This is a genomic window from Streptomyces sp. NPDC002057, from assembly GCF_040296665.1.
Classification (GTDB): domain Bacteria; phylum Actinomycetota; class Actinomycetes; order Streptomycetales; family Streptomycetaceae; genus Streptomyces.
In genome coordinates this window covers 1-57671 of sequence record NZ_JBEOXR010000022.1, presented here as the reverse complement: position 1 = coordinate 57671, position 57671 = coordinate 1, and the positions used below count along the sequence as shown (strand labels likewise).

Genomic DNA, 57671 nt, shown 5'->3' with positions numbered 1-57671 from the left:
CGGGCCCAGCCGGACCAGAGCGGCCCGGTCGGGGACGTCGAAGACGGCGAAGCGGGCGGGTCCGCCCGGCACCAGGCCGGGCAGGAGCACCAGCGGCGCCGGTGAGAACGACGGCCGGTCGGGGAGCTTCTCGGGGCGGCGGCCGACGGCGAGACCGGCCCGGCGCACGGCGTCCAGGGCGGCCCGGCTCCGCAGTTCACCGGCGACGGCGACCGTCCCGTGGGCGAGGAGCCGCTGCACGCAGCGGCGTGCGGAGGCACCGCGCCGCGAGGCGTCCATCCGGAAGATCCGCTGCGCCCGCTCGCCGGTGATCGGCTCGGTGCCGAAGCCCTCGGCCTCCCGGGGGTCCGGGTGGTACATGCCTTCGAGCAGCTCGGGGCCGTACGGGTTGAGGAGTCCGGGGGTGAGGATGCCGGGCCACCGGCGCACCCGCGCCTCGGGCCGTACGGCGACCAGGTCGTCGTACGGGCCGACGGCGGCGATGCCGGCGCCGTCGACCAGGACGGCGGTCTCGGGAGACGCCTCGGCGACGTGGATGGTCAGCACCGGCGGGTCAGTTCGCGTTCAGGAGCTTCAGCTCCGGGTGGGCCGTTCCGCCCTCGATCGCCGTGGACGAGATGTGCGAGGCCACACGGTCGTCGACCGGGTCGTTCGCCGGGTCGTCGTGGACCACGATGTGCTCGTACGTGGTGGTGCGCTGGGCCGGGACGCGGTCCGCGGTGCGGATCATGTCGATCATCTCGCGCAGGTTGGAGCGGTGCTTGGCGCCCGCCGAGGAGACGACGTTCTCCTCCAGCATGATCGAGCCGAGGTCGTCGGCGCCGTAGTGCAGGGTCAGCTGGCCGATCTCCTTGCCCGTGGTGAGCCACGAGCCCTGGATGTGGGCGACGTTGTCGAGGAAGAGACGGGCGATCGAGATCATCCGCAGGTACTCGAAGAGCGTGGCCTGCGTACGGCCCTTGAGGTGGTTGTTCTCGGGCTGGTACGTGTACGGGATGAAGGCCCGGAAGCCGCCCGTCCGGTCCTGCACGTCACGGATCATGCGCAGGTGCTCGATCCGCTCGGCGTTGGTCTCGCCGGTGCCCATCAGCATGGTGGAGGTGGACTCGACGCCCAGCCCGTGGGCGATCTCCATGATCTCCAGCCAGCGCTCGCCGCTCTCCTTGAGCGGGGCGATGGCCTTGCGCGGCCGCTCCGGCAGCAGCTCGGCGCCGGCGCCCGCGAAGGAGTCGAGGCCCGCCGCGTGGATGCGGGTGATCGCCTCCTCCACGGAGACCTTGGAGATGCGGGCCATGTGCTCGACCTCGGAGGCGCCGAGGGAGTGGATGACCAGCTGCGGGAAGTCCTTCTTGATGGCGGCGAAGTGCTCCTCGTAGTACTCGACGCCGTAGTCCGGGTGGTGGCCGCCCTGGAACATGATCTGGGTGCCGCCGAGCTCCACGGTCTCCGCGCAGCGGCGCAGGATGTCGTCGAGGTCGCGGCTCCACCCCTTCTTGGTGTCCTTGGGGGCGGCGTAGAAGGCACAGAACTTGCACGCCGTCACGCAGACGTTCGTGTAGTTGATGTTCCGCTCGATGATGTACGTCGCGATGTGCTCGGTCCCCGCGTAGCGGCGGCGGCGCACGGCGTCGGCGGCGGAGCCGAGGGCGTGCAGCGGCGCCGAGCGGTAGAGGTCGAGCGCCTCCTCGGGGGTGATCCGGCCACCCGCGGCAGCGCGGTCGAGAACAGACTGGAGTTCGGCCTTCTCGGTCACCGGTGTCCCTTTCGGAGGGGTTCTGACAGTCCGAACCAGCGTACGCCAGCGCTCCCCGCCGCTTCCGCCGGGTGCCGCGCGGGGGGCGCGCCGGTAATGCGGGGCGGGCCGGGCGGGGATAGGCGGGGCGGGCCGGGCGGGGATAGACGGGCGGGTTCGGGATTGGCGGGGCGGGCCCGACGGGATAGGCCGGGCGGGCCGGGTGGGGATATGTGAATGAATTGCCGGTCGGGGGGCGCGGCGGCGAATTCCGGGAAGCCGAAAGGGGAACGCGCCGCATTCCGTCCGGACGGTGACCGACCGGCCGGGCGCTATCGCCGTTCCGGCGGCAGCAGTTCGACCGTGACGTCGCCCGGGAAGCCGGTCGTGGGGCCGGTGCGGCGGGCGAACTCGCGGACCCCGGCGAGCTGCTCGGGGCCGAAGCGGAAGTCGAGGGTACGGAAGTACCGCTCCAGGAGTTCGGCGTCGAAGGTCTCCCAGCGGGCGGCCTGCTCGGCGACCTTGGCGACCTCCTCCAGGGAGAGGTCCCGGGACGCCAGGAACGCCCGGTGCACCTCGTGGACGGTCTCCGGCTCGCGCGCCAGGTAGTCCTTGCGCGCCGCCCACACGGCGAAGACGAACGGGAGGCCCGTCCACTCCTTCCACATGAGTCCGAGGTCGTGGACCTGGAGCCCGAGGCGGGGCGCGTCGTGCAGCGAGGCCCGGAGCGCGGCGTCGCCGATGAGGACGGCCGCCTCGGCCTCCTGCATCATCAGGCCGAGGTCAGGGGGGCAGGTGTAGTAGTCCGGCGCCACCCCGTACCGCTCGGAGAGCAGCAGCTGGGCGAGGCGTACGGAGGTGCGGGAGGTGGAGCCGAGGGCGACGCGCGCTCCGTCCAGCTCCTCCAGGGGCCGCTGGGAGACGATCACGCAGGACATCACGGGGCCGTCGCAGCCGACGGCGATGTCCGGGAGCGCGACGAGGTCCCGCGCGTTGCGGAGGTACTCGACGAGCGTGATGGGGCCGATGTCCAGATCACCCCGCACGAGCCGCTCGCTGAGCTTCTCCGGGGTGTCCTTGGTCAGTTCCAGGTCGAGGAGCGTCCCGGTCCTGGCCAGGCCCCAGTACAGGGGGAGGCAGTTCAGGAACTGGATGTGCCCGACGCGGGGCCGGCTGCGCTGCTGCTCGTCGGTTGCGTTGTCCACATCGTGAGGCTAGACCCGTCTCGTACCGTGGGCATCGCCGGGGGACGCGCGTCAGCACACGGAGCGAGATCAAACGTGCGAGTGACGTGATCTTTCCCTCTACCGCCCCCCGCGCCCTGCGTGCTACGCTCAACGCAAGTTGCAGTTTGGTTTCCCTTGCAGTACAGAGCCTGCGGAGCATGTGACCCGCAGGCTTTTGTAGTTTTCAGACTTGTTTGCAGGTTCTGGAGCAGGGCGACCCTTTGGCCCATAGGAGGGCTCATGGCTACCGGAACCGTGAAGTGGTTCAACGCTGAAAAGGGCTTCGGCTTCATCGCCCAGGACGGCGGCGGCCCGGATGTCTTCGTCCACTACTCCGCGATCAACGCGAACGGCTTCCGTTCGCTCGAGGAGAACCAGCTCGTGACCTTCGACGTCACGCAGGGCCCGAAGGGCCCGCAGGCGGAGAACGTCTCCCCGGCCTAAGGTGCCTGGGTCGGCGAACACGCACGACTAGAGCAGTACCCAAGGAGCCCCGCTCCGTGTCCCCGGACACGAGTGGGGCTCCTGCCTTTTCCGTACTCTGGACACATGACCGAACGCAAGCCGCCCGGAGTCAGCTTCGAGTCGTTCGTGGACAAGCAGATCCGCGAGGCGTCGGAGCGGGGTGAGTTCAGCCGTCTCGCGGGCTTCGGCAAGCCGCTCCCCGACGACTCGGCGCCGTACGACGAGCTGTGGTGGATCAAGGGCAAGATGCACAGCGAGGGCGCGTCCGTGCTGCCGCCCTCGCTGGCCCTGCGCAAGGAGGCCGAGGACGCGGAGGCGGCGGTCGCCGCCGCCGTCTCGGAGAGCCAGGTCCGCCGCATCCTCGGCGAGATCAACACCAAGATCGCCGCGGCGCTGCTCCGCCCGCCGTCCGGGCCTCCGCTGAACCGGAAGCCCTTCGACGTCGAGGCCGTGGTGGAGCGGTGGCGGGCGGAGCGTTCCTGATCCCTGGCACGTCGCCGGAAGGAGCCCCCATGAACAGCGCCGGTCTGCTGGCCGACACCTTCGGCCGGGTCCGGGAGGCCGTCCACGAGGCCGTGGAGGGGCTGTCGGAGGACGAGCTCTCCGTACGCCTCGATCCGGACGCCAACTCGATCGCCTGGCTCGTCTGGCACCTCACCCGGATCCAGGACGACCACCTCGCGGGCGCCTTCGGCACGGAGCAGCTGTGGGAGGCGGACGGCTGGCGGGACCGGTTCGGGCTGCCGTTCCCGGCGGCGGCGACCGGCTACGGCCAGACCCGCGCCCAGGTCGCCGAGGTCCGCGCCCCCGCCGAGCTGCTGCTCGGCTACCACGACGCCGTGCACGACCGTACCCGGGAGCTGATCGGCGGGGTCACGAACGCGGACCTGGACCGGGTCGTCGACACCGCCTGGGACCCGCCGGTCACCCTCGGCGTCCGCCTGGTGTCGGTGCTCGCGGACGACCTCCAGCACGCGGGGCAGGCGGCGTACGTGCGGGGTGCGGTGGAGCGGCGGTGACGTCGGGCGGCGGGGGAACGGCGGTGACGTCGGGCGGCGGGGGCTGATAGCCTCCGGCCGATCTTGACGAGAGGCGACGCTCCGGGTGGGGGGCACCACCGGCCGCCTCGGCTCCAGGGGGAGGCCTTCGATGGACCACCGCACGCGCATGCCCGTTTCCCGCCGGTACCGCCGTCTCGGTGTGGCGGTCCTGGTCGCCCTCGCCGTCACGGCCGGCGCTCCGGGCCCGGCCGCCGTCGCCGCGCCGCCCGAGGCCGTCACCGCCGGCACCGCCGTCACCGCCGTCACCGCCGCCGCGTATCCCCGCCAGGGGGAGCTGTGGAGCCTGGGTCGCACCGGCTTCCTCACCTGGCCGGGGGAGGAGGTCGGACCGGCCCGCTGGACCCGTCTCTCGGACGGCGCGGTGACCGTCTTTCCCGCCGGGCACACGGTCTTCGGCTCCCGCGACTCCGACGTCGTGACCGACACGGTGGGCTCCACCGTCACGCTCAGGGACATGGCGGCGGGCACGGAACTGTTCCGGCTCGACCTCTCCCGGTCCGGCGCGGACGGCCGGGTCGTGGGCGCCGTGCGCTCGACCCTCGTCGTCGCCGCCTCCAACGGCCTCGGCGGCGAGAGCGTCCGGCTCTACACCCCCGCCCCCGGTGGCCCGCCGTCGTCCCGGTCCGTGACCGGGCTCCCCACGGACGCGACCGGACCGTGGGTCGCGGGCGTCGCCGGTGACACCGCCCTGATCACCTACGGGACCGGCTCGGGGCCACGGAACCGCTGGGCGCTCCTCGACCTCGGGACCGGCGCCGTGACCTCCCTCCACGCGGCCCCGAACCTCCGGGACTCCGCCGTGTCCGCCACGCACGTCGCCTGGACCGAGCAGCCCACCGGCGGGAGCGCCACCGTGGTGGCCCTGAACCGCGCCACCGGCAAGGTCCAGCGCATCCCGCTCGCCGCGCAGGACCGCGTGGCGCTCGGTCTCGTCGGGAAGTGGGTCACCTACGGCCAGACCGACGGGCTGCGCGCCTACGAGCCCAGCCCGCTCCTGGCGCTGACCGCCCGTGACCTGGACACCGGCGCGACCCGCAAGCTCCTCGACCACGTCGTCTCGGACATCGACGGGCCCGGTGGCACGAACGGCGTGCACGGCGGCACGGCGGCCCAGGGCCAGGGCCTGTACCGGATCGCCCCGGGGACCGGCGGGGTACCGGTCGCCACCCTCCTCGCGGCCTCCGGCGAACCCACCAAGGTCGACCTGCTCGGCCACGGCGTCCCCGCGACGATCGACCTGAGCCGCAACCGGAGCGTCGACCTGACGTGGCGGCTCTCGCGCATCAACGTCGCGATGCGCCTCACCCTGCGCAACACCCGCACCGGCGACACCAAGGTCGAGGAGATCTACCCGCTCGCGGAGCAGGCCACGGACTTCACGTACTCCCGCTTCCGCTGGCAGGGCGATGTGGTCTGGCCCGGCGAGCCGGAGCGGTCGACGGGTGCGCCGGCGGGCCCGTACACCTGGCGGATCGACGCGAGGCCGCTCAACGGCATCGGCCCGACGCTGACGAGGACGGGCTCGTTCACGGTGGTCCGGAGCGCGCCCCAGCCGCACGACTTCGACGGCGACGGGTCGCCCGACCTGCTCATGCGGGACACCTCGGGCCGGCTGCTCCTCGCGGACACCTTCCGCGCCACGGACTGGGGCAGCGGCTACGAGTCCTTCCAGGAGCACCACTTCAAGGTCGTCGGACAGGGCTTCGGGATCTACGACAAGATCGAGGCCACCGGCGACCTCGGCGGCTCGGGCGTCGGCGACTTCGTCGCCCGCGACAGGGCCGGGGTGCTGTGGCTGTACAAGGGCCGCGGCGACCACACGTTCAGCGCGCGCATCCGGATCGGGGGCGGCTGGGGCACGTACACCCGGCTCACCGGTGGGAGCGACCTGACCGGCGACGGACGCGCCGACCTCGTCGCCGCCGACGGCGCCGGTGTGCTCTGGCTGTACCCGGGCACCGGCAGGGACACCGCGCCCTTCGCCGCGCGGAAGAGGATCGGCGGCGGCTGGGGCGTCTACGACCAGCTGACCGCCGTCGGGAACCTCGCCGGAGGCCCCGCCGGGGACCTCGTCGCCCGGGACCGTGCTGGTGTCCTCTGGCTCCATCTCGGCAGGGGCGACGGCACGTTCTCGCCCCGGACCCGGATCGGCGGCGACTGGGCTCCCTTCGGGCGGCTCGTCGGGCTCGGGGACGCCGACCGGGACGGCCGCCCCGACCTCTACGCCGAGGGCTCGCTCTTCCGGGGGACGGGCAAGTGGGCGGCGCCGCTGCGGTCTCGGGAGGAGACGTCCTCGTACTGGTTCTGGCCGAGCGCCGTCACGTACAACCACTTCGCCTGATCCGTACGGAAGTTGGCCGTTCCGTACAACCACCCCGGCCCGTCAGGAGTCTGATCGAACGGCGTGCGCATGCTCGCACGCCGTTTCGCATCTCGTGGGGGGATCTCTTGAGTTCAGCACGCATCCAACGGCACCGTCTGACCGCCGCCGTCACCGTCGTCCTCGCCCTCACCGCGAGCGCCGCGGTGGCGGTCACCCCCGCCACCGCCGCCGCCGGGGTCCAGGCCCCCGCGCAGGCGGCCGACGCCCCGATCACCGTCGAGAACGGCATCCAGGTCGTCAGCGCCGGCACGACCGGCTTCCTGGGCCGCAAGGTCGTCAACGGCGACGACCGGTACCTCTGGACGACCTACGCGGGCGGCACCACGAGGGCCCTCGACCCCGCGTACGTCTGGTACGGCGGCGGCTCGGACATCGTCTTCGCCCGCAAGCCGACCGAGTCCAGCTACTTCCTGCACGACATGGCCGCCCCGCCGAACCCCTTCTGGGTGGGCCTCGACTCCGCCGGCACCCTCGCCGGCGTCGTCGACCGGACGCTGATCTTCACGCGCCGCGACAGCTCCGGCACGTTCGAGACCACCCTGAAGAGCGCCCAGCCGGGGAGCTCCCAGGTCACCACCCGCGCCGTACCGCTCCCCACCGACGCGCGGGTCCTCCGCGCCCAGGCCGGCACCCTCGACACGGTGCTGATCCAGTACTGGAGAGGCACCGCCGACGCGAGCACGTTCCACCTCGCCGCCGTCGACCTGGCCACCGGCAAGATCGTCGAGACCGTCCAGACCGGCACCCTCGCGCCCCGGTCGGGCGTCTTCCTCTCGGACTCCCACCTCGCGTGGGTCGAGAACCCGACCGGGCTCTCCGCCCAGCTCGTCACCGCCGCCCGTGGCGGCGGCGAGCGGACGTCCCTGTCGCTGGGCGCGACGCCCGCGGGGACCTCGCTCGACGCGGCCTTCCTGGGCGGCTGGGCGCTCACCGCGCAGAAGGGCGGCGGCGCCGCCGAGTTCGCGTCCTCGCAGTTCCCGCTGGTCGCCCGGCACCTGGGCGGCTCCGGCACCGTCAGGCTCCTGGACCACGTCGACTCGATGGCCCCGGCGCCCGACGGCTCGGTCCTGGTGCGCGGCGGCTCGACGTCCAAGGGCGGCGAGGGGCTCTACCGGATCGCCCCCGACGGAACCGGCGCCCCGGCCGCCACCCTCGTCGCCACGACCGGCCGGACGACGCAGCTCGGCCTGGTGTCCTCGTCCGTCCCGTCCGTGGTCGACCTCGACGGGAACGGCGGCAGGGCCACCCTGGCCTGGTCCCTGACCCGGCCCAACGCCCAGGGCACCGTGACCCTGCGCCATGTCGCCACCGGCGCGAAGGTGGAACGTTCCTTCTCCGGTTGGGACCTCCGCGAGGCGAGCACGCTCACCTTCGGCTGGGACGGAATGGCCACCAGGAACCCCGGTGAGATGGGCGCCTTCGCGCCCGGTGGCGCCTACACCTGGGAGCTGAGGGCCAAGCCGCTCAACGGCATCGGTCCCGACCTCCTGAGGACCGGCACCTTCAAGGTCACCCGCAAGGCCGGACCGCACGACTACACCGACAACGGCAGCCCGGACCTCCTGGCCCGCGACGCCTCGGGGCGCCTGTTCCGCGACGACACCGTGAAGGTGAACAGCTCCTCCGAGGTCTACTCCCCCGGGCGGGCGCAGATCGGCACCGGCTGGCAGATCTACGACCGGCTCGAGGCCGTCGGCGACCTCGCGGGCGGCACGGCCGGCGACCTCGTGGCCCGTGACGCCGCGGGCGTCCTCTGGCAGTACCTGGGCAAGGGCGACGGCACCTTCGCACCCCGCACGAAGATCGGCGCCGGCTGGAAGGCGTACGACAGGATCACCGGCGGCAGCGACCTCGACGGCGACGGACGGGCCGACCTCCTCGCCGCCGACACCTCGGGCGTCCTCTGGTACTACCGGGCCACCGGCAACTGGAAGGCCCCCTTCGCGGGCCGCGTCCGCGTCGGCGGCGGCTGGGGCGCGTACAACCAGATCACCGCCGTCGGGAACATCGCCGGTACGCACCACGGCGACGTGGTCGCGCGGGACACCTCCGGCGTCCTCTGGCTCCACCAGGGCTCCGGCAACGGCGGGTTCTCCGCCCGGGTGAAGGTCGGCGGCGGCTGGGGCTCCTTCACCCACCTCGTCGGCGTCGGGGACGCGGACCGCGACGGCCTGAACGACCTCTACGCGGTCGGCGCCTCCGGTTCCCGTCTCTACGCGGGCACGGGCAGCGCGACGGGCCCGTTCAAGCCCGCCGCGTTCACGTCGGTGAACTCCGACGCCGCCCGCTTCGACACCGTCTTCTGACCCCGTCCGGCGACGTTCCGGTCCCCACGTCGTCGGACGCCGTCCGACGACGTCCGGGGTCCCCCGTCGTCCGGCCCCGTCCGACGACGTCTCCCCCTCCCCTTCAGGAAGAGAACGCGTGAACCACAGCATCACCCGTGTGTCCGGACGCCGCGTCGCCGCGGCCGTCCTCACCCTCGCCACCGTCACGGCCGTCACCGGCACCCTCGTCACCGCCCCGGCGGCCCTCGCGGCGCCCGCCGTCGCGCCCGCGGCCGTCAACGGGATCGCCGCCACGGTGACGATCCCCGCCGACGCCAGGATCGTCAGCTCCGGCACCACCGGCTTCATGTTCTCCCGGCCCGACGGGCCCGACGGCAAGACCCTCTTCTGGACGAAGTACGCCGACGGTTCCGTCACCCCGCTGGAGGGCTCGACCGGTCACAACACCGGCTCGGACACCGCCATCACCAGCGACGGAGGCACGTACTACGTCCGCGACATGAACAGCGCCGGCAGCGCCTCCCCGATCATCGACCTGGCGCAGGCGCTCGGCAGGGACGCCGTCCTCGTCGGCACCGCGGGCAGCACCCTGTTCGCGACCGAGCCGGACCACTACGGCAAGCTCGACCTGTACGCCGTCCTGCGGGTGAACGGGGTCCTCCAGAAGAACAAGATCTCGTACGAGACCCAGGCCACCGCCTACAAGGTCGTCGGCAACGCCGACGGCGAGGTGTTCATCCTGGGCAGGAAGGAGAACGGGGGCACGACCTACTTCTCCACGACGTACAAGCTCAACGGCGGCAACCGGTTCGGCCTCTACGACTACACCAAGCCCGTGGGCCCGTGGGCGCCGAACGCGACCGGCGGTCTCTCCTCGGCGTACCTGGCGTGGACCGAGCGGGCGAGCACCACGACCGAGGCCGTCGTGTACACGCGCGCCACCTCCACGCCGACCCGCTACCCCCTGAGCCTCGACGAGAACCACGTCGTCGCGGGAGTCGTCGGCGACCGGCTGCTCTCCGGGCTGCCCGGCGGCGCCTCGGCGTCCTCGCCGAACCCGTCGTACGCGCTGACCGCCCGCTCCCTCACCGGCACCGAGAAGGTCAGGCTCCTCGACCACTTCACCTCCGCCGTGACCGCGCCCGACGGCAGCGTGCTCGTCCGCGGCGGCTCCGCCACCGAGGGCGAAGGCCTGTACCGGATCACCGACTTCGGCGGCACGCCGAGCGTGACGCTGGTCGCGAGCTCCGGTCAGGCGACCGGCCCCCGGATCACCGGCTCGACCGTCCCCGCCGTCGTCGACCTCGACAGGAACGGCGGCAGGGCCACGCTGGCGTGGACCCTGTCCCAGAGCAACGTCAAGCTCACCGTGACCCTCACGCACCAGAGGACCGGCAAGACCTTCTCGGAGACGGTGCCCGCCGGCTCCACCGACGCCCGGATCGTCTGGGGCGGTCACCTGCAGAACGGCTCCGCCAGCGCCCCCAACGGCGACTGGTCGTGGTCGGTGGTCGGCACCCCGACCAACGGCATCGGCAACCCCGCGTACGCCTCCGGCACCTTCAAGGTGGTCCGCCAGGCCAACGCCCACGACCTCAACGACAACGGCTCGGCGGACATCGTCGCCCGGGACGCCTCGGGCGCGCTGTGGCGGGACGACACCTTCGACCGGCCCCAGTCGGGCCAGATCACCACCTCCGGCCGCACCAGGATCGGCACCGGCTGGAACATCTACAACCAGATCGAGGCCGCCGGGAACCTGGCCGGGGGCACGGCCGGTGACTTCGTCGCCCGGGACGCCTCCGGCGTCCTGTGGAGCTACCTCGGCACGGGCGACGGCACCCTCGCCGCCCGGACCTCCATCGGCGGCGGCTGGAACGCGTACGACAAGATCGCCGCGGGCTCCGACCTGACCGGCGACGGCCGCCCCGACCTCGTCGCCACCGACAAGGCCGGCGTCCTCTACCTGTACAAGGCCACCGGCAACTGGAAGGCCCCGTACGCGGCCCGCACCAAGCTCGCCACAGGCTGGAACGTCTACAACCAGCTCACGGCCGTCGGCAACACCGCGGGCGGAGCGGCGGGCGACCTCCTCGCCCGCGACACCTCCGGCGTCCTCTGGCTGCACCTCGGCAAGGGCGACGGCACCTTCTCGCCCCGCGTCAGGGTCGGCGGCGGCTGGGGCGCCTTCTCCCAGCTCGTCGGCGCGGGCGACCTCGACAACGACGGCCGGGCCGACCTGATCGGATACGGCCCGAACGGCACGTCGGCGTACCTCGGTACGGGGAGCACGACGGCACCTTTCACGCGCATCGTGACGAACCTGTACGCGGGCGAGGGCACCAAGTTCACCTCGGTCTCCTGACGTACAACCATTCGATGACCTCGTGAGTCATGCGGGCGTGGCGTGTCGCGCCACGCCCGCGCTTCATGAGGGAGAACACCGCATTGTCCCGAGTACGCACCTCCCGCCGACTCGCCCTGGCCGTCACCGTCGCGCTCGCCGTGACGACCGGTTCGCTCGCGGCCGGTCCCGCCGTCGCGACGACCGGAACCACTGCGACGGGAACCGCGGCGGCCGCGGCGCAGACGCCGCGTGACGCCTTCGCGCTCCTGCCCGACTCCGTGGTCATCGGCAACGGGCCGTCCGGCTTCCTCACCCGCCGGACCGAGTCCGGCACGAACATCCACCGCTGGACGCGGTACGCGGACGGCGTGACGACCACGCTGCCGGGCACCACGCCCACCGGGAGGTACGCGGGGTCCCTCGGGAGCGACCACGTCGTGAAGTCGGAAGGCTCCGTCCACACCCTGTACGACATGGCCACGGGCGCCGACCCCGTGGTGATCGACACCGCGTTCCTCGGCGCGTCCGCCCAGTTCGTCAGGGTGGCCGGCACCACCCTCGTCGTACGCGTCACCCGGGCCGACGGCCGCGCCGAGGTCCACCTCGTCAGCAAGCCCGGCGACACCGTCGTGGACCGCACCGTGACCGGGCTCCCCGCCGACGGGTCGGTCCGGCGGTACGACATGAGCACGCTCGACACCCTCGCCCTCCTGTACACCGGCACGGTGGACGGGGTGACGCAGAGCCGCGTGGCGCTGGTGGACGTCGCCACCGGCGCGATCGTCGAGGACCGTGCCACCCCCGGCGCCGGACTGAGCGGCGACGTCAGCGTCTCCGCCACACGCCTGGCCTGGGCCGAGAAGTCCCCGTCCGGCGAATCGACGACGCTCGCGGTGGCCCGCCGGGGCCAGACCGAGGTCGAGCGCGTCCCCCTCGGACGGGGCACGCTCCTCACCGAACTGACGGGCGACTGGGTCACGTACGCCGTGCCCGGCGGGACCACCGCCTCGACGCCCAACCCCCTGCACGCGCTGACGGCCCGCTCGCTGACGACCGGGCAGACGGTCGAGCTCCTCGACACCGTGACCGTCATCCGTCCCGAGGCGGACGGCGGCCTCCTCGTCCAGGGCGGCACGATCGAGCACGGCGAGGGCCTCTTCCGGATCGCCCCCGGCGCCGACGGCGTCCCGGCCGCCTCCCTCGTGGCGCGCACCGGCCGGCCCATCGTGCCCCAGCTGACGGGCCACACGGTCCCGGGCACCTTCGACTTCCGCACGGGCGACGGCGACGCCTTCCTGACGTGGCAGTTCGCCGCGTACACCGGCGCGAAGGTGGACGTCGAACTGATCCACACCGCGACCGGACAGCGGCACACCAGCACCTCGACCGTGGACGTCGCCGGCCGCGGCCACGCCTACTGGACGGGCCTGCTCAACGGCGGCGTCGCCGCGCCCAACGGGCCGTACACCTGGAAGATGACGGCGACGCCCACCAACGGCATCGGCGCCCCGGTGGAGAGCACGGGCTCGCTCACCGTCGACAACGGGCAGGCCCCGCACGGCTTCTCGGACACCGGCTCGCCGGACCTGCTCGTCCGCGACGGCGGCTTCCTGTTCCACTACGACGGCCGCCAGGCCCTCTACCACGGCGCCCAGAACACGCTGAAGGAGACGAACATCGGGGCGGGCTGGGACGCGTACGACCAGATCGTCACGCCCGGGAACGTCGCGGGCGCCCGGTTCGCCGACCTCGTGGCCCGCGACAGGACCGGTGCGCTCTGGCTGCACACGGGCACCGGCGGCACCGGCACGACGATCTTCTCCCCGCGGACGAAGATCGGCGGCGGCTGGCAGATCTACACCAAGCTCACCGGCGGCAGCGACCTCGACGGCGACGGCCGCCCCGACCTCGTCGCGACCGACACGGCCGGCGCCCTCTGGTTCTACAAGGGCACCGGCTCCGCCACCGCGCCGTTCGCGCCGCGCGTCAAGACCGGCCACGGCTGGGGCATCTACAACAAGATCGTCGCCACCGGGAACATCGGCGGCGGGACCGCCGGAGACCTCGTCGCCCGCGACACCGCCGGCGACCTCTGGCTCTACCTCGGCAACGGCGACGGCACCTTCGCCCCGCGCACGAAGATCGGCGGCGGCTGGAACCGCTACGACGAGATCATCGCCATCGGCGACGCCGACCGCGACGGCCGCCCCGACCTGCTGGCCAACGGACCGGACAGCCTGAACGACGACCTCGCCCTGTACCCGGGCACCGGCAACTGGAAGACGCCCTTCGGCACCCGCTCCTCGCTCTACCCCCCGGCGCCGCTGACCGGCTCGTACAAGACCCTGTTCTGATCCCCGCGCGGCGCCCCGCCCCGCTCCCCGTGTGACGGTCCTCTGCCCTCACCCTGTGCCGACGGGTCGGCGGGGCGCCAGCGGGACGGTCGCCCAGACCGTCTTGCCGACGCACCGGTCCTTCACGCCCCACGCGCTCGCGAGGGCGGCCACGAGCAACAGCCCGTAGCCGCCCTCGTCGGGGTTCCGGACCGGTGCGGGCCGTCGTTCGCCGCGCGCGTCGGACAGTTCGATCCGTACGTGGTCGTCGTCCAGCTCCATCCGCACCTCGAAGTCCCGGCCGGGCACCCGGCCGTGACGGACCGCGTTGGTGGCCAGTTCGGCGACGACCAGTTCGGCGGCCTCGGCCGCGGGGCCGGTCACGCCCCAGTCGTGGAGCTGCTGCACGGCGAGTAACCGCGCGAGACGTGCGCCCCGGCGTGTGGCCGAGAGCCGGAGCGTGAACTCACCGGTTGGGGTGGAGGTTTCGGACTTCATGCCCTGAGCCTGAAGCCCCGGCTCTACGCTGACCAGCAGCGACGCGACGACGCTGAGTCACTGTACGGGTGCGCCAAGAGGGCGGTACGGATGTCGGGGAACGAAGCGGATCGGCCGGAACGGCCGTCCGAGGCAGACGGGACGGCGCACCTCTTCCGTGCGCTCGGGAAGATCATCAAGGTCCTGCGCAAGAACGCGGGCCTGAGCCAGACGGAACTGGCGGAGATCACACATTGCAGCGAGGACTTGATCTCCTCGATCGAGCGGGGGGTACGGACGCCGCAGCCGGACTTCCTGATCAGAGTGGACCCGCTGCTGCACGCGGGCGGGGTGCTGATCGCGGCGGTGGACGACGCGCGGGAGGCGCTGGCAAAGGCGCGGGTACGGCACCCGGACTGGTTCCGGAGCTTCGCGAACGCGGAAGCGGAGGCTGTCGCCCTGCACTACTACGCCGTGCAGGCCGTGCCCGGCATTCTGCAGACGCCTGCCTACGCGGAGGCCGTGTTCCGTTACCGCCGCCCCCTCTATGACGAGGAGACGATCGGAAAGCGGTTGGCGGACCGACTGGCGCGTCAGGCGATCTTCGACAAGTGGCCGGGCCCGACGATGAGCTTCGTCATCGAGGAATCGGTGCTTCGCCGCCCGCTGGGTGGCCGAGACGCCTTCCGAGAGCAACTGCGGCGCCTCGTCGAAGTCGCCCGACTTAGAACCGTCCACTTCCAGATCATGCCGAACGATCCCGATGAACACCCGGGGCTTGAAGGTGCTTTCACCCTGCTCACCCCCAAAGGGCGGCGGGAGGTCGCTTACGTCGAGAGCTACGGACACGCCCGGCTGATCACCGACCCGGAGGAGGTACGCATGTACACCGAGCGCTATGGGATCATCCGGGCGCAGGCACTCACGCGCCGCGAGTCCCTGGAGCGGATCGAGAAAATGCTGGGAGAGCTATGAACACCACGGATCTGGCCTGGTTCAAGAGCAGCTACAGCGGCGGCGAAGGCGGCGAGTGCGTAGAAGTAGCCACCCACCCCACCGCCGTCCACGTCCGCGACTCCAAGGACCCCCAGGGCCCGCAGCTCGCCGTCACCCCCGCCGCCTGGGCCGCGTTCGTGGACGTGGCGTCCGGGGCGTGAGTTCCCGGGTCCTCGTTCTGTTCCGCGTGCGGCCGGGGCTCGACGCCGGGGTGACGGTGTGGACCGTGAACACCCCGGCGCCGCACCCGGACGCCCACCCTCACGGTCAGAGGATCGTGTCGTAGACGCCCCAGCCCCAGCCGATCTGCCTGCGGGTCGACGCCGGGACGAGGTCGTCGCCGACGCCTTCGTAGAGCCAGAGGCGGCCCTCTGTGTCGCGGGCGAGGAAGTCGTTCTGGGAGGAGCCGCTGAGCTGCCCGGCGAGCGCGATGCGGTCGTAGGCGTTCCAGCCGCCGCCCACCCGCACGCGGGGTGCGTACTCAAACCCCAGGAAGTCGCCTCCCGGTATCGGGTAGACGAAGCCGTACGACCACAGCACGCCGGCCCGGTCACGCGCCACGGCGGTGTACTTGCTCCAGTTCCCCACAAGCGCCGTGTAGTCGTTCCAGCCGCCGCCGATTTTCTGGCGCGGTTCGAAGGGCGCCCGGGGGTCGTTCGGGCTGGCGGCGTTGTAGTGCCAGATGGCGCCGGCCTTGTCCCGGGCCACCAGACCGCCCACGCGGCTGATGATCGCGGTGTACGTGTTCCAGCCGCCTCCCACGCGGACGCGGGGCTTGAAGGGGGCGTCAGGGTTACCGGAGCCCTTGTAGAGCCAGAGGACCCCGGCCTTGTCGCGGGCCACGAGGTCGCCCTCGCCCGCCGCCGTCCGGTGCGTGAGGGTCGTGATCGACGTGTAGACGTTCCAGCCGCCGCCGATCCGCGCCCGCGGCTTGAGGGGCTTGTCGGGGCGGCCCGTGCTCTCGTACTGCCAGAGCACTCCCGCCTTGTCGCGGGCGAGGACCGTGGTCCGCCGGTAGTCCTCGGGAGTGCCCGCGGCGAAGCGGAAGGCGACGGGCCCGCTGCCGATGACCGCTCCGGCCCCGTCGGTCACTTCGAGGGTGGCCGTCAGGTTCCCCAGCACGGTCGCGCGGCTGTCGGCGTCGACCCGCACGTCGTAGGTGACCGTCCTCGCGGCGTCGGTGGCCGGGAAGACGACCTCGTTGCCCGGGCTGTCCCACGGACAGGCCCAGAAGGCACCGCCGTTGACGGAGCAGGTCGGGGTGACGGGCTCGTAGGCGGGCGTGTCGATGTCGGGCAGGTCCCACGTCGGCTCCGGCAGACGCAGTCGTGCCCTGACGGGGCCGGTGAGGGCCGCCGGGAGCGTGACCGTGATCCGGGTGGTCACCGCCCCTTCCTCGCCGGACGGCACCACCAGCGGGCCGCCCTCCTGGACGACCGCCGCGGTCTCCGTCGCCGCCACGGCGGCCGGGGGCGCGGCGACCGCCGCCGCTCCGCCCAGTGCCGCGGGCGCGACACCGGCGGTCAGGGCCGCCGCGATCGCCAGAGCCACACGTATGCGTGTCACGAATCTCCCCAGGGTTCCTCGGGACGCGGGGGAGCGATGCCGCTCTCCCGTACATCCAGGTCACCTCTCCGACCTCCGAACGGCCAGGAAGGTTGTGGCCGGGCGTCGATCCGGGCGTCGATCCGGCCGCCGACGGGTCAGAGGATCGTGTCGTAGATGCCCCAGCCCCAGCCGATCTCCCTGCGGGTCGGGGACGGGACGAGGTTGCCGTCGCGCTGGAGGCCCTCGTAGAACCACAGGTGGCCTGCCTTGTCGCGGGCGAGGTAGTCCCCGTCGCGGGAGCCGGCGAGGTTCCGGGCGTAGGCGATGCGGTCGTAGGCGTTCCAGCCGCCGCCGAGGCGCGTCCTCGGCATGAATCCCGGGCGCTGCCAGGCGGCCCGGTGCGACCAGAGCACTCCGGCCGTGTCGCGCGTCACGACGCCGTCGCCGAGGGTCCGGCCCACGAGGGCGCTGTAGGCGTTCCAGTCGCCGTCGACGCGCTGACGCTGTTGGAAGGGGGCCGAGGGAGACCCGTAGTTCGGCGGGTAGAACCAGAGGACCCCGGCCTTGTCCCGGGCCATGAGGCCGTCCCACCCACGGGCGCTGATCGCGGTGTACGCGTTCCAGCCGCCACCGACGCGCACGCGCGGCTTGAAGGGGGCGGCCGGGTTGCCGGAGCCCTCGTAGAACCAGAGGACGCCGGCCCTGTCCCGGGCCACGAGGTCGCCCTCGCCCGCCGCCGTCCGCTCACCGACGGTGGTGATCGACGTGTAGACGTTCCAGCCGCCGCCGATCCGCGCCCGCGGCTTGAGGGGCTTCTCGTGGAGGCCGGTGCTCTCGTACTGCCAGAGCACACCTGCCTTGTCGCGGGCGAGCACCGTCGTCCGCAGGGCGGCGGCCGGGGTGGTGCGGGCGAACTGGAAGACCACCGGTCCGGACGCGAGGTCGGGAGCACCGCCCGCGCCGACTTCGAGGGTGCCGTGGACGTCCCCGTACCGACGTGCGCCGATACCGGTTTCGAGGCGGATGTCGTAGGTGAGGGTGGTCGCGGCCTCGACGGAGGGCAGGGTGGCCACGTAGGGGCCGTGGTTGGGCCCCTCCGCGGGCTGCAGCCAGTCGCAGGGCTGGTGGGCGCCGCCGTTGACCGAGCAGGTCGCCTTGATGTCCGAGTGGAAGTCCCAGGCGTCACCCGCGAACTCCCAGGTGATCGGCAGGAGGAGCCGCGCCTTCACGGGGCCGCGCGCGCCCTCCGGCAGGGTGACGGTGACGCGGGTGGTCACCACTTCCTCGCCGGACGGCACCACCAGCGGGCCGCCCTCCTGGACGACCGTCCCGGTCTCCGTCGTCTGCCCGGCCGTCGCTCCGGCCGTCGCTCCGGCCGTCGCCCCGGCCGTCGGGGACGGGGTGGCGGCGGCCGCCGTCGCCCCGCCCAGTGCGGCGGGCGCGACCCCGGCGGCCAGGGCGGCCACGATCGCCAGAGCCACGCGATGCGTACGTGCCACGAATCTCCCCTTTGGTTTGTTTGGTCAGTGGTTCACGCGTTTGACCTCGGTCGGGGCCCGAAGGTTGTACCGGGGCGGGGCCGGCCGCCAATCACGGCTTCACACCGAGTACTTGGCTGCCGTTCAGATCGGAATCGCGCTCGGCTACTGTGGCGCCCATGCAGGGGGAACTGGAAAACAACTCTAGTTTGGACAGTTTGAGCGGCAGCGGGGCAATGCCGCTGGAGTCGGGCGACCCCCGGCAGATCGGGGCGTTCAGACTTCTCGGTGTGCTCGGGTCGGGCGGCATGGGGAGGGTCTATCTCGGCGCCGTGCCGGGGAAGTTCGCGGCGGTGAAGCGGGTGCTGCCCATGCTCGCCGAGGACGTGGACTTCCTCCGTCACTTCGGGCACGAGCTCGACAACCTCGCCCGGTTGCCCGCCGGCGCCAACACCAAGCTCCTCGCCAGCGACCGGACGGCGAAGCCCCCGTGGTTCGCGACCGAGTTCATCCCGGGGATCACCCTCAACGAGGCCATCCGCCTGCACGGCGGCCCGCTGCCCGGCGAGGCACTCTGGCGGCTGCTGCGCGAGGCGGCGGCCGGGCTCGGCGTCGTCCACGGCGCCGACATGGTGCACCGCGACCTCAAGCCGTCCAACGTCATGCTCACCTCCTCCGGGCTCTCGCTCATCGACTTCGGCGTCGCCCGCGCCGCCGACCAGAGCCGGCTCACCAAGACCGGCATGGTCATCGGCACGCCCGCCTACATGGCGCCCGAGCAGGCCGTCGCCGACCGGCGGCTGACGGGTGCCGCCGATGTCTTCGCCCTCGGCAGCCTCCTCCTGTACGCGGCGAACGGCCGGCCGCCCTTCGGCGACGGTTCCGGCCCCGACCTGCTCTACCGCGTCGTCCACGGCGAGCCGGACTTCGGCCGGCTCACGGAGTCCGAGCCGGAGCTCGCCGAGCTCCTCCGGAGCTGCCTCGCCAAGGACCCGGACGACCGCCCGACCGCAGCCGAGCTGGTGGAGCGGGCCTCCGAGCGCGCCGAGGGCGTGGTCTGGCCCGCCGCCGTCGGCGCCCGCATAGCCGAGCGGGCCGCGTTCGCCGCCGAGACGCCCTCCGCCGAGCACCTGGCGGAGCTGGCGAAGGCCGAGCCCGCCGAGGACGTCGCCACGGCGCCCCTCACCCCGCAGGCGAAGGTGGCGGAGCCCGCGACCGCCTCGCCCGATCCGCTCGCCGCCACAGGCTCGGGCGCCCGGGGCCCGCGCGAGAGGCGGCGGAACCGTTTCGTCATGCTGGCCGTGCCCGTCGTCGTGGCGACCGGCACCACTCTGACCGTCGCCCTCGGCCCGTACGAGATCGGCCGCCTCGGCGCCGCCCCGGACAGCTCCTCGTCGCCGTCCGCCGTGGCGTCGCAGCCGGCGAACGTGACGCCGTCGTCGGCGACACCCGGGTCCCCGTCCGCCACGACCCGGCCCGGCTCCAAGCCGCCCTCGGCCAAGCCGCCCGGCTCCTCCCCCGGCGCACCGCTCCCGCCCCCGCCCGCGAACGGCGGCGGTGGCGGCGGCGTGGGCGGTGGCGTGGGCGGTGGCGGCGTGGGCGGAACCGGCACCCAGCCCGGTGGGGCCGGCGGCGGAGACGGCTCCGGCGGGGGCACCACCCCCTCCGACCCGTCCGGCGGCGGTGGCTCCGACGCCTCCGGCGGGGGCGCGACGACCCGTCCGCCCACGCAGCCCCGGCCGACGCAGACCACCAAGAAGCCCACGCCCCGGCCGACGAGCGGCGGCGGCGGTTCGGCGCCCTCGGGGACGTACTCCCTGGAGAACGGGTCCACCGGCAACTGCATGGCGGAGTTCGACGGGGGGTTCGGCCCCCTCGTCACCTCCGCCGCGTGCGGCTCCCAGGGGAACGGCACGTACTGGTACGCCTGGACCTACTCCCCCGGAGCGAACGGCACCTTCCGCCTGATCAACAGGACGAGCGGACGCTGCCTCCAGCCGGGCGGCAACATGAGCGTCACCGTCGTCGCGTGCAACGGCTCCTCCCCGCAGTCCTGGAAGGTCCTCTCCTCGACGTCCGCCGGGCGGACCATCAAGAACATGAGCGACGGGAAGTGCCTGTCGGCCGGGTCGTTCGTGACGACCTACACCTGCGGCGGCGCCGAGAGCAGCCAGGTGTGGCGGAACATCTCAGCCCTCTGAGCGTGGAGCCGACGGCCTGAACACGGGGACGGTCACGTCCCCGTCCCGCCGGAAGGCGACCTCCAGCTCCATCCCGATCCGGAGGTCGCCCCCGCCCGCGTCCCCCTCGCCCCTGCCGACCCCGTCCGCTCCGAGGTCCACGCCCACGACCTCCGTCATCATGCGCGGGCCCTCGGCGAGATCGACGACGGCCGCGACGTACGGGACGCGCTCGCCGAAGGGCGGGAGGTCGTTCCGGTGGACGACCGACCAGGTGTAGAGGGTGGCCCGGCCGCTCGCCCGCTCCCAGCCGACGTCCTCGCTCCAGCAGTGCGGGCAGAACTCGCGCGGGTAGTGGTGGACGCGGTCGCAGGCCGCGCAGCGGCGCAGCAGCAGGTGCCCGTCGGCGGCGGCGTCCCAGTAGGGACGGGTGAAGGCGTCGATGTCCGGGGTGGCCGTCATCCGAAGAGTCCGATCGCGTGGTCGAGGGACCAGGTCTGCCAGGACATCGCGAAGAGGGCGACGAGGGAGATGAGCGCCATCATCGCGTTCTGCCCCTGCTCGGCCCAGTCGTGGATCATGAGGACGAGGTAGAGGAGATTGAGGAGCAGGCCGCCGATCAGGGCGACGGGGGTCAGGAGGCCGAAGACCAGCCCGAGCCCGAGGGCGAGTTCGGCGTAGACGACGACGTACGCCATGAGCTTGGGGCGCGGGGCGACGACGGAGTCGAAGCCCTTCCTGACCGGGGACCACCTGTGCCTGCCGGCGATGTCGGCGGCCCAGGCGATGCCGGTGCCGCGCTCGAACCAGCCCTTCCTGTCCTTGTGGCGCCAGCTCTCCAGCCACCACAGGCCGAGGCCGATGCGGAGGACGGCGAGCCATTCGGCGCCGGTGAGCCAGACGGTCTGCATGCGCGTCCCCTCGACGAGCCGGATCTGACGGTACGTCAGTTCAGCGCAGGCCGGGCCCCGCGCGCAAGAGGCGGGCACGGAGGGGAAGAGCGGACGCGGGTCTCGCGCGCGAGAGGCGGGCCACGGAGGGGAAGGGCGCACGCGACTCCCGCGCGCGAGAGGCGGGCGCGGAGGGAAGGACGGGCGCGGCCGGGGTGGGCGGGATTCCGGCGGGCGTGACCGATTCGCAACCGAAATCCCTCTCCGTCGAGACCCACTACGTGTACACGTCATTACGCTCAGCATTCATGGCCACCACCCCCCAGCACTCCCCCGCCCACCCCGTCTACGTCATCGGCGGCGGCCCCGGCGGACTCGCGGTCGCCGCCGCCCTGCGCGAGCGGGGCGTCCGGGCCGTCGTCCTGGAGAAGTCCGACGCCGTCGGCGCCTCCTGGCGCGCCCACTACGACCGGCTGCGCCTGCACACCACCCGACGCCTCTCCGCCCTCCCCGGCCTCCGGATGCCCCGCTCCTTCGGACGCTGGGTCGCCCGCGCGGACGTCGTGCGCTACCTGGAGAAGTACGCCGAGAAGCACGAGCTGGAGGTCGTCACCGGCGTCGAGGTCTTCCGCGTCGAGCGGTCCGAGGGGGAGTGGGTCCTGCACGCCACCGGCGGGCGGCGGCTCGTCGGCCGCGCGGTCGTCGTGGCCACCGGGTTCAACCACACCCCGCGCCTGCCCGAGTGGCCCGGCCGCGACACGTACGGGGGCGAGCTGAGCCACGCCCGGACCTACCGCAACCCGGGGCCGTACGCCGGGAAGGACGTCCTCGTCGTCGGCGTCGGCAACACCGGCGCCGAGATCGCCGCCGACCTCGCCGAGGGCGGCGCGAAGCGGGTGCGGCTCGCGGTGCGGACGGCCCCGCACATCGTGAAGCGCACGACGGCCGGCTGGCCCGCGCAGCGCACCGGCATCCTCGTGCGCCGGCTGCCGAGGGCCCTCGTCGACCGGATGGGCGCCGTGATGGCCCGCGTCGGGACGCCGGACCTCTCGGCGTACGGGCTGCCCCGGCCGGACACGGGCCTCGCGACACGCATGCGCGAGGGCGCGGTGCCGGTGCAGGACGTGGGCCTGATCGACGCCGTACGGACGGGGAAGGTCGAGATCGTGGCCGCCGTCGAGGCCTTCGAGGGCGGCGAGGTGGTCCTCGCCGACGGGACCCGGATCGCCCCGGACGCGGTGATCGCGGCGACCGGCTACCGGCGCGCCCTGGAGCCCCTCGTCGGCCACCTGGACGTCCTCGACGGGCGCGGACGGCCGGTCGCGCACGGGGCGCGCTGCCCGCGCGAGGCGCCCGGCCTGTACTTCACGGGGTTCACGAACCCGATCAGCGGGATGTTCCGCGAGCTGGCGATCGACGCGGAGAGGATCGCACGACGGATCGCGCGCTCCCGCGGCGAGACCCGGAGCTGACTGCGCTCCCGCGCCGCGACCCGGACGCAGCGGGGCGGGACGGGACAGCCGCCCGGACGCAGCGGGGCGGGATGGCCGGGGCGCTTCACACCCTTCGCCCCCCTTGGTGCGCCCCCTCCCCCAGAATGGTCTAGACCTGACCTGGACCTGACCGCGACCCGGTGTCCGACACCGGGTCGCAGGGGGGAAGAGAGATGCGACGACACATGTGTCCCCGGGGAGACTGCGAGCTGGTCCTCGCACGGCCCGACAGCCGATTACGGCCCGGCGTCATCGGCTACCGCGGCTACCGCCTGACCGGAGGGGAGGCCCACCGGCGCCTGTTCGCCCCCGAGGGAAGCGTCTCCCTCTTCCTCACGCTCGACGGGGAGATGACGACCGGCCACTCGGGAGAGGCCACCCGGGCGGTCTCCCGGAGCGCCGTGGTCTACGGGCCACACATGCGACCCAAGGTGCTCTGCCACCGGGGCGTCACCGAAGGGATCGAGGTCAGCCTCCTCCCCTGGGTCGCCCGCCGGCTCTTCGACGCCTCGATGGGCGAACTCGCCGACGCGGTGGTGGAGGCGGGCGTGGTCATGGGCCGTTCCCTGCCCCACCTCACCGACGCCATGAGCGCCGCCCCCGACTGGCGCACCCGCTTCGCGCTCCTCGACCTCCAGCTGCTGCGGTGGACCACGTGCGCCGGCGCGGCCCGCGCGCCCGCCCCCTCCGTGCTGCACGCCTGGGACCTGCTCACCGGCACCGCGGGCACCCTGCCCATCCACGCCGTCGCGGCCAGGACCCAGTGGAGCCGACGGCAGCTGGAGATCAGGTTCCGCGAGCAGATCGGACTCACGCCGAAGCGCCTGGCCCGCGCGCTGCGCCTGGACCGGGCCATCGGGCTGCTGTCGGCGGGCGGCGGGCAGGCCGAGACCGCGGCCGTCGCCGGATTCTGCGACCAGGCCCACCTGGCGCGCGAGTTCAGGGCGCTGACGGGCATGCCTCCCGGGCTCTTCCTGGACACCTTCGCCCTCGGCTGCCCGTGGCCGGCGGTGCCGCAGGACGAGGGCGGGCCCTTCGCTTCTGTCCAAGACCCGGAGGGCGGGCCCTTCGCTTTTGTCCAAGACCCGGAGGGCGGGCCGTCGCCAGACTCGATCCGCGAGGGACGCACCACCTCCTGAGCGCGTCACCGCACCCGCACTCATCCATCGAGGAGTATCCGAATGTCTCGTTCTCTTGGCCGCGTCTCCGCCGTGGTCGCCGGGCTGGCGGCCGTCGTGGGCACGATGGTGGCGGGGGCGCCGTCGGCGTCCGCCGCGGGCACCTCCATCGGCGCCTGGGGCACCGACAACAAGTGCCTCGCGATCTACGGTCAGGCGGCGTTCAACGGCGCCCCGGCGATCCTGTGGGACTGCAACGGCAACCCGGACCAGCAGTGGACCTTCGTCTCCGCCGGCGAGGGCTACGTCCGGCTGGCGAACGGCAACAACGGCTGCGTCGACATCCCGAACAGCACCAGGGAGTGGGGCGTCCAGGCGATCCAGTGGATCTGCCACAGTGGCCACAACCAGCAGTGGAGGGTGGAGAACCTGCCCAATTCGAGCTTCCGCCTGCGCAACCGGGTCTCGGGTCTCTGCCTCGACGCCTCGGGCTTCGGGGGCGGGAACGGCACTCCCCTGATCCAGTGGGAGTGCAACGGCGGCAACAACCAGCGCTGGGCCTACTGACCCGCCCCGGCGGAAGGGCCCAGGGGCCCTTCCGCCGTACCCGTCGGTACTCCTTCACGCACACCCATTCCTGACTGGCCGTCAGTTCTGTAATCTGACTGAGCGTCAGGTGTATACGGATGGGTGAAGGGCGGGCGGAACACATGCTTGGATCGACTCACGGCACCTTCACCACCGATCTCCGCGCCCGCGTGGTCGCCTGCGGCGAGGCGCCCCGGGACACCGTGCACGGTGTCACCGCCGCCCCCGGCGACCAGGACGTCAGCGGACGCCCGCTGCACGCCGCCGTACCCGATCTCGACCGGTTCTTCCGGCCCGAGTCCGTCGCCGTCGTCGGCGCCTCCGACACCGAGGGCCGGCCCAACACCGGGATCACCCGGCAGCTGCTCGCCTGGGCCGAGCGGGTCGGCGCCCGGCTCGTGCCCGTCCACCCCACCCGTACCAGCGTGTTCGGGATCGACTGCGTGCCCTCCGTCTCCGCGCTCACCGAGCCCGTCGACCTCGCCGTCCTCCTCGTCGCCGACCCGCTCCCCGTCATCGAGGAGCTCGCCGAGACCAAGGTGAGGTTCGCGGTCGCCTTCGCCTCAGGCTTCGCCGAGACCGGTGCGGCGGGGGCCGCCGCGCAGGAGCGTCTCGCCGCCGCCGTACGCCGCTCGGGGCTCCGCCTCCTCGGCCCCAACACCAACCTCAACGCCTTCGAGCGCTTCCGCGACGACCTCGACGGTCCCGCCGTCGCCCTCATCACCCAGTCCGGCCACCAGGGGCGGCCCGTCTTCACCCTCCAGGAGCTCGGCGTCCGCCTCTCGCACTGGGCACCCACCGGCAACGAGGCCGACCTGGAGACCGCCGACTTCCTCTCGTACTTCGCCGGACGGCCCGAGGTCGGCGCCATCGCCTGTTACGTCGAGGGGCTGAAGGACGGCCGTTCCTTCCTCCTCGCCGCCGACCGGGCCGCCCGCCACGGCGTCCCGGTCGTCGCCGTGAAGGTCGGCCGCACCGAGACCGGGGCCCGTACCGCCGCCTCCCACACCGGCAAGCTCACCGGCGCCGACCAGGTCGTCGACGCGGCCATGCGCCAGTTCGGGGTGATCCGGGTCGACGGACTCGACCAGCTCCAGGACACCGCCGCCCTGCTCGCCCGCGCCCGCCGGCCGCGCGCCGACGGCGTCGTCGTCTACTCGATCTCCGGCGGCACCGGCGCCCACTTCGCCGACCTCGCCACGGCGGCCGGCCTCGAACTCCCCACCCTGCCGCAGGCCAAGCAGGACGAACTCCACCAGTGGATACCGGAGTACCTGAACGTCGCCAACCCCGTCGACAACGGCGGCCACCCGGTGGGCGACTGGCGCGGCCGGAAGATCATCGACGCGATCCTCGCCGACCCCTCCGTCGGCGTCCTCATCTGTCCCATCACCGGCCCGTTCCCGCCCATGAGCGACAAGCTCGCCCAGGACCTGGTCGACGCCGCCGAGGCCACGGACAAACTGGTGTGCGTGGTCTGGGGCTCGCCGGTCGGTACGGAGGAGGCCTACCGCACGACCCTCCTCGGCTCCTCCCGCGTCGCCACCTTCCGCACCTTCTCCAACTGCATCGGGGCGGTGAAGGCCTACCTCGACCACCACCGCTTCAGCGCCGGATACCGCTCCCCCTTCGACGAGGCGCCCCGCACCCCCTCCCCCTCCTTCCGCAAGGCCCAGGCCCTCATGCGGCCCGGCCGGCGGCTCAGCGAGCACGCGGCGAAGCAGCTCCTGCGGGCGTACGGGATACGGGTACCGCGCGAGCAGCTCGTCACCAGCGCCGCGGCGGCCGTCCGCGCGGCCGGACTCGTCGGCTACCCGGTGGTGATGAAGGCCTCCGGCGCGCAGCTCGCCCACAAGACGGAGCTGGGCCTGGTCAAGGTCGGGCTCACCTCGGCGAGCCAGGTCCGGGACGCGTACCGCGAACTCACCGACATCGCCCGCTTCGAGTCGATCGACCTCGACGGCATCCTCGTCTGCCAGATGGTCGGGCGCGGGGTCGAGATGGTGGTGGGGGTGACCCGCGACGACCTCTTCGGCCCGACGGTCACGGTCGGCCTCGGCGGGGTGCTGGTGGAGGTCCTCGACGACACGGCCGTCCGCGTCCCGCCGTTCGAGGAGCGCGAGGCCCGCTCGATGCTCGCCGAACTGCGGGGCCGGGCCCTCCTCGACGGTGTACGGGGTGCGCCGCCGGCCGACGTGGACGCGCTCGTCGAAGTCGTCCTGCGGGTCCAGCGGATGGCCCTCGAACTCGACGGCGACCTCGCCGAACTCGACATCAACCCGCTGATGGTGCTGCCGCGCGGGCAGGGCGCGGTGGCCCTGGACGCGCTGGCGGTCTGTCGCTGAGGAGACCCGTCATGACCGATGTACTGCACACCGTCGAGAACGGCGTCTCGTGGATCACGCTCAACCGCCCCGAGGCGATGAACGCGGTCACCTGGGACCAGCGGGAGCGGATCATCGCCCTGCTCGACGAGGCCTCCGCCGACCCGGACGTACGGGCCGTCGTCGTCACCGCCACCGGCCGGGGCTTCTGCGCGGGCGCGGACCTGCGGGGCGCGCCGTCGCTCGGCGACCGGGTCGCCGGGGACGTGGCGCGCACGATCCGGCGCGGGGCCCAGCACTTCGTCGGAGCCGTACTGGACTGCGAGAAGCCGGTGATCGCGGCGGTGAACGGGACGGCGGCGGGGATCGGCGCGCACCTGGCGTTCGCGTGCGACCTGGTGATCGCGGCGGACTCGGCCCGCTTCATCGAGGTGTTCGTACGACGGGGGCTCGTCCCGGACGGCGGCGGGGCGTACCTGCTGACCCGGCTGATCGGGCCGCAGCGGGCGAAGGAGCTGATGTTCTTCGGCGACGCGGTGACGGCGGCGGAGGCGCGGGAACTGGGCCTGGTGAACCGGGTGGTCCCGGCGGACGAGCTGGAGAAGACGGCCCGCACATGGGCGGAACGCCTCGCGCAGGGCCCGACCCGCGCCCTCGCCCTGACGAAGCAGCTGGTGAACGCGTCCCTGGACACGGATCGCACGACGGCGTTCGCGGCGGAGGCGACGGCGCAGGAGATCAACATGACGACGCGCGACGCGCGCGAGGGCGTGGCGAGCTTCGTGGAACGCCGGGAGGCGCGGTACGAGGGGCGGTAGCGGGGGCGGGGGCGGCGGGGAGGACGGCGTCGGCGCAGGCCGGGACGGAGAGGGTACGCGGGGCGTCGGCGGAGGCGGTGGCGGAGGCTGTCGTACCGGGGCCCTACAGTGTGTCGCGCATATGCCACACACTGCCGCTCCGGGGGGAACGGAATGCACAACTCCGCGCTTTCGCGCACAAGATCCCGAAGATCCGGAAGATCCCTTCTCCTGGTTCCCGCCCTGCTCACCGCCTTGCTGAGCCCGATGCTTCCCTCGGGGACGGCACTCGCGGCCGCACCCGCCGCCCAGGACGCGGGCGGCGCGGGCGACTGCCTGCCCTTCCCCGCCGGCGACTTCGGCGCGGACCCGGCCGGGGTGACCGTGCCCGCCGGCAGCCCCGACACCTGCCTGACGATCCCGGCGGACGAACACTCCACGCGTGAGCTGCTCACCACCACCGTGGACGACCTCTCCTACGGCTTCAGCGTCCTCGACGAGAGCGGCACGACGGTCTGCGGGTACATCGAATGGGACGGCGTCCCCGAAGGCTGCTCCCTGACGCCCGGTGAGGCGTACACGGTCCTCGTCCCCGGCGACTGGCCCTGGGACCAGACCCTCGTCCGCCGGGACATCACCGACGCCGCGTCCGGCTGTGTCGACACCTCGGCCGGCAAGGTCGGCGCCCCGTCCGCCGAGGGCGTCCCGGCCTCGTCCGGCGACTACGTCTGCCACCGGGTGACCACGGCCGACGCCCGTGACACCCTGCACCTGAACGCCCGCTACACCTCGGCCGGTCTCGCGACCGCGTTCGCGGTGTACGACGCCGACGGCGGGGTCGCCTGCGAGGACGCGCGCCCCGGCTGTGCCGTCACCGGCTCCACCGCCTACCGGGCGATCGTCCACATCGGGAACGGCGACACCTCCGCCCCCGTCTACCGCCTGGACGCCGTCCGCGTCGGCACCGCCGCCGGTCCCGCGCCGGAGTGCGCGAAGGTCCCGGACGTCACCTACGGCTTCGAGGTCGCGGGCACGCTGTCCGAACAGCGCCCCACCCTCTGCGCGGTGCTCCCCACGGCCTCGAACGACTGGCTGAAGCTGTCGTTCCCGCCGGCGGGGGAGCTCCACAAGTCGCCGACGCCCTGGCTGTACGACGGGGCGACCCGGCAGAACGCCTGCACTCCCCTGCCCGGCAGCGGCTACTACAACTGCCGAGTGCCGGCCGAGGAGGACCACACCTACGTGCCCCGACCCACCACCCTCGTGATCGGGCTGCCGTCGGTTCCCTCGCAGGCACCCGTCCAGGTGCGGGCCACGGCCCACTGCCCGAGCCGCTGCGGCACCGTGTCCCCCACCGTCACCGCCGTCACCCCCGGCACCGTGGGCGCGGGGAAGGTCACGATGAGGGTCACCGGTACGGCCCTGCACGAGAAGGACGTCGTGGAGGTCTCCGGCAGCGGTTACCGCACCCGGTCGACGACGGTCTCCGTCGCGCCCGACCGCCGGAGCATGGACGTCTCACTGGACCTGACGAACGCGCCGCGCGCCGCGCTGAACCTGAGCGTGGTCACGCACGACGGGGACACGTACCAGCGCGGCCGGGTCACCGTGGTCGCCCCGATCCGCGCCGGCGCCGTCCCCACCGTCACCGGCACCGCCGTCGTCGGTGGCAAGGTGACGGCGACGGCCGGGACCTGGACGCCCGCCGCCGACGCGTACACGTACCAGTGGCGGTCCGGCGGCGTCGCCATCGCGGGGGCCACGGCCGCCACGTACACGCTTCCGTCGACGCTCCTCGGCAAGCAGCTGTCCGTGGCCGTGACCGCCCGCAAGGCCGGGCACCCGGTCGTCACGGCGGTCAGCGGGTCCGTGGTGGTGAAGGCTCTCGCCCCCAAGCCGACCAAGGTGCCGTACATGTCCGGCGCCACCCGGGTGGGCGACAGGCTGACGGCCGTGGCCGGCACCTGGTCGCCCACGCCGACCTCGTATGCCTACCAGTGGCGGGCGAACGGCGTGGCGATCGCGGGCGCGACCGGTTCGACGTATGTCGTCCCCGCGTCCGTCGTCGGCAAGAAGCTCACCGTGACGGTGACGGCGCACCGCACCGGTCACCTGAGCGGCGCCCACACGACGGTCGGCTACACCGTCGCCGCGGGCCTCGCGCCGAAGGCCACCAAGGCCCCCTCCCTCACCGGCACCGTCAAGGTGGGGCGGACGCTGACCCTGAACCGGGGGACGTGGGCGCCGGCGCCGACCTCGTACACGTACCAGTGGTACGCGAACGGGCGGGCGATCAGCGGGGCGACGCGGACGACGCTCACCCTGGCGAAGGCCCAGCGCGGGGCGAAGATCACCGTCAAGGTGACCGCCCACCGGACCGGGCACCTCTCGGGTGTCGCCTGGACCCGGTCGACGGGGGCCGTCGCCGGCTGAGTCACGACCCTGGAAGCCCCCGGGGGCGGCGGCCGGACCGTCGCCCCCGGGGGCTTCCTATCTGACGATCCGTCAGCTTCAATGAACGGATGATGGGACACGCGGGGATGGCGGCCACCGCCGTCCGACACCTGAGAGCGGCCGGTTCGCCGACGGCCGTGGAACCACTGCCCCGACCGGTACTGCGCGCGGTACGGGAGGACGAGCGACCGCCCGTCGAACCCGCCGAGTTCCGCCGCGTCCTCGGTCACTTCGCGAGCGGCGTCACGATCGTGACCGCCCTCGACACGGAGGGACCGGCCGGATTCGCCTGCCAGTCCTTCGCCTCCCTCTCCCTCGACCCGCCCCTGGTCGCCTTCATGGTCGCCCGCACGTCGACGACCTGGCCCCGGATCGCCGCGGCGGGCACCTTCTGCGTCAACGTCCTCGGCGCCGAACAGGGCCCGCTGTGCCGGTCCTTCGCCGTGAGCGGCGCGGACAAGTTCGCGGGCGTGGAGTGGGTACCGGCCCCCACCACGGGCTCCCCGCGACTGCCCGCCGCCCCCGCCTGGCTGGACTGCGCGATCACCGCCGTCCACACCGGCGGCGACCACCTGATCGTGGTGGGCCGCGTGGAGGCACTCGGCGCGGCCGAGGACGGGGACCCGCTGCTGTTCCACCGGGGACGGTTCGGACGGTTCAGCGGGTAGGCGCGCGCCTCAGGCCTCGATGACGCCCGTGTACAGGCCCGCCGTGCCGAGCAGGTACACGGTCAGCACCGCGACCGTCCCCCACACCAGCAGCACGACGAAGTAGCCCCGCCGGGCGTGGCGGGTGACGAGGACCGCCGCCGTCAGGCACGCCGTGCCCACCAGCCAACCGGGCCAGCCGAAGAGCGGCCACGCCAGGGCCCCGGCCGCGGTCGTGAGCAGCAGTTGCCAGCCCGTCGCGCGCCCGCCCAGCCGGCGCGTCAGCCCCTCGCCGAGGAGCACGGCCGGCAGGACGAGGACCGCGGAGACCGCGACGGCCGGAATCAGCGCCAGCACCATGAGGAACGGGAGCGCGAGGAGGGTCAGCGCGCTGACGCGCTCCTCCCCCGGCTCCGGCTGCCCCGCGTCCCCGAACAGCGCGAGCAGAAGCAGCGCGAGCGCCGCCTCCAGGGCCAGCGCCAGCATCGAGGCCCCCAGCATCCGGAGGGTCGTACGCCCCTCGCCGCGCACCTTCCCGGCACCTTCCACAGGACCGCTCATCGACGATCACCCCCCGGCGATCATCATGCTCCCGTCACGGACAGCGTCTCCGTCCGGGGTCGCCTGATCACCAGCGCCATCAGGGCCGCCGCCGCGCACAGCGCGCCCGACGCGTACCAGACGAGGTCGTACGTGCCGAAGACGTCGCGGGCCACGCCGCCCGCGAAGGCGACCACCGCCGCGCCCACCTGGTGGGAGGCGAGGACCCAGCCGAAGACGATCGCCGAGTCCTCGCCGTAGTGCTCCCGGCACAGCGCGATCGTCGGCGGCACCGTGGCCACCCAGTCCAGGCCGTAGAAGACGATGAAGAACAGCATCGGCGGGTGCACGGTCGGCGCGAGCAGCATCGGCAGGAAGAGGAGCGAGACGCCGCGCAGCGCGTAGTAGACGGCCAGCAGGCGGCGCGCCTCGAAGCGGTCGGTGAACCAGCCCGAGGCGATCGTGCCGACGACGTCGAAGACGCCGATGACGGCGAGCAGTCCGGCCGCCGCCGTGACCGGCATCCCGTGGTCATGGGCGGCGGGCACGAAGTGCGTCTTGACCAGACCGTTCGTGGACGCGCCACAGATCGCGAAGGTGCCCGCGAGGAGCCAGAAGGGGCCGGTGCGGGCCGCATTGAACAGGACGGTGACCGCGCGGCGGGCCGCGCCCGCGACCGGGGCGGGCTTGTCGGCGTACTCCCCGCCGTACGGCGCGAGCCGCACGTCCGCCGGGTGGTCGCGCAGCAGCAGCCACACGAAGGGGACGACCGCGAGGGCGGCGAGCGCCACCGTCACGGCGGCGGGGCGCCAGCCGTGGTGCTCGACGAGCCAGGAGAGGAGCGGGAGGAAGACGAGCTGTCCGGAGGCCCCGGCCGCGGTGAGGATGCCGGTCACCAGGCCCCGGCGGGCGACGAACCAGCGGTTGGTGACGGTCGCGGCGAAGGCGAGGGCCATGGAACCGCTGCCGAGACCGACGAGGACGCCCCAGTAGAGGACGAGTTGCCAGGCGGCCGTCATCCACACGGTGAGCAGGGAGCCGACGGAGATGATCGTCAGGGCGACGGCGACGACCCGGCGGATGCCGAAGCGGTCCATGAGGGCGGCGGCGAAGGGGGCGGTGAGGCCGTAGAGGGCGAGGTTCACCGAGACGGCGAAGCCGATCGTGCCGCGCGACCAGTCGAACTCCTCGTGGAGCGGCTCGATCAGCAGGCCCGGGAGCGACGCGAAGGCGGCCGCGCCGATGATCGTGACGAAGGTGACCGCCGCGACGAACCAGGCGCGGTGGACACGGGACGTGCGGGGGGTACGGGGGGCCGGGCCGTCGGGCGTACGGGCGGGCGTCTCGGTTGTCTGGGCCATGCCACCGAGCATCCCGGCCCGGCCGACCCCCGACCATTGGCCCGGACGACAGCTTTCGAACGGATCGGGACACGGGTCGGGACACGGACCCGGTCGGGGGTCGGGACACGGACCCGGTCGGGGGTCGGGGCACGGACCCGGATGCGGACCCGGACCCGGACGCGGCGGGGCCGGAGAGCCCGACCGACCCCGAGCCCCCTAGGCCCCGAGGCCCCGAGGCCCCGAGGCCCCGAGGCCCCGGCAGCCCTACACCCTCGGCAGCGTCCTGATCGGCCGTACCACCAGCAGCGCGCCCACCACGAGGACCGCGATTCCCGCCCCCGTGAGCAGCACCTCCTCCGTGCCGACCGCCGCCGCGACCGGCCCGGACAGCGTGCGGCCGACGCCCATCATCAGGAGCGAGCCCGCCACGTCGTACGCGTGCATCCGGTTCAACGCCTCCTGCGGTACGTGCGTCTGGACGGCCGTGGACCACATCACCAGCCAGAAGGCGAAGGCCGCCCCGCCGATGAACTGGCCGGCGCCGAGCAGCGCGACCGGTGCGCCGAGGCCGAGGAGGGCGAGGTTCACGGGGAGGCCGAGGAGGGCGACCGCTCCCGAGGCGAGGGGGCGGCGGGGGCGGAGCCGGAGGGCGAGCAGACCGCCCACGGCGCTGCCCGCCCCGTTGACGGCCATGAGCACGCCGTACGTGGCCGAGCCGTGGTCCTCGGTGACCAGGCTCGCGGTGAGCGGCACCATGGGTCCGGCGACGGTCAGCCCGTACACCGTCCAGATCGCGATCACCCCCCAGAGCCAGTTCCTGGCCCTGAACTCGCGCCAGCCGCCGACGAGTTCGGCTCCGAGCGAGTCGCGCTTCTGGGAGTCGGAGGGCAGCGGGGCCATCCGCATGAGGGCGAGGCAGAGGGCGCTGACCGCGAACGTGACGCCGTTGACGGCGAAGGCCGCGCCCGCGTTCCACACGGCGACGAGCAGACCGGCGGCGGCCGGACCCGCCATGATCATGAGGGCTTCGACGACCCGGAGGACGGCGTTGGCGCGCTGCACGTCGGGGGCGATGCGGGGGATGGTGGAGGCGACGCCCGGCTGGAAGAGGGCGGCGCCGACACCGCTGAGGGCGGAGAGCGTGTAGACCGCCCACAGGGGTGGGCTGCCGAGCGCGAAGGAGACGGCGAGGACGGCCGTTCCGGGCAGCCGCAGCAGATCGGCGAGGATCATCATGCGGCGGGCGGTGAACCGGTCGGCGAGGACGCCGCCGAAGAGGACGAAGAGCGCGAAGGCGGCGGTCCAGCCACCGAGCGCGTAGCCGACGGTGGCGCCGGAGTGTCCGGCGCCGAGGAGACCGGCGGCGAAGGCGACCGGGACCATGCCCTCGCCGAAGACGGCGACGGCCCGGGCGACGAAGAAGAGCCGGAAGTTACGGTTCCACAGTGCGGGCGGCTCGGCCGGGGCGGGAATCCGCTCGGCGGCCTCAGACTTGTACGTGTTGTCCGTCACGGACAGCTGACCTATCACCCAGGTGGTCTGGACCACCAGTGATTTTCCGACCAGCCACGCAGTTCAGGAGGGAGCACCGCCCGTGCCGTCGCGACCCCACCCGCCCGTGCCGTCCCCGTCGGCGCCGCCCGCGCCGACCGTGCCGGCGCCGCACCGCGTCGCCGTTCTCGCGCTGCCCGGCCTCCTCCCCTTCGAGCTGGGCATCCCGCACCGGATCTTCGGCCGCGCCCGGGACGCCTCGGGCCGCCTGCTCTACGAGATCGTCACCTGCGCCCCGGTCGCCGGGCCCGTCCCCACCGACGCCGACTTCTCCGTGCACGTCGAGCACGGCCCGGAGGCGCTCGCCACCGCCGACACCGTCGTCGTACCGGCCTCGTACGAGCTCGGCCCGGTCTACGACGAGGGCAGGCTCACCGGGGAGCTGGCCGCCGCGCTCGCCCACATCCGGCCCGGCACCCGGCTCGTCTCCATCTGCACCGGCGGGTACGTGCTCGCCGCCGCCGGCTTCCTCGACGGCCGTCCGGCCACCACCCACTGGTCCTCCGCCGCGCACTTCCAGCGGCTCTTCCCGCGCGTACGGGTCGACGCGGACGTCCTGTTCGTCGACGACGGCGACGTCCTCACCTCGGCGGGCGTGGCCGCCGGGATCGACCTGTGCCTGCACATCGTGCGCCGCGACCACGGCACGGCCGTCGCCAACGACGTCGCCCGCAGGACGGTCGTGCCGCCGCACCGGGACGGCGGTCAGGCCCAGTACATCGAACGGCCCCTGCCCGAGGCCGGCACCCACACCACGACCACCGCGCGGGCCTGGGCCCTCGCCCACCTCCACGAGCCGATCCAGCTGCGGGACCTGGCCGAGAAGGAGGCGATGAGCATACGGACGTTCACCCGCCGCTTCCGCGACGAGGTCGGCATCAGCCCCGGCCAGTGGCTCACCCAGCAGCGCGTCGAACGCGCCCGGCACCTCCTGGAGTCCACCGAGCTGCCCGTCGACCGGGTCGCGCGGGACGCGGGCTTCGGCACGGCCCAGTCGCTGCGGGTGCATCTGATGAGCGCGATCGGGGTGACGCCGACGTCCTACCGGCGGACCTTCCGGACGGCCGTCCCCGAGACCTCCCCCTGAGGCCGCGGCTCCCGCCGCAGGAGCCGCCGCTCCCCCACCGCGCCGACCGCCGTGAGCAGCACGGTCAGGGCGACCCCGCAGAGGATCGCCGTCGACGGCGCCACGACCTTGAGCAGACCGCCCGCCAGGGTGCCGCTCGCCGCGTACCCGGCGCCGACGGCCGCGTACATCACCGAGTACCCGGCGGCGAGCGCGGACGGCGGCAGGAGCTGGCGCAGGGCCAGGTTCCGGGTGAGCATGGCGGGGGCCTGGAGGAGCCCGGCGGCGACCAGGGCCACGGCGATCGCCGCCGTCCACGGCAGGACGGCGACCAGGGCGACGCCGGAGGCGACCGCGAGGACCAGGACGAGCGACTGAACGGCCAGCGGGCCCGGCCAGTGCCCCCGCAGGCCGTACAGGAACGCGCCGACCGCCGATCCGATCGAGAACCCGGCGAGCAGGGGTCCCGCCCAGCCGATGCCGATCCCGCGCTGTTCGAGGAGGGCGGGCAGGATCAGTTCGGCGAGCGCGAGCAGGGTCAGGCCGGCCGCCCCCAGGACGTACACCGGCCAGGCGCGCAGCAGCGACCGCCGCAGCGAGGTGCCGTCCTCCCGCGCGGCCTGCCGCCAGCCCTGCGGCAGCGCCCACAGGCCGGGGACGGACACGGCCATCAGCACCGCCATGAGCAGCAGGGGTACGGCGGGGTCGACGCCGAGGGCGAGACCGGCGACGAGGGCGGGCGCCGCCGCCCAGATGCCGAAGGTCAGCACCGACTCCATGCTCATCGCCTGGGTGACGGCCCGCTCCGGGACCAGGCTGGTGAGGAGGGCCCGGAGCCCGCCGGGTACGGCGGCGGGCCCGGCGCCGGCCAGGAGGGCGAGGGCGGCGAGCACGACGGGGTGCGCGTGCGGGACGAGGCCGAGGCCCGCGAACCCGGCCGCCCCGACCGCGAGTCCGGCGACGAGCTGGGGCCGGGCCCGCTCGGCGTTCATCCGCAGGCCGAGGACGGGTGCGGCGACGATCTCGCCGATGACGTACGCGGCGGCGAGCACCGCCCCGAGCGAGTACCCGCCGGGCCGCTCGCGCACCAGGAACACGAGCGCGAGCGGCGCCATGGCCACGGGCAGCCGCCCGGCGACGGTGACGGCCGACCAGACGAGGACGGGGCGGGTGGCGAGTTCGCGGTAGGACATGCCCAGGACCGTAATGGCGTACGCCCCTGGTGCCCAGCCTGTTTCGCCGGCCTCCCAAGTGGCCCCGGTGGCAGCCCGGACGGTCTCCGTGCAAGCCCAGACGGTCTCCGTGGACGCCCGAGCGGTCCCCGCCGACGCTCGGGCAGCCCCCGCCCGGCGGCGCCCCCGCCCCCGCGCCTCCCCGCTCAGAAGGTCAGGACCCCCCGGGCGACCTTGCCCCGCTCGGCGTCCTCGACGGCCCGGGCGAACTCCTCCACCGGGTAGGTGGCGGTGACGAGTTCGTCGAGGAGCAGCCTGCCCGACAGGTACAGCCCGGCGTACAGCGGGATGTCCCGCTGCGGTCGCGAGGAGCCGTAGCGGCAGCCGAGGACCGACTTGTCGAGGAACATCGCGGCGGGCAGGAAGGTGGCCTCCGCCTTCGGCGCGGTCATGCCGAGGAGGATCGCCTGCCCGTGCCGGTCGAGGAGGTCGATGGCCGTCCGGACGAGCCCCGTGTGGCCGACGCACTCGAAGACGTGGTCGGCGCCGGTGGGCAGGATCTCCCGCACGCCGTCGGTGGAGGTGAGGAAGTGGGTCGCCCCGAAGCGGCGGGCCGCCTCCTCCTTCGCCGGGTTGGTGTCGACGGCCACGATCGTCGGGGCGCCCGCGATCCGGGCGCCCTGGAGGACGTTGAGCCCGATGCCGCCGGTGCCGATGACGACGACGGTCTCGCCCCGGCCGACCCTGGCGCGGTTGAGGACGGCCCCGACGCCGGTGAGGACTCCGCAGCCCATGAGGGCGGCGGAGGTCAGCGGGATCTCCTCGGGGATCCTCACGGCCTGGACGGCCTTGACGACGGTCCGCTCGGCGAACGACGAGTTCGAGGCGAACTGGTAGAGCGGGCGGCCGTCCTGGGAGAACGGCCGCTGGGGCATCCCGATGGCCTTCCGGCACATGGTGGGCCGCCCCCGGTCGCAGTCGGCGCACGCACCGCAGTTGGCGAGGGTGGAGAGGGCGACGTGGTCGCCGGGCTCCACGTGGGCGACGCCGGGGCCGACGGCCTCGACGACGCCGGCGCCCTCGTGGCCGAGGACGACGGGCACGGGGAAGGGGATCGTCCCGTCGACGACGGAGAGATCGCTGTGGCAGAGGCCGGCGGCGGCGATCCGCACGGACACCTCCCCCGCCCCGGGCGCCCGCACCTCCAGGTCGTCGACGACCCGGACCCGCTTCCCGTCGAACACCACGCCCCTCATGACGCCTCCCCCGTACCGGCGTTGGGGCGGGCTCCGGCGGCGGCGGCCCGCGCCATCTCCTCCAGGCGGGTCAGCATCGGCATCGGGTCCACCCCCACCGTCCCCGGCAGGAAGTCCGCGATGCGTTCCGGGGTCCACGCGCCGCCTTCCGCGTAGCCCGCGCGGAGCTCCCTGGGCTGGGCCCAGACCGCGATCTTGGGGCCCGCGATCGTGTAGACCTGGCCGGTGATCCTCTCCTGCCGGGCCCGTTCGGAGAGCAGGTAGACGACGAGCGCCGCCACGTCCTCCGGTTCCCCGATCTCCTCGAGCTCCATGGGGACGTTGGCCGACATCCGGGTCCGGGCGACCGGCGCCACCGCGTTGGCGGTGACCCCGTACTTGTGGAGGCCGAGCGCCGCCGACCGTACGAGGGAGATGATCCCGCCCTTGGCCGCGGAGTAGTTGGCCTGGGCCACCGAGCCCTGGTGGTTGCCGCTCGTGAAGCCGATGAGGGTTCCGGTGCCCTGGCGGCGCATGACGGCCGAGGCCGCCCGGAAGACGGTGAAGGTGCCCTTGAGGTGGGTGGCGACGACCGGGTCCCACTCCTCCTCGGACATGTTGAAGAGCATCCGTTCGCGCAGGATGCCCGCCACGCACACGACCCCGTCGAGCCGCCCGTACTCCGCGAGGGCGAGGTCGACGACCCGCTGTCCGCCCGCCATCGTCGAGATGTCGTCGGCGACCGCGACCGCCGTGCCGCCGGCGGCCTCGATCTCCTTCACGACGGAGAGCGCGATCTCGGAGGTCGGTTCGCCCCCCTCGATGGAGACCCCGTAGTCGTTGACGACGACCTTCGCGCCCTCCGCCGCGCAGGCGAGGGCGACGGCGCGGCCGATGCCCCGTCCCGCGCCCGTCACGGCGACGACCTTGCCAGCCAAGAAGTTCCCCACGCCCGGCCCCTTCCCGCAGTTTCTGACGGTCCGTTAGATTCTTGCGTCGTCAGGATTCTACGGTCCGTCAGATACTGGTCCACAAGACCCCGGAGGCCCCCGATGTCTCTGCCCGCCGCATTCCACGAGATCGCCAAGCGCGTCAACAACTGGGGCCGCTGGGGCCGGGACGACGAGATCGGCACGCTCAACCTCGTCACGGACGAGGTCGTGCGGGACGCCGTCGCCACCGTCCGCTCCGGCCTCCGCGTCCCCCTCGCCGTCGACCTGAAGCAGGACGGCGTGCAGACCGGCATGATCCCCGGCCGGGTCAACCCGCTCCACGTCATGGTCCAGGTCAACCAGGAGCTGTTCGGCCCCGGCACGGTCGCCACCAGCGACGATGCCGTGACCTTCGGGCTCCAGGCCGGCACCCACTGGGACGCCCTGACGCACGCCTCCCACTCGGGCCGCATCTACAACGGCCGGCCCGCCGACTCCATCACCCCGCACGGCCGCTCCGCGTTCAGCGGCATCCACACGGCCCGCCATCTCGTCTCGCGCGGCGTCCTGCTCGACGTGGCCGCCGCGAAGGGGGTGGAGCGGCTGCCGGGCGACCACGCCGTCACCCCGGAGGACCTGGACGAGGCGGCCGAGTTCGGCGGGGTGACCGTCCGGTCCGGTGACGTCGTGCTCGTGCGGACGGGCCAGATCCAGCTGTACCTGGCCGGGGACCGGCACGGGTACGCCTTCCCGTCACCCGGCCTCTCGGTCCGTACGCCGGAGTGGTTCCACGCCCGGGACGTCGCGGCCGTCGCCAACGACACCCTCACCTTCGAGATCTTCCCGCCCGAGATCGAGGACCTGTGGCTGCCCGTGCACGCCCTCGACCTGGTCGAGATGGGGATGCTCCAGGGGCAGAACTGGAATCTGGAATCTCTGTCCACAGCCTGTGCACAAGAGCGGCGCTACGCGTTCCTGCTCTCGGCGATGCCCGAACCCTTCGTCGGCGGCACGGGCACACCGGTGGCACCCGTCGCCGTCCTCTGACCGGCCGGACCCCGAACACGGAGGACGGGCGGCGCGGCCCCGCGCCCCCAGCGCGGCACGGCGCAGGGGGGGTCCCCCGCGGGCGAACCACCGCGGGGGAGCCGCCATCCGGCCACGACCCGCACACGCCGAGGGCCCCCGGCCCTCGGCTCCCCTCGCCACGGATCGCTCATCCCAGGGTGGACAGAACCCCACGCGTCGTCAACAGTGCACCCGTCCGGGCGACACGGACGCCCCGGTGGCCACCGACGCCCCCGGAATCGACGAGGGCGCGACCGGAGCCCGGTCGACCTCGCACCAGATGCTCTTGCCCGCGCCCTCGGGCTGCCAGCCCCACCGGTCGGCGAGTCCGTCGACCAGTTCCAGGCCGCGCCCGTTGGTGTCCTCGCCCTTCGCGTGCCGGGGCTGCGGCGGGCGGTCGCTCGTGTCGGCGACCTCGACCCGCACCCCGCCCTCCGCCGCGAACAGCATCCGCAGCACGGCCGGACAGCCGGTGTGCACCACGGCGTTGGTCACGAGCTCGGAGATGATCAGCACCAGCGTGTCGGCCAGCGACTCGTCGTCCCCTATGCCCGATCCGGCGAGCCGCGACCGGGCCCATCTCCGGGCTCGCCCCACCTCCGCCGGGTCCGGCCCGACCTCCAACTGAACCTGAAGCACCTGCACCGCTCACACCATCCGAACCGGCGGACACATCGCCTCGCGCCTCACAGCCATCGACGCCCTAACGGAACGTGATTCCCTTGCGAGACAGCATGGTTGACGTACAGTCACCGCAACAAGCGCTTCGGGCATATTCCAGCGCGAAGGAGTACGCGTGGTCCATACTGTGCGACGCGCGCCGCGGGGAGTCGAACAGGAGCGCGCACAGCGCCTCCTGGGGGCGCGAACGGCGCACATTCCCGGACCCGGAGTCACCTCAGGGGCGACACCGGGACGATCCGGGTCAACGAGCACTCGCACCCCACGGAGCGTACCGGAGCCGGAGGCCGACTCCGGGCCGTGACGGCCGCGCCGAAGGACACAACCCGGTATCGACATTCCGTGACACCGCGAGCGCGCAGCGCCACCACCCCTCACAGGCCGGCCGCGACCGCCTCCTCCGCCCGCGCGGCGGGCAGCCGCAGCTCGGCCCGCACCCAGGCCCGCTTGAGGTGCAGATGGACGTCCGCCTCCCAGGTGAAGCCCATGCCGCCGTGGACCTGGAGGCAGTCTCGGGCGTTGCCGATCGCGGCCGTGTCGGCGAGGAGCTTGGCACCGGCGATCTCGACCGGATCGACGGTGAGGGAGGCGGCGCGGACGGCGGCGCGGGCGAGTTCGGTCCGCACGAGCATCCCGGCGCAGAGGTGCTTGACCGCCTGGAACCCCCCGATGGCCTGCCCGAACTGCTCCCGGTCCCGGGCGTACGAGACGGCCGCCCCGGTGGTCGCCTCCGCGCTCCCGACCTGCTCGGCCGCGGTGAGCAGGACGGCCGTCAGGTCCTCCGCCGGGTCCGGCGGCAGGTCCGAACCCGCGTCCGGCGCGGGGCCGCTCCGGCCGGGCACCCGGTGCAGCGGGGTCAGCGGGTCCACCGACCTCATCGGTACGGCGCCCTCCGCGTCCCCCCGCACCACGTCGGCCTCCTCCAGCCAGGGGACGAGCCCCTCCGCGACCTCGGTGACCACGACGGCCCCCTCCGCCGCCCCGGGGACGGAACCGGCCGCCAGGTGCGTCGCCACCAGCGGCCCCGGCAGCAGCACCCGCCCGGCCTCCTCGAACACGAGGACGGCCTCCGGGAGGCCGAGCCCCACGCCGCCCTCCTCCTCCGGGAGCCGCAGGGCGAAGAACCCGGCGGCGCCGAGCTCCCGCCACAGCTCCCGGTCCAGGGACGGCGTGTCGACGGCCGCCCGGAGCGCCGCCCGGTCGAAGCGGCCTTCGAGGAGGTCCCGTACGCCCCGGCGCAGGGCCCGCTGGTCCTCGGTGAGTCGGAAGTCCACGGGGGTCACCGGCCCTTCGGCAGGCCGAGGATGCGCTCGGCGACGATGTTGCGCTGGATCTGGGAGGTGCCGGCCGCGATCGTGTACGAGAGCGAGGAGAGCCGGTCCAGGGTCCAGTCGCGGCCGAGGTCGAGCGCCTCGGGGCCGAGGACGGCGGCGGCGGCCTCGTACAGCTCCTGGCGGGCGTGCGAGTAGTGGAGCTTGAAGACGGAGCCGCCCGCGCCGGGGACTCCGCCGGTCGCCCGGGCCTCGCTGACGTTGGCCTGGACGATCCGCCACAGGGCCCGGAACTCGGCGGAGAGCCTGCCGAGGCGGCGCCGCAGGACGGGGTCGTCCCAGGTGCCGTTCTTCCGCGCCGCGCGGGCGAGCTCGCCGAGGAGGCGGCGGCAGGCGACGACCTCACCGACGAAGGCGGTGCCGCGCTCGAAGGAGAGGGTCACCATGGTGACCCGCCAGCCGTCGTTCTCCTCGCCCACCCGGTTGGCCACCGGCACCCGCACCTCGTCGAGGAAGACCTCCGCGAACTCCGTGGAGCCCGCGAGGGTGCGCAGCGGGCGCACGGTGACGCCGGGCGCGTCCATGGGCATGGCGAGCCAGGTGATGCCCCGGTGTCTGGAGGCCGCATCCGGGTCGGTCCGGACGAGCAGCTCGCACCAGTCGGCGACCTCGGCGTGCGAGGTCCAGATCTTCTGGCCGCTGACGACGTACGCGTCCCCGTCCCGGACCGCCCGGGTGCGCAGCGAGGCGAGGTCGGAGCCGGCGCCGGGTTCGCTGAAGCCCTGGCACCAGACCTCGTCGCCGCGCAGCACCGGCGGCAGCCAGCGCTCGCGCTGCTCCGGCGTGCCCTCGGCGGCGATGGTCGGCCCGGCGTGGAGGAGGCCGACGAAGTTGGCGCCGACGTAGGGGGCCCCGGCGAGTTCGGTCTCCTCCAGGAAGACGAGCCGCAGGGTCGGGGAGGCGTCCCAGTGCACGTCGGCGTATCCGGCGTCGTGGAGTCTGCGCTGCCAGCCGCAGTCGTAGGCGCGGCGGGCGGGCCAGTCCAGCGGGTCGGGCCGCGCGGGGAGGGTGGGGAGGGTGGTGGCGAGCCAGGCCCGGAGCCGGGCGCGGAACTCCTCCTCCTCGTCGGTGCAGCCGAGGTCCATCAGACGCCGCCCGGGCCGCCGGTCCGGTCCCGGTCGAGGTCGAGGCCGAGCATGCGGATGGCGTTGCCGCGCATGAGTTTGTAGATCGTCTCGTCGTCGAGGCCCTGGACGTGGTCGAGGGCGACCTCCTTGGTGTGCGGGAAGGTGGAGTCGACGTGCGGGTAGTCGGTCTCGAAGGTGGCGTTGTCGCGGCCGACGACGTCGAGCGAGGCGATGCCGTGCTTGTCGCGGAAGAAGCAGCAGAAGATCTGCCGGTAGTAGTACGTGGACGGGGGCTCGGGGATCAGGTCGCGGACGCCGCCCCAGGCGCGGTGCTCCTCCCAGACGTCGTCGGCGCGCTCCAGGGCGTACGGGATCCAGCCCATCTGGCCCTCGCTGTAGGCGAGCTTGAGCGTCGGGAACTTCACCAGGACGCCGCTGAACAGGAAGTCCATCATCGAGGCCATGGCGTTGTTGAAGCTGAGGGAGGCCTGGACGGCGGGCGGGGCGTCGGGGGAGGCGGCGGGCATCTGGCTGCTGGAGCCGATGTGCATGTTGACCACCGTGCCGGTCTCCTGGCAGACGGCGAAGAAGGGGTCCCAGTAGCCGGAGTGGATGGACGGCAGTCCGAGGTGGGTGGGGATCTCGGAGAAGGTGACGGCTCTGACCCCGCGGGCGGCGTTGCGCCGGATCTCGGCGACGGCGAGGTCGATGTCCCAGAGCGGGATGATGCAGAGCGGGATCAGGCGCCCTCCGCTGTCCCCGCACCACTCCTCGACCATCCAGTCGTTGTAGGCCCGGACGCAGGCGAGGGCGACCTCCTTGTCGTGGGCCTCGGCGAAGGTCTGGCCGCAGAAGCGGGGGAAGGTGGGGAAGCAGAGGGAGGCCTCGACGTGGTTGAGGTCCATGTCCTTGAGGCGGGCGGCCGGGTCCCAGCAGCCGCGCCGCATCTCCTGCCGCGTGATGCCTTCGAGGGTCATGTCGTCGCGGTCGAAGCCGACGGCGGCGATGTTGCGCTTGTACGGGAACGTGAGGTCCTCGTAGATCCACCAGTCGGTGGGCGGGCCGTCGGGGTCCATCGTGATCCGGTACTTGCCGGCGACGTAGGCGAGCTCGCCGATGCCTGCGGTGAGGGGCCGGGGCCCGCGGTCGCGGTACTTCTTCGGGAGCCAGGTCTCGAAGAGGTGGGCGGGCTCGATCACGTGGTCGTCGACGCTGATGATGCGGGGCAGTTCCGTCATGACCCCTCCTTGGTCCGATGGCGTGTCCGACGGTGTTTTCTGATGGACCGTCAGATACGGGTTCCGCATCAGGCTAGCCCCGCACCCCTGGACCGACAAGCGGGAGACCCTTACGCTCACCGCACTATCTGACGGAACGTCAGCCAAGAGGGGTACACGGATGACCGAGACCGCACACGCCCTGGGCGAGTCCCGCACGCTCTGGGAGCTCGTCGAACGCCGCGCCGCCCTCACCCCCGACCGGCCCGTCCTCCTCCAGGGAGACCGCGTCCTCACCTTCGGCGGCCTCCGCGACCGCGCCGAACGCTGCGCCGCCGGCCTGTACGCCATGGGGGTGCGCCCCGGCACGGTCGTCGCCTGGCAGCTGCCCACCCGCGTCGAGACCGCGGTGCTCTCCTTCGCGCTCGCCCGCCTCGGAGCCGTACAGACGCCCGTGATCCCCTTCTACCGGGACAAGGAGGTCGGATTCGCGCTCCGCGAGTCCAAGGCCGAGTTCTTCGCCGTCCCCGGAGAATGGCGCGGATTCGACCATACGGAGATGGCGGGGCGGCTCGGCGCGCACGGGGTCTTCGAGGTGTACGGCCCCGATTCCCTGCCCGACGGCGACCCGTCGGCCCTCCCCCCGCCGCCCTCCTCCGGCACCGACGTCCGCTGGATCTACTGGACCTCGGGCACGACCTCCGACCCCAAGGGCGTCCTGCACACCGACCGCTCGCTCCTCGCGGGCGGCGCCTGCCTCGCCCACGCGCTGCGGCTCACCGACGCGGACGTCGGCTCGATGGCCTTCCCGTACGCGCACATCGCCGGGCCCGACTACACGGTGATGCTGCTGCTCTACGGATTCCCCGCGGTGATGTTCGAGCAGTTCGCGCTGCCGGAGGCGCTCGACGAGTACCGGCGGCACGGCGTGACGGTGGCCGGCGGCTCCACCGCCTTCTACGCGATGTTCCTCGCCGAACAGCGCAAGCGGCCCGGTGAGCCGGTCATCCCCACCCTGCGGCTGCTCGCCGGCGGCGGGGCGCCGAAGCCGCCGGAGATCTACCACGCCGTACGCCAGGAGCTGGGCTGCCAGCTCACCCACGGATACGGCATGACCGAGGTCCCCATGATCACCATGGGCGACCCCGACGACACCCCCGAGAACCTCGCCACCACCGAGGGCCGCCCGCCCGCCGGCATGGAGATCCGCGTCACCGGCTCCGGGGAGGTGCTGCTGCGCGGCGAGGCCGTCTGCCGGGGCTACCTGGACCCGGCCCAGACCGCCGCCGCCTTCGACGAGGACGGCTTCCTCATCACCGGGGACGTCGGACACCTCACCCCGAGCGGCCACCTCGTCCTCACCGGCCGCGTCAAGGACATCATCATCCGCAAGGGAGAGAACATCTCCGCCAAGGAGATCGAGGACCTCCTCCACCGGCACCCGGACGTGGGCGACACCGCCGTCATAGGCCTCCCGGACGCCGAACGCGGCGAGCGCGTCTGCGCCGTCGTCGAACAGCCCCCCGGCGCCGCCCCGCTGACCCTTCCGGCGGTGACGGCCTTCCTGCGGGAGGCGGGCCTCTCCGTCCACAAACTGCCGGAGCAGCTGGAGGTGGTCGACGCCCTCCCCCGCAACGAGACCCTGCGGAAGGTGCTCAAGTACCGGCTCAGGGAGCGATTCGGTCCGTCCCGATGAGGTCCGCCCTGGTCACCCCCACCGCGTCGGCGTCCACCTCCACGACACCCGTCTCGGTCAGCGCCGCGTCCACGTCCTCGTACACCTCGAAGAGCCGCCGGACGCCGAGCGCGTCGAGCACCCGGCCGACGTGGCCGTCCCGGTCCTCGGGGAGGATCAGCCGCAGGCGGCCGCCGCAGGAGCGGAGCAGCCGGCGGGTGGCGATCAGCATGCCGACCCCGCTGGAATCGCAGAACCGGACGCCGGAGAGGTCGACCACCAGGTCGTGACGGCCGCACGCCACGGCGTCGTGGACGCGTCGGCGTATGCGGGGGGAGGTGACCAGGTCCAGTTCCCCCCGGACACGGAAGACCGTCCAGGAGCCGTACTCGTTCTCGTCGACCTCGATCGTCGTCACCATCGCCGCCTGCCCCGCACGAACCGGTCGAAACCCCCGACGGCGGGGATGACGCGTTCCTTACCATCCGGGTCCGCGTCAAGGGCGCACTTGAGGCAAACGGGGGTGCGTTGTCGGCGGGGGCCACTACGTTGGAGGGGAAACCGGGTGGCCGGGAGGGCGGAGGTCGGATGGCGATGGACACACCACCGCGCTGGGACCGCAGGATGCAGCAGCGGCTGGCGCGGGGCGAGGCCGCCGCGCTCGGCGAGCTGTACGACCGGTTCGCCGCCCTCGTGCACAGCCTCGCCCACCGGGTCCTCGACGACGACGACGCGGCCGACCAGATCACCCGCGAGGTCTTCGGCTACATCTGGGAGAACCCCGACGCGTACGACCCCAAGCAGGGGAACCTGCGGTCCTGGGTCGCCAAGCTGACCCAGCGGCAGGCCGTCCACCGGCTGCGGCAGGCCGAGGCGACGGCGTACGCGGAGACCGGCCGGGGCTCCGTGGAGGAGCTGGAGCAGAAGGTGCGCCGGGCGTCGATCGCGGCCCGCGCCGACTACATCGTGACCTCGATGCCGACCCCGCTCCGGGCCGCGCTCGAACTGGCGTACTTCCAGCGCCGGGACTACCGCCAGACCGCCGCCGACCTCGGCGTCACCGAGGACGAGGCGCGGCGGCGCCTCCGCCTCGGACTCCAGCTGCTCTCCTCCGCGACCCGCGCGGCCGAGGGCGGAGCCCCGCCGGGCTACGGGCGGGCGTTGTGACCGGGGCGCACGACGACGACGAAGGGAACGGCGTCGCACGCGCCCCGTGGATACCGGGGCCGCGGCGGGCGGCCGACGACCACGCGGACCTGACGGCGGACCCGGTGTCGGACCCGATGTCGGAGCCGTACGAGGACGAGGCGTACGAGGACGAGGCGTACGAGGACGAGCCGTACGAGGGGGAGACGGAGGAGACGTCCGGGGTGGAACCCGAGCCGGAGGCGCAGGACCCGGTGCCGGTCCTCACCCACAGGGTGCTCGAGTCCCTCCTCGGGGCGTGGGCGCTCTCGGCGTGCTCGGCCGGGGAGACCCAGGCCGTCGAGGACCACCTGACGAGCTGCGCGCCGTGCGCGGACGAGGCCCTGCGGCTCCGGGACGCCGTGGCACTGCTCCACGAGGACCGTGACCTGGACCTCGACCCGCTGCTGCGGTCCCGGGTCCTGGAGAACTGTCTGGGCCGCCGCCCGGCCCGCATCCCCGTGCCCGCCTGGGTCACGCCGTACGACGCGGAGACCGCGCGGCTCGACGCGCTGCTGCGGGACATCGGCGAGTCCGAGTGGCACGCGCCGGTGCGGCTCAAGTGGTACGAGGAGGACCGGATCGTCCGCCGGAAGGCGACGGTCGCCGCGGTCATCGGCCACCTGCTCGCCGTCGACGGCCTCGTGTCGTCGGCGCTCGGCCTCGACGACCCGCTGGGCCGGGGTACGCCGGAACTGTCGCCCTCGGAGCGGACGGAGGCGTTCTGGTCGAGCCAGGACCGGCCGCCGAACCGGACGCTGCGGGGTCCGTGGCGGGAGCACAGCCACACCCTGATCCGTACGGTCTCGTTCGCGGGCCGAGGGGTCGCGGACCTGACCGTCACCTACAAGGACTTCGCGCTGCCGCTCCGGGACTCCCTCCTGGAGCGGGCCTTCGAGTGCTGGCTGCACGCGGACGACATCGCGAACGCGGTGGCGTACCCGTACGCGCCGCCGAGCGGCGCGCACCTCCACGACATGATCGACCTGGCGGCCCGGCTGCTTCCCGCGGCCCTCGCCAACCGCCGGCGCACGGGCCTCGCGTCCCCGGCCCGCCGGCTGGTCGCGGCGGGCGCCCCGGGCCGTTCGCTCCACCTGGAGGTGGAGGGCGCGGGCGGCGGCAACTGGTACATCGCGCTCGACTCGCCGGCGGCGGTCGGCTCGCCGGAACTGGCGGTGGCGCAGGTGGCGATGGACGGCGTCGAGTTCTGCCAGCTGGTGGCGGGCCACATCTCCCCGGAGGAAGCGGCGGCGGGCCAGGACGGCGACCGCGAGGCCATCAGGGACGTCCTGTCGGCTGCGGCGTCCCTGAGCCGTCTGTAGCGCTCCGGCGGGGTCAGGCGAAGACGACGGTGCGGCGGCCGTTGAGGAGGATGCGGTGTTCCGCGTGCCACTTCACCGCGCGGGCCAGTGCCTGGCACTCCACGTCGCGGCCGATCGCCACCAGCTGGTCGGGGGTGACCTCGTGGCCGACCCGCTCGACCTCCTGCTCGATGATCGGGCCCTCGTCGAGGTCGGCCGTCACGTAGTGGGCGGTGGCGCCGATGAGCTTCACGCCGCGCGTGTGCGCCTGGTGGTAGGGCTTGGCGCCCTTGAAGCTCGGCAGGAAGGAGTGGTGGATGTTGATGATCCGGCCGGAGAGCTGCTTGCAGAGGTCGTCGGAGAGGACCTGCATGTAGCGGGCGAGGACGACCAGCTCGACGTCCTGTTCGCGGACCAGCTCCAGGAGCTCCGCCTCGGCGTCCGCCTTGGTGTCCTTGGTGACCGGGATGTGGCGGAACGGCAGCCCGTAGGAGCCGACGAGTTCCTCGAAGTCGGTGTGGTTGGAGACGACCGCCACGATCTCGACCGGCAGCGCGCCGATCCGCGAGCGGAACAGCAGGTCGTTCAGGCAGTGGCCGAACTTCGACACCATCAGGACGACCCGCATGCGCTCGTCGGCGCGGTTGATCTGCCAGTCCATGACGAAGGCGTCACCGACCGCGGCGAAGCTGGCCCGCAGCTTGTCGACGTCCACGGGGGCCTCGGCCGAGAAGTGGACCCGCATGAAGAAGAGCCCGGTGTCCCGGTCTCCGAACTGCTGACTGTCCTCGATGTTGCAGCCGGTGATGAAGAGGTAGCTCGACACGGCGTGCACGATGCCCTGCTTGTCCGGGCAGGAAAGGGTGAGGACGTACTGGTCGGTCATCCCGTCAGCCTGCCACATCCGGGCAGCCGGGGTGACCGGCCGTCCGTCAGGCGGAACGGTCGGGGCGGTTCACGGCCCGGTCATGATGTGCAGCACGTCGAGGGAGCGCGGCGGCGTGTCCGGGTCCTCGCCGTCGGCGTGGGCGAGGCGGACGTGTGCCTCGCGGGCGGCGCGCACGGCCTCGGGCCAGCCGGGGTGCTGGAGGTAGGCGGAGACGGGGGCGTCGGGGCCGACCTGGTGCATGATGCGGAGCACCCGGAGGACGGCGACGTCGACGAGGGCGGCCTCGCCCGTGTCGCGGAAGATCGAGCCGACGTACTTCTCGGCGGACCAGTTGTCGAGCCAGGTGTCCTCGACCAGGCGGTAGACGGCGTCGGTGACGTCGCCGTACCCGTCCAGGCCGGCGAGCCAGGTCGTCTGATGGAAGTCGGGATCGGAGAGCATGTGCAGCGCCGAGCGCACGTTGCTGCGCCAGCGCCACCAGGGCATGTCGTTGAGCGGCATGCCGCCCATGGTGGAGGAGCGACGGCCGCGACGGGAAGAGTTCACCGAACCGGAGACTGGACTGGACACGTTTCGATCGTACGTTCCCTTGTCCGGTAACCGGAGTCGCCCCCTCGCAGCCCCCGTAATTCACCTTCACGTCACCCACCGTTGAACCGTGCTCACTCCCGCGTTACCCATGAGGCGGAAATGTGCATGCCCATGACCGGTAGGCGACTGACCTCACTCCTCGCGTACGTCACGACCGCGGCGACCGGAGCCTCGTTGCTCACCGGTTGTGGTGTGCTCCCTGGGGCCACGGGGGGCTCCAGGGAGCCCGTCACGGTGATGACGTGGGCTCCCGACCAGACCCGGGCGACCAACATGCCCGGAATGCCCGCCATGGCCCAGACCTTCGCGCGGTGGGTGAACGCACGCGGGGGCATCGACGGGCACGAACTGCGTGTCCTCACCTGCAACGAGCACAACACCAGCACCGGCGCCGCCGCCTGCGCCCGCCGGGCCGTCCGCGAGAAGGCGGTCGCGGTCGTCGGCTCGTACAGCCAGAACGGCCGCGCCTTCATGGCCCCCCTGGAGGCCGCGGGGATCCCGTACATCGGCGGCTACGGCATCTCGGAGGACGAGTTCACCAGCCCGCTCTCCTACCCCGTCAACGGCGGCCAGGCCTCCCTCATCGCCGGCCACGGCATGCAGCTCGCCGGCTCCTGCCGCACCGTCTCCCTCGTCCGCCCCGACACCCTCGCCGGGGACAAGCTGCCCGAGCTCCTCAACTCGGGCCTGCGCAAGGCGAGCCACCGCGGCGCCGTCGACATCCCGGCCGTCGAGGACGCCGCCGAGTACACCGCGCAGGCCGACCGGGCCCGCGAGAAGGCCGGCGACCGGAACGGCTGCGTCACCGCCGTGCTCGGCGAGCGCACCCAGACCTTCTTCGACTCCTTCCGCCGCCTCCCCGAGAAGGAGGACGACGGCGGCTCCGGCAAGAAGAACGGCGTCCGGATCTCCTCCGTCCTCGGCAGCGTCGGCCAGCCCGTGATCGACCGCACCGGCGGCGCCCACAGCCCCTTCGAGGGCGCGTTCGTCACCGGCTGGTACCCGGAGGCGGCCGACAAGAGCTGGGCGCCGATGCGCAAGGTCATCCAGGAGCACGCGTTCGCCGACAACCGCGTCGACCCGGCCGACGCGGGCGTCCAGACCACCTGGATCGCCTACACGGTCCTCAAGGACGTCGTCGAGGCGCTCGACACGGACACCGTCACGGCCGGTCAGATCGCCCACGCCCTCGACCGGGGCGAGCGGATCGACACCGGCGGCCTGACCCCGGCGCTGCGCTGGAAGTACGAGGACCTGCTCGGCGCCCCCGGCTTCCCCCGGATCGTCAACCACGAAGTGACGTTCCAGGTGGTCCGCAAGGGGCAGCTCGTGGCGCAGAAGCCCGGCTTCGTCGACGTCGGCGAGACCGTCCTCAGCGCCCCCTGAGCCCCGGGGGCGCTCCCTACAGCTGCGTGGGGCTGCGCTTCTCCAGTCCGTACTTCTCGGCGGTCGGGTTCCACAGCCCGGCCGCCTCGCGCTTGGCCTTGGTGGCCTCGCCGCTCTGGGCGTTCGCCGCGGAGAGCTGGTTGGTCGAGCGGGCCTTGCCGCCCTTGCACGCCTTCTTGTCCTTCATCTGGACCGCCCAGGCCGCGTAGTGGTCGTCCGCGGAGGCCGAGGCCTTCCAGGCCCGGGTGAGGGCGGCCGTCAGCTCCGCGTTCTTCGGGAGCTTGTCGACCGACAGCGACTGGAGCTTGGTGACGAGACCCCGGCGCTGGTCGGCGGCGCCCCGCAGGTCGCTCGCCGCCTGGTCGAGGTTCTTGCACTGCTTGATGGCCTCGACCGAGCTGATCACCGTGTCACGGCTGTCGCTGCTGGTCGCGAGGAGCTTGCTCAGCTCCTTCGCCTGCGGCTCCGCCGGGTCGGCGGGCTCCTCGGCGGGCGCCTGGCTGGAGGGCGCGGTGGAGCCCGCCACCACGCTCTCGCCGCTCTTCTCCGGGGTCTTCTTCTCGTCGCCGCCGCTGAGGAGCGCACCGGCGCCGAGCCCGACGACCGCGCAGCCGACGACGACGGCCGCGATCAGCGCGACCGGCGACCGGCGACGGGGCGGCTCGGGATCGGCCCCGTCGTCGTAGTAGGCGTCCTGGTAGGCGTACTGCTGCGGGGGCGGCGGCGGCTGGTGGCGCTGCTGCGGGGGCTGGTGCTGCTGCTGGTGCTGCTGGTACGGGGCCTGGGCGGGCTGCTGGTAGCCCTGCTGCCGCGGCGCCTGCGGCTGCTGCGGCGCCCGCGGGGCCTCCGTACGGAAGAGGTTGTCGAACTCGGCGGGCGGCTGCCGCTCGCCGGGCTCCTGCGCCGGTACGGGAGCGATGTACTGCGTCGCGTCCGAGGCGCCCGCGGCACCGGGTCCCGGCTGCTGGAGCGGTCCCGTGCCCAGGAACTGGGTGTGCGCGCCCCCGCCCTGCTGCGGCGGCACCGGGGCGATGTGCTGCGTGGCCTGCATGTCCCCGGCGGCCGGCGGCGGATACCCGTACCCGGGCTGCGGGCCGGCGGCCGGCGGCGGATACCCGTACCCCGGCTGCGGGCCCGACGGCGGCATCCCGCCCTGGACCGGCGGCATCGCGCCCGGCACCGGGGCTATGTGCTGGGTCGCCTGCAGGTCGGCGGCGCCCGGCCCCGGGTAGCCGTAGCCCGGCTGCGGCGGGACCGGCGGCAGGTACTGGGTGGACTGCATGTCGGCGACGCCGCCCGGCGCCGCCTCCGGAGGCAGCGGCTGCGCGGGCGGCAGCGGCTGCCCGCCCGGCGAGGCGCCGGCGGGACCCCAGGCGCCACCCCACGGCTGTGCTCCCCCTTGGGCGTCCTGCGCGGGGGGCACCGCCGGGTACTGCGGCTCCGGACCCTGTCCGTTCTGCGTCACCGGGACTCCTACTGATGGACCTACGGAATCGTCGGCTCACGCTACCGGGTGCGCGCGGGGCTCCGCACACACGTGTGAGCCCGGTTACACAACCTTCGCGAACGGGTGCGGTCCCACCAGGGACTACGCCGCGTACAGCTCCATCCGCGCCCCGAACTCCCGCACCACCGCCTCCCCCGCGTACGGCTCCAGGCGCTCCCTCAGATCCTCCAGGTACTCCGCGCCCCGCGACGACCGCAGCGTGCCCAGGAGTTCGAGCGCCCGCGTCCCCGTCCGGCAGGCCTGCTCGACCTCCCGCAGCTGGACCTGCGCCGAGGCGAGCAGGGCGAAGCCGATCGCCCGGCGCCGCGCCCGCGTCGCCGGGTGCCCGGCGATCGACTGCTCGGCCGCCCGCGCCGCCGCCTCCGCCTGCCCCAGGTCCCGGTGGCAGTGGGCCAGTTCGTCCGCGAGGTAGGCCTCGTCGAAGTGGGCGATCCACGCCGGGTCGTCGCCCGCCTCCGGATCGGCCCGCTCCAGGGCCCGCGCGGCCCGCCCGGCCGCCTCCTCGAAGGCGCGGACGTCCCCGAGGAGCGCGTGTCCGCGCGCCTCCGCCGCGAAGAACATCGCCTCCGCGCGCGGCGGCACCTTCCCGCGCGCCCCCTCCTGCGCCGCCCGCGCCAACTGGGCGATCTCCCGGGGGTTCCCGAGCTGTGCGGCGAGGTGGCTCATCGAGGCGGCGAGCACATAGCCGCCGTAGCCCCGGTCGCCCGCCGCCTGGGTGAGCCGCAGCGCCTGGATGTAGTACCGCTGGGCGAGCGCCGGTTCACCCGTGTCCACCGCCATGTACCCGGCGAGTTCGGTGAGTCGGGCGACCGCCCCGAAGAGCTGCCGGCCGACCGCCTCCCGGTAGGAGCCGGACAGCATCCCCGACACGACGCTGTTGAGGTAGTGGACGACCACCGGGCGCACGTGTCCGCTGCCGAACCGCCGGTCGAGGTCGACCAGCGCCGCCGTCATCTCCCGTACGGCCGCCACGTCCGCGACCCCGACCCGGGCCCCCGCCATCCGCGCCACGTGCGCGTCCGGACCCGTGATCAGCCAGTCCCTGCTGGGCTCGACGAGCGCGGAGGCCGCCACGGTGGAACCGGAGAGGAAGTCCCGGCGGCCCACGTCGCTGCGCCACAGCTCGCAGACCTGCTCGATCGCCCCGGGCACGGTCGGCGCGAACTGGAGCCCGACCCCGGCGGCGAGGTTGCGGCCGTTGGCCATGCCGACCTCGTCGATGGTGACCGTCCGGCCCAGTTTGCGGCCGAGTGCCTCGGCGATGATTCCCGGTGCCCGGCCGCGCGGCTGCTGCCCGCGCAGCCAGCGCGCCACCGACGTCTTGTCGTACCGCAGGTCGAGTCCGCGCTCCGCGCCGACCATGTTGACCCTGCGGGCGAGTCCGGCGTTGGAGCAGCCGGACTGCTGGATGAGCGCCTGGAGCCGTTCGTTGAGCTGACGCGGAACGAGTGGCCTGGCTGCCATGAGTAACCCCCTGAGGCCGTGCGGTGATCACGAGAAGTGATCACTGCCCGGTGAATATCCGGTCAATGCCGATGTGAACACGCGAAACCGGACACGTCGGCCGCGTCCTCGCCGCCGGCGCCCCCACCTGTGCGTACCCCTCACCCGCTCCCCGGCCCCGTGCGCGCCCCCGCCCGTGCACCGATGCGCCCCGCATGCAGGATCGATGCGTCACACCGCTCGACACCGTGGCCGTAACCCCAGGTGACGGGGGGAGTTGTGTTCACCGTGGAAGAGACCATGGGAGTCACGGACGCCGCACAGATCCCCCAGCAGCGAGGCGAGCAGCTGCTGGACAGCGCCGTGCGGTACGCGGAAGAGCGGCACTGGGACGTGTTTCCCGGGACCTGGCTGGAGGCCGTCGAGGGCAGGGAGCGGTGCTCCTGCGGCGCGGACGCGTGTGCCGTGCCCGGCGCCCACGCGGTCAGGCCCGACTGGTCGACCCAGGCGACGGGCAGCGGGGTCGGGGCCCGGCGGATGTGGTCGAAGCAGCCGAAGGCGTCGATCCTGCTGCCGACGGGCCGCACCTTCGACGCGATCGAGGTGCCCGAGTCGGCCGGATTCCTGGCGCTCGCCCGGATGGAGCGGATGGAGCTGACGCTCGGCCCGGTGACCTGCACCCCGGACCGCCGGATGTTCTTCTTCGTCCTGCCGGGCGCCGCCACCAAGGTGCCCGACCTCGTCCGCAAGCTGGGCTGGGTCCCGGCCGCCATCGACCTCGTCACGCGCGGCGAGGGCCACTACGTGGCGGCCCCGCCCACCCGGATCGGCGGCTGCGGCGCCGTGCAGTGGGCCCGGCGTCCCACGCCGGCGAACCGCTGGCTCCCCGACGCGGAGGAGCTCATCAGCGCCCTGGCGTACGCGTGTGGCCGGGAAGCGGCGGAGGCGAGGAGCCGCACGTCCTGACCCTGGGGCGGCGGCAGGTCTCGCCCTTAGGGTGTCCCCGTACGGACGGGGACGACCTAGGGGGATGACGGACCATGCCTGACCAGGCATTCGAGGGAACGTTCGACACGGCGGGCGCCGCACCGGGGGACGGTGCGGTGCCCGCCGTGCGCGTCGAGGGACTCTGGAAGAGATTCGGCCAGCAGATCGCGGTGAACGGGATCGACCTGGTCCTGCCCGCGGGCAGGTTCATCGGGCTCGTCGGGCCCAACGGCGCGGGCAAGACCACCACCCTCTCGATGATCACGGGCCTGCTGCGCCCCGACCACGGGCGGATCCTGGTCGCCGGGCACGACGTGTGGGCCGACCCGGAGTCGGTCGCCGAGGTGAAGGCCAGGATCGGCATCCTGCCGGAGGGCCTGCGGCTCTTCGAGCGGCTCTCGGGCCGTGAACTCCTGGCGTACAGCGGACGGCTGCGGGGGCTGCCGGGCGCCGAGGTCGACAAGCGGGCCGCGCAGCTCCTCGACGTCCTCGACCTGACGAACTCGCAGAACAAGCTCGTCGTGGACTACTCGACCGGCATGCGGAAGAAGATCGGGCTCGCGGCGGCGCTGCTCCACAACCCCGAGGTCCTCTTCCTCGACGAGCCCTTCGAGGGCGTCGACCCGGTCTCCGCGCAGACCATCCGCGGGGTCCTGGAGCGGTACACCTCCTCCGGCGCCACCGTCGTCTTCTCCAGCCACGTCATGGAGCTGGTCGAGTCGCTCTGCGACTGGGTCGCCGTGATGGCGGCGGGCCAGATCCGGGCGCAGGGGCCGCTCGCCGAGGTGCGGGGCGACGCGCCCTCGCTCCAGGCCGCGTTCCTCGAACTGGTCGGCGCGAACGGGCGCGAGGCGGCCGGGGACTCGCTGGACTGGCTGGGCGGCGGGGCCGGCGCCTCCGGTGGGGCCCAGCGATGAGTGCCGTGACGACGAACACCACCCCCACGGCCGCGGCCGCCGCCTCCGCCCCCTCCCTCACCTCCGTCTTCGTACGGCTCAAGCTGAGCCTGCTGCGCAACGGGCTGAAGCAGTCGGGCGGGCGGACCGCCGCGTACATCCTCACCATCGTCTTCGGCGTCGTCTTCGTCGCCGGCATGATGCTCGGCTTCGTCCTCATCCGGGGCAAGGCCGACGCCGACACCGCCGCGGTCCTCCTCGCCGGGTCGGTCGCGCTGGCGTGGACGGTGATGCCGCTGTTCGTCCCCAGCGGGGACGAGACCCTCGACCCCTCGCGGCTCGTGATGCTGCCGCTGCTGCCCCGGCCGCTGATCCGGGCCCTGCTCGTGGCCTCGCTCGTCGGCATCGGGCCCGTCCTCACCCTCCTGCTGGCGTTCGGCGCGGCCCTGTCCGTCGCGCACGGCGCGGCCGGCACGATCGTCGCCGTCCTCGCCGTGCCCCTCCTGACCGTCACCTGCGTGGCGCTGTCCCGGGCGGTGGCCGCCGCCAACATCCGGCTGCTCACCTCCCGCAAGGGCCGTGACCTGGCGCTGCTGAGCGGCCTGCTCATCGCCGTCGGCATGCAGGTCGTGAACTTCGCCGCCCAGCGCCTCGGGCAGCCCGGCGGGATGGCCGCGCTCGAACCGGCGGCGTCCGTCGTCGGCTGGCTGCCGCCGGCCGCCGCGATCGGCGCGGTCGACGCGGCGAGCGACGGCGACCACGCGGTGGCGGCGGCCCGGCTGCTGCTCACGGCGGCCTCGCTCGCGGGGCTCGTGCACTGGTGGCGGCGGAGTCTGGTGCGGCTGATGGTCGAGCCGGACGGCTCCACGATCGGCGCGGCCTCCGACGCGGGCGTCCGTGACAAGTCCGGTGCCACCGGACTGCTCGGCCGCATCCTGCCGGACGGGCGCACGGGCGCGGTGATGGAACGCAGCCTGCGGTACATGTGGCGCGATCCGAAGACGAAGGCGTCGTGGGTGACCTCGCTCGCCCTCGGTCTGATCGTGCCGCTGTTCAACGCGTTCCAGGGCACGGGGTCGATCTACTGGGCGTGCTTCGCCTCCGGCATGCTCGGCATGCTGATGTACAACCAGTTCGGGCAGGACACGTCGGCGTTCTGGATGGTCGCGCAGACCCTGTCGACGACGGCCGACGCGTACGCCGAACTCCGGGCGCGGGCCCTGGCCCTGCTGGCCGTCACCCTGCCGTACGCGGTCTTCGTCACCGTCCTGACGACTGCGGTCCTCGGTGACTGGTCGCGGCTCGCCGAGGCCGTCGGCCTGGCGCTGGCCCTGCTCGGCGCGATGCTGGCGACGGGCGCGGTGGCCTCGGCGGTCTTCCCGTACTCGATCCCGCAGGACAGCGGCTACAAGAACGTGGTCCCGGGGCAGGCCGGTCTGGCCTGGATCTCGATCCTCGGCGGCATGCTCACGGCCCCGCTGCTGTGCGCGCCGCTGATCGGCGCGACGATCTGGTTCCACCTCTCCGACCGGCAGTCCCTGCTGTGGATCCTCCTCCCTGCGGGCACGCTCTACGGGGCGCTCCTCGTCTGGGCGAGTCTGAAGGTGGCGGCGCCCCGCACGGCGAAGCGCCTGCCGGAGATCCTGACGGCGGTCAGCAAGGGCTAGCCCGCGCGCCCTCCCGCACACGGCCGTGGGCCCCCCCGGGCCGCGGGGCGCCCACCCCCGCGCGGGACGAGGCCAACCGCCAGGGCCGGGGGGGCGCCGCGCCCGCACCCCCCCCC

The 57671-nt window shown here is 73.2% G+C and carries 49 protein-coding genes (1 of these 49 running past the window's edge); 26 read left to right on the top strand and 23 right to left on the bottom strand.

Going from position 1 to position 57671, the window contains the following annotated elements; all coding sequences use genetic code 11:
* From ABT129_RS18960 to ABT129_RS18950, 3 genes are all read right to left on the bottom strand, one after another.
* Nucleotides 1-546 carry the 5' portion of a hypothetical protein gene (locus ABT129_RS18960; RefSeq protein WP_351902321.1) on the bottom strand. The gene continues 54 nt to the left of window position 1, outside the view, so 546 of the gene's 600 nt are visible here — the first part of the coding sequence; its start codon is at nt 544-546; its stop codon lies beyond the left edge, outside the window.
* A 7-nt stretch (nt 547-553) separates the two neighbouring features.
* The gene (mqnC, locus tag ABT129_RS18955) at nt 554-1753 is read right to left on the bottom strand and encodes a cyclic dehypoxanthinyl futalosine synthase (protein ID WP_351902319.1); all 1200 of its coding nucleotides are present in this window, start codon (nt 1751-1753) and stop codon (nt 554-556) included.
* 311 nt (nt 1754-2064) lie between these two features.
* Nucleotides 2065-2937 carry a menaquinone biosynthetic enzyme MqnA/MqnD family protein gene (locus ABT129_RS18950; protein WP_351902316.1) on the bottom strand — a complete coding sequence of 291 codons (873 nt, stop codon included), beginning with the start codon at nt 2935-2937 and terminating at the stop codon, nt 2065-2067.
* A gap of 261 nt (nt 2938-3198) precedes the next feature.
* Here ABT129_RS18950 and ABT129_RS18945 point away from each other — a divergent pair, with 261 nt between their 5' ends.
* The 7 genes from ABT129_RS18945 (at nt 3199) to ABT129_RS18915 (ending at nt 13856) form a co-directional block, all read left to right on the top strand.
* The gene (locus ABT129_RS18945) at nt 3199-3402 is read left to right on the top strand and encodes a cold-shock protein (protein ID WP_015035453.1); all 204 of its coding nucleotides are present in this window, start codon (nt 3199-3201) and stop codon (nt 3400-3402) included.
* Between the two features lie 105 nt (nt 3403-3507).
* Nucleotides 3508-3906, top strand: coding sequence for a DnaJ family domain-containing protein (locus ABT129_RS18940; RefSeq protein ID WP_351902313.1), 399 nt, complete (start codon nt 3508-3510; stop codon nt 3904-3906).
* A 29-nt stretch (nt 3907-3935) separates the two neighbouring features.
* Complete coding sequence (locus ABT129_RS18935) at nt 3936-4442, top strand: mycothiol transferase (RefSeq protein WP_351902310.1); 507 nt, start codon at nt 3936-3938, stop codon at nt 4440-4442.
* 130 nt (nt 4443-4572) lie between these two features.
* Complete coding sequence (locus ABT129_RS18930) at nt 4573-6825, top strand: FG-GAP repeat domain-containing protein (RefSeq protein WP_351902307.1); 2253 nt, start codon at nt 4573-4575, stop codon at nt 6823-6825.
* A 107-nt stretch (nt 6826-6932) separates the two neighbouring features.
* Nucleotides 6933-9173: an FG-GAP repeat domain-containing protein gene (locus tag ABT129_RS18925; RefSeq protein ID WP_351902304.1), complete on the top strand. Its 2241-nt coding sequence runs from the start codon at nt 6933-6935 to the stop codon at nt 9171-9173.
* A gap of 118 nt (nt 9174-9291) precedes the next feature.
* A complete protein-coding gene (locus ABT129_RS18920) occupies nt 9292-11520 on the top strand; it encodes an FG-GAP repeat domain-containing protein (RefSeq protein WP_351902302.1) in 2229 nt (742 codons plus the stop codon).
* Between the two features lie 83 nt (nt 11521-11603).
* Nucleotides 11604-13856 carry an FG-GAP repeat domain-containing protein gene (locus tag ABT129_RS18915; RefSeq protein ID WP_351902299.1) on the top strand — a complete coding sequence of 751 codons (2253 nt, stop codon included), beginning with the start codon at nt 11604-11606 and terminating at the stop codon, nt 13854-13856.
* Between the two features lie 48 nt (nt 13857-13904).
* Here the strand turns inward: ABT129_RS18915 and ABT129_RS18910 are convergent, their stop codons facing one another.
* The gene (locus tag ABT129_RS18910) at nt 13905-14333 is read right to left on the bottom strand and encodes an ATP-binding protein (RefSeq protein WP_351902296.1); all 429 of its coding nucleotides are present in this window, start codon (nt 14331-14333) and stop codon (nt 13905-13907) included.
* 90 nt (nt 14334-14423) lie between these two features.
* On the opposite strand from ABT129_RS18910, the gene ABT129_RS18905 reads away from it, so the two are divergent.
* Complete coding sequence (locus ABT129_RS18905) at nt 14424-15287, top strand: helix-turn-helix domain-containing protein (RefSeq protein ID WP_351902293.1); 864 nt, start codon at nt 14424-14426, stop codon at nt 15285-15287.
* Entirely contained in the window at nt 15284-15469 is a 186-nt protein-coding gene (locus tag ABT129_RS18900; protein WP_351902290.1) for a DUF397 domain-containing protein, read from the top strand. The genes ABT129_RS18905 and ABT129_RS18900 overlap by 4 nt, the downstream gene beginning before the upstream one ends.
* A 106-nt stretch (nt 15470-15575) precedes the next feature.
* Here ABT129_RS18900 and ABT129_RS18895 read toward each other — a convergent pair whose 3' ends face one another.
* Nucleotides 15576-16874 carry a hypothetical protein gene (locus tag ABT129_RS18895; protein WP_351902287.1) on the bottom strand — a complete coding sequence of 433 codons (1299 nt, stop codon included), beginning with the start codon at nt 16872-16874 and terminating at the stop codon, nt 15576-15578.
* A gap of 137 nt (nt 16875-17011) precedes the next feature.
* Nucleotides 17012-18355, bottom strand: a complete 1344-nt coding sequence (locus ABT129_RS18890; RefSeq protein WP_351902284.1) for a hypothetical protein — start codon at nt 18353-18355, stop codon at nt 17012-17014.
* A gap of 197 nt (nt 18356-18552) precedes the next feature.
* Here ABT129_RS18890 and ABT129_RS18885 point away from each other — a divergent pair, with 197 nt between their 5' ends.
* Nucleotides 18553-20535, top strand: a complete 1983-nt coding sequence (locus tag ABT129_RS18885) for a serine/threonine-protein kinase (protein ID WP_351902281.1) — start codon at nt 18553-18555, stop codon at nt 20533-20535.
* On the opposite strand, the gene ABT129_RS18880 is transcribed toward ABT129_RS18885, so the two are convergent.
* Both ABT129_RS18880 and ABT129_RS18875 read right to left on the bottom strand, forming a co-directional pair.
* Entirely contained in the window at nt 20524-20976 is a 453-nt protein-coding gene (locus ABT129_RS18880) for a Zn-ribbon domain-containing OB-fold protein (protein WP_351902278.1), read from the bottom strand. The two genes, ABT129_RS18885 and ABT129_RS18880, sit on opposite strands and share 12 nt — an antisense overlap.
* Nucleotides 20973-21425, bottom strand: coding sequence for a DoxX family membrane protein (locus ABT129_RS18875; RefSeq protein WP_351902275.1), 453 nt, complete (start codon nt 21423-21425; stop codon nt 20973-20975). The genes ABT129_RS18880 and ABT129_RS18875 overlap by 4 nt, the downstream gene beginning before the upstream one ends.
* 287 nt (nt 21426-21712) lie before the next feature.
* Here ABT129_RS18875 and ABT129_RS18870 point away from each other — a divergent pair, with 287 nt between their 5' ends.
* The 7 genes from ABT129_RS18870 to ABT129_RS18840 all read left to right on the top strand — a co-directional run bounded on the left by ABT129_RS18870 (nt 21713) and on the right by ABT129_RS18840 (nt 30846).
* A complete protein-coding gene (locus ABT129_RS18870) occupies nt 21713-22876 on the top strand; it encodes a flavin-containing monooxygenase (RefSeq protein ID WP_351902272.1) in 1164 nt (387 codons plus the stop codon).
* 194 nt (nt 22877-23070) lie between these two features.
* The gene (locus ABT129_RS18865) at nt 23071-24036 is read left to right on the top strand and encodes an AraC family transcriptional regulator (protein ID WP_351902269.1); all 966 of its coding nucleotides are present in this window, start codon (nt 23071-23073) and stop codon (nt 24034-24036) included.
* A 42-nt stretch (nt 24037-24078) separates the two neighbouring features.
* Complete coding sequence (locus ABT129_RS18860; RefSeq protein WP_351902266.1) at nt 24079-24582, top strand: RICIN domain-containing protein; 504 nt, start codon at nt 24079-24081, stop codon at nt 24580-24582.
* Between the two features lie 143 nt (nt 24583-24725).
* Nucleotides 24726-26948: an acetate--CoA ligase family protein gene (locus ABT129_RS18855; protein WP_351902263.1), complete on the top strand. Its 2223-nt coding sequence runs from the start codon at nt 24726-24728 to the stop codon at nt 26946-26948.
* An 11-nt stretch (nt 26949-26959) separates the two neighbouring features.
* Entirely contained in the window at nt 26960-27745 is a 786-nt protein-coding gene (locus ABT129_RS18850; protein WP_351902260.1) for an enoyl-CoA hydratase/isomerase family protein, read from the top strand.
* Nucleotides 27746-27991: 246 nt separating this feature from the next.
* Nucleotides 27992-30157: a hypothetical protein gene (locus tag ABT129_RS18845; protein ID WP_351902257.1), complete on the top strand. Its 2166-nt coding sequence runs from the start codon at nt 27992-27994 to the stop codon at nt 30155-30157.
* Nucleotides 30158-30246: 89 nt separating this feature from the next.
* On the top strand, nt 30247-30846 hold the full coding sequence (locus ABT129_RS18840) for a flavin reductase family protein (protein WP_351902254.1): 600 nt from the start codon (nt 30247-30249) through the stop codon (nt 30844-30846).
* A gap of 9 nt (nt 30847-30855) precedes the next feature.
* Here ABT129_RS18840 and ABT129_RS18835 read toward each other — a convergent pair whose 3' ends face one another.
* The 3 genes from ABT129_RS18835 to ABT129_RS18825 form a co-directional block, all read right to left on the bottom strand.
* Nucleotides 30856-31386 carry a hypothetical protein gene (locus ABT129_RS18835; protein ID WP_351902251.1) on the bottom strand — a complete coding sequence of 177 codons (531 nt, stop codon included), beginning with the start codon at nt 31384-31386 and terminating at the stop codon, nt 30856-30858.
* 23 nt (nt 31387-31409) lie between these two features.
* Complete coding sequence (locus tag ABT129_RS18830; RefSeq protein WP_351902248.1) at nt 31410-32726, bottom strand: MFS transporter; 1317 nt, start codon at nt 32724-32726, stop codon at nt 31410-31412.
* A 246-nt stretch (nt 32727-32972) separates the two neighbouring features.
* Entirely contained in the window at nt 32973-34226 is a 1254-nt protein-coding gene (locus ABT129_RS18825) for an MFS transporter (protein WP_502981810.1), read from the bottom strand.
* Between the two features lie 100 nt (nt 34227-34326).
* Here ABT129_RS18825 and ABT129_RS18820 point away from each other — a divergent pair, with 100 nt between their 5' ends.
* On the top strand, nt 34327-35346 hold the full coding sequence (locus ABT129_RS18820) for a GlxA family transcriptional regulator (RefSeq protein WP_351902440.1): 1020 nt from the start codon (nt 34327-34329) through the stop codon (nt 35344-35346).
* On the opposite strand, the gene ABT129_RS18815 is transcribed toward ABT129_RS18820, so the two are convergent.
* From ABT129_RS18815 to ABT129_RS18805, 3 genes are all read right to left on the bottom strand, one after another.
* A complete protein-coding gene (locus ABT129_RS18815; RefSeq protein WP_351902245.1) occupies nt 35301-36518 on the bottom strand; it encodes an MFS transporter in 1218 nt (405 codons plus the stop codon). The genes ABT129_RS18820 and ABT129_RS18815 overlap by 46 nt on opposite strands.
* Before the next feature lie 185 nt (nt 36519-36703).
* Nucleotides 36704-37753, bottom strand: coding sequence for a Zn-dependent alcohol dehydrogenase (locus tag ABT129_RS18810; RefSeq protein WP_351902242.1), 1050 nt, complete (start codon nt 37751-37753; stop codon nt 36704-36706).
* Nucleotides 37750-38682, bottom strand: a complete 933-nt coding sequence (locus ABT129_RS18805) for an SDR family NAD(P)-dependent oxidoreductase (protein WP_351902239.1) — start codon at nt 38680-38682, stop codon at nt 37750-37752. Before ABT129_RS18805 ends, ABT129_RS18810 begins: the two co-directional genes overlap by 4 nt.
* 102 nt (nt 38683-38784) lie before the next feature.
* Between ABT129_RS18805 and ABT129_RS18800 the strand changes: the two genes are divergently transcribed.
* On the top strand, nt 38785-39711 hold the full coding sequence (locus ABT129_RS18800) for a cyclase family protein (RefSeq protein WP_351902236.1): 927 nt from the start codon (nt 38785-38787) through the stop codon (nt 39709-39711).
* Between the two features lie 201 nt (nt 39712-39912).
* Here ABT129_RS18800 and ABT129_RS18795 read toward each other — a convergent pair whose 3' ends face one another.
* From ABT129_RS18795 to ABT129_RS18780, 4 genes are all read right to left on the bottom strand, one after another.
* On the bottom strand, nt 39913-40377 hold the full coding sequence (locus ABT129_RS18795) for an ATP-binding protein (protein WP_351902233.1): 465 nt from the start codon (nt 40375-40377) through the stop codon (nt 39913-39915).
* Between the two features lie 410 nt (nt 40378-40787).
* Nucleotides 40788-41687, bottom strand: coding sequence for an acyl-CoA dehydrogenase family protein (locus tag ABT129_RS18790; RefSeq protein WP_351902231.1), 900 nt, complete (start codon nt 41685-41687; stop codon nt 40788-40790).
* 5 nt (nt 41688-41692) lie between these two features.
* Nucleotides 41693-42829 carry an acyl-CoA dehydrogenase family protein gene (locus tag ABT129_RS18785; protein WP_351902228.1) on the bottom strand — a complete coding sequence of 379 codons (1137 nt, stop codon included), beginning with the start codon at nt 42827-42829 and terminating at the stop codon, nt 41693-41695.
* Nucleotides 42829-44049, bottom strand: a complete 1221-nt coding sequence (locus ABT129_RS18780) for an amidohydrolase family protein (RefSeq protein WP_351902225.1) — start codon at nt 44047-44049, stop codon at nt 42829-42831. The genes ABT129_RS18785 and ABT129_RS18780 overlap by 1 nt, the downstream gene beginning before the upstream one ends.
* A gap of 160 nt (nt 44050-44209) precedes the next feature.
* On the opposite strand from ABT129_RS18780, the gene ABT129_RS18775 reads away from it, so the two are divergent.
* Nucleotides 44210-45724: a class I adenylate-forming enzyme family protein gene (locus tag ABT129_RS18775; RefSeq protein WP_351902222.1), complete on the top strand. Its 1515-nt coding sequence runs from the start codon at nt 44210-44212 to the stop codon at nt 45722-45724.
* Here the strand turns inward: ABT129_RS18775 and ABT129_RS18770 are convergent.
* Nucleotides 45696-46124 carry an STAS domain-containing protein gene (locus tag ABT129_RS18770; protein WP_351902219.1) on the bottom strand — a complete coding sequence of 143 codons (429 nt, stop codon included), beginning with the start codon at nt 46122-46124 and terminating at the stop codon, nt 45696-45698. The two genes, ABT129_RS18775 and ABT129_RS18770, sit on opposite strands and share 29 nt — an antisense overlap.
* Nucleotides 46125-46291: 167 nt before the next feature.
* Here ABT129_RS18770 and ABT129_RS18765 point away from each other — a divergent pair, with 167 nt between their 5' ends.
* Complete coding sequence (locus tag ABT129_RS18765) at nt 46292-46870, top strand: sigma-70 family RNA polymerase sigma factor (RefSeq protein WP_351902216.1); 579 nt, start codon at nt 46292-46294, stop codon at nt 46868-46870.
* A complete protein-coding gene (locus tag ABT129_RS18760) occupies nt 46867-48210 on the top strand; it encodes a maleylpyruvate isomerase N-terminal domain-containing protein (RefSeq protein ID WP_351902213.1) in 1344 nt (447 codons plus the stop codon). Before ABT129_RS18765 ends, ABT129_RS18760 begins: the two co-directional genes overlap by 4 nt.
* 13 nt (nt 48211-48223) lie before the next feature.
* On the opposite strand, the gene purU is transcribed toward ABT129_RS18760, so the two are convergent.
* Both purU and ABT129_RS18750 read right to left on the bottom strand, forming a co-directional pair.
* A complete protein-coding gene (gene purU / locus ABT129_RS18755) occupies nt 48224-49075 on the bottom strand; it encodes a formyltetrahydrofolate deformylase (protein ID WP_351902210.1) in 852 nt (283 codons plus the stop codon).
* Nucleotides 49076-49144: 69 nt separating this feature from the next.
* Nucleotides 49145-49588: an SCO4402 family protein gene (locus ABT129_RS18750; protein WP_351902437.1), complete on the bottom strand. Its 444-nt coding sequence runs from the start codon at nt 49586-49588 to the stop codon at nt 49145-49147.
* Between the two features lie 192 nt (nt 49589-49780).
* On the opposite strand from ABT129_RS18750, the gene ABT129_RS18745 reads away from it, so the two are divergent.
* Nucleotides 49781-51055 (top strand): ABC transporter substrate-binding protein, encoded by a 1275-nt coding sequence (locus ABT129_RS18745; RefSeq protein ID WP_502981809.1) that lies wholly within the window; start codon nt 49781-49783, stop codon nt 51053-51055.
* Between the two features lie 16 nt (nt 51056-51071).
* Here ABT129_RS18745 and ABT129_RS18740 read toward each other — a convergent pair whose 3' ends face one another.
* A complete protein-coding gene (locus ABT129_RS18740; RefSeq protein ID WP_351902204.1) occupies nt 51072-52520 on the bottom strand; it encodes a hypothetical protein in 1449 nt (482 codons plus the stop codon).
* Between the two features lie 123 nt (nt 52521-52643).
* Nucleotides 52644-54026: an NsdA family TPR-like regulatory protein gene (locus ABT129_RS18735; RefSeq protein ID WP_351902201.1), complete on the bottom strand. Its 1383-nt coding sequence runs from the start codon at nt 54024-54026 to the stop codon at nt 52644-52646.
* Nucleotides 54027-54305: 279 nt separating this feature from the next.
* On the opposite strand from ABT129_RS18735, the gene ABT129_RS18730 reads away from it, so the two are divergent.
* The 3 genes from ABT129_RS18730 (at nt 54306) to ABT129_RS18720 (ending at nt 57555) form a co-directional block, all read left to right on the top strand.
* Nucleotides 54306-54971, top strand: a complete 666-nt coding sequence (locus ABT129_RS18730) for a bifunctional DNA primase/polymerase (RefSeq protein ID WP_351902198.1) — start codon at nt 54306-54308, stop codon at nt 54969-54971.
* 74 nt (nt 54972-55045) lie between these two features.
* Nucleotides 55046-55909 (top strand): ABC transporter ATP-binding protein, encoded by an 864-nt coding sequence (locus ABT129_RS18725; protein WP_351902195.1) that lies wholly within the window; start codon nt 55046-55048, stop codon nt 55907-55909.
* Nucleotides 55906-57555, top strand: coding sequence for a transporter (locus tag ABT129_RS18720; RefSeq protein WP_351902192.1), 1650 nt, complete (start codon nt 55906-55908; stop codon nt 57553-57555). The genes ABT129_RS18725 and ABT129_RS18720 overlap by 4 nt, the downstream gene beginning before the upstream one ends.
* The last annotated feature ends 116 nt before the right edge of the window (nt 57556-57671 follow it).

Coding starts and splice junctions, on each gene's coding strand:
- ABT129_RS18945 (WP_015035453.1), top strand. CDS start 3,199: ATGGCTACCGGAACCGTGAAGTGGTTCAACGCTGAAAAGGGCTTCGGC.
- ABT129_RS18940 (WP_351902313.1), top strand. CDS start 3,508: ATGACCGAACGCAAGCCGCCCGGAGTCAGCTTCGAGTCGTTCGTGGAC.
- ABT129_RS18935 (WP_351902310.1), top strand. CDS start 3,936: ATGAACAGCGCCGGTCTGCTGGCCGACACCTTCGGCCGGGTCCGGGAG.
- ABT129_RS18930 (WP_351902307.1), top strand. CDS start 4,573: ATGGACCACCGCACGCGCATGCCCGTTTCCCGCCGGTACCGCCGTCTC.
- ABT129_RS18910 (WP_351902296.1), bottom strand. CDS start 14,333: ATGAAGTCCGAAACCTCCACCCCAACCGGTGAGTTCACGCTCCGGCTC.
- ABT129_RS18905 (WP_351902293.1), top strand. CDS start 14,424: ATGTCGGGGAACGAAGCGGATCGGCCGGAACGGCCGTCCGAGGCAGAC.
- ABT129_RS18900 (WP_351902290.1), top strand. CDS start 15,284: ATGAACACCACGGATCTGGCCTGGTTCAAGAGCAGCTACAGCGGCGGC.
- ABT129_RS18880 (WP_351902278.1), bottom strand. CDS start 20,976: ATGACGGCCACCCCGGACATCGACGCCTTCACCCGTCCCTACTGGGAC.
- ABT129_RS18875 (WP_351902275.1), bottom strand. CDS start 21,425: ATGCAGACCGTCTGGCTCACCGGCGCCGAATGGCTCGCCGTCCTCCGC.
- ABT129_RS18870 (WP_351902272.1), top strand. CDS start 21,713: ATGGCCACCACCCCCCAGCACTCCCCCGCCCACCCCGTCTACGTCATC.
- ABT129_RS18865 (WP_351902269.1), top strand. CDS start 23,071: ATGCGACGACACATGTGTCCCCGGGGAGACTGCGAGCTGGTCCTCGCA.
- ABT129_RS18860 (WP_351902266.1), top strand. CDS start 24,079: ATGTCTCGTTCTCTTGGCCGCGTCTCCGCCGTGGTCGCCGGGCTGGCG.
- ABT129_RS18855 (WP_351902263.1), top strand. CDS start 24,726: ATGCTTGGATCGACTCACGGCACCTTCACCACCGATCTCCGCGCCCGC.
- ABT129_RS18850 (WP_351902260.1), top strand. CDS start 26,960: ATGACCGATGTACTGCACACCGTCGAGAACGGCGTCTCGTGGATCACG.
- ABT129_RS18845 (WP_351902257.1), top strand. CDS start 27,992: ATGCTTCCCTCGGGGACGGCACTCGCGGCCGCACCCGCCGCCCAGGAC.
- ABT129_RS18840 (WP_351902254.1), top strand. CDS start 30,247: ATGATGGGACACGCGGGGATGGCGGCCACCGCCGTCCGACACCTGAGA.
- ABT129_RS18835 (WP_351902251.1), bottom strand. CDS start 31,386: ATGAGCGGTCCTGTGGAAGGTGCCGGGAAGGTGCGCGGCGAGGGGCGT.
- ABT129_RS18830 (WP_351902248.1), bottom strand. CDS start 32,726: ATGGCCCAGACAACCGAGACGCCCGCCCGTACGCCCGACGGCCCGGCC.
- ABT129_RS18815 (WP_351902245.1), bottom strand. CDS start 36,518: ATGTCCTACCGCGAACTCGCCACCCGCCCCGTCCTCGTCTGGTCGGCC.
- ABT129_RS18810 (WP_351902242.1), bottom strand. CDS start 37,753: ATGAGGGGCGTGGTGTTCGACGGGAAGCGGGTCCGGGTCGTCGACGAC.
- ABT129_RS18800 (WP_351902236.1), top strand. CDS start 38,785: ATGTCTCTGCCCGCCGCATTCCACGAGATCGCCAAGCGCGTCAACAAC.
- ABT129_RS18785 (WP_351902228.1), bottom strand. CDS start 42,829: ATGGACCTCGGCTGCACCGACGAGGAGGAGGAGTTCCGCGCCCGGCTC.
- ABT129_RS18780 (WP_351902225.1), bottom strand. CDS start 44,049: ATGACGGAACTGCCCCGCATCATCAGCGTCGACGACCACGTGATCGAG.
- ABT129_RS18775 (WP_351902222.1), top strand. CDS start 44,210: ATGACCGAGACCGCACACGCCCTGGGCGAGTCCCGCACGCTCTGGGAG.
- ABT129_RS18770 (WP_351902219.1), bottom strand. CDS start 46,124: ATGGTGACGACGATCGAGGTCGACGAGAACGAGTACGGCTCCTGGACG.
- ABT129_RS18765 (WP_351902216.1), top strand. CDS start 46,292: ATGGCGATGGACACACCACCGCGCTGGGACCGCAGGATGCAGCAGCGG.
- purU (WP_351902210.1), bottom strand. CDS start 49,075: ATGACCGACCAGTACGTCCTCACCCTTTCCTGCCCGGACAAGCAGGGC.
- ABT129_RS18750 (WP_351902437.1), bottom strand. CDS start 49,588: ATGGGCGGCATGCCGCTCAACGACATGCCCTGGTGGCGCTGGCGCAGC.
- ABT129_RS18745 (WP_502981809.1), top strand. CDS start 49,781: ATGACCGGTAGGCGACTGACCTCACTCCTCGCGTACGTCACGACCGCG.
- ABT129_RS18735 (WP_351902201.1), bottom strand. CDS start 54,026: ATGGCAGCCAGGCCACTCGTTCCGCGTCAGCTCAACGAACGGCTCCAG.
- ABT129_RS18730 (WP_351902198.1), top strand. CDS start 54,306: ATGGGAGTCACGGACGCCGCACAGATCCCCCAGCAGCGAGGCGAGCAG.
- ABT129_RS18725 (WP_351902195.1), top strand. CDS start 55,046: ATGCCTGACCAGGCATTCGAGGGAACGTTCGACACGGCGGGCGCCGCA.
- ABT129_RS18720 (WP_351902192.1), top strand. CDS start 55,906: ATGAGTGCCGTGACGACGAACACCACCCCCACGGCCGCGGCCGCCGCC.